The sequence below is a fragment of the Pseudomonas sp. FSL R10-2189 genome, assembly GCF_009600325.1.
Lineage (GTDB): Bacteria > Pseudomonadota > Gammaproteobacteria > Pseudomonadales > Pseudomonadaceae > Aquipseudomonas > Aquipseudomonas helleri.
Genome location: NZ_WIVZ01000041.1, coordinates 1 through 45,111, shown reverse-complemented (window position 1 = coordinate 45,111; position 45,111 = coordinate 1). Strand labels below are relative to the sequence as shown.

Below are 45,111 nucleotides of genomic sequence, written 5' to 3'. Positions count from 1 at the left end.
GCTTGCAGCTTGCAGCTTGCAGCTTGCAGCTTGCAGCTTGCAGCTTGCAGCTTGCAGCTTGCAGCTTGCAGCTTGCAGCTTGCAATGCGCCAATTCCCCCGAGCAATGTTAAGGTTCGCCTTTGGATTTTGCTTTCTCCTAAGGATGCCGTCATGCCGGTTACTACGTCTCTCAATGCAGGTTTTATGGTGGTCCACGGTAACCGCCTTGATGAGTTACGCAGCCTGGTGGTGAGCTGGATGCGCCTCTACCCCTTGGCGCCTCTGGAGAACGAAATTGCTCTGGTGCAGAGCAACGGTATCGCCCAATGGCTAAAGCTGGCTCTGGCCGAAGATGCTCAAGATGATGATCTGGGCGGCTGCGGTATTGCGGCGGCAGTGGACGTGCAACTGCCCGGCAGTTTTATGTGGCAGTTGTATCGGATGGTATTAGGCAGCGAGGAAATCCCCGCCAAATCGCTGCTCGATAAAGCGCCCCTGACGTGGCGTCTTATGCGCTTGCTCCCGGCACTTATCGATCAGCCGCACTTCGAACCTTTACAGCGCTTTCTAACCCACGACACTGATCTGCGTAAACGCTATCAACTGTCAGAACGCCTGGCCGATCTGTTCGACCAATATCAGGTTTATCGCGCAGACTGGCTGGAGGACTGGGCCGCCGGTCGCCATCAATTGCGCAATGCCCGAGGTGAAAGCCCAGCCTTAAGCCCTGCCAACTGCTGGCAAGCCGAACTATGGCGAGCCTTACTGCTCGACGTTGGCGAGGAGGGCATGTCGCAAAGCCGTGCCGGGGTTCACCAACGTTTTATCGAGAAGATAAACAGTCTCGAACAAGCACCGCCCGGCCTGCCTGCCCGGGTGATCGTTTTCGGCATTTCGTCACTGCCCGCTCAAGCGCTGGAAGCCTTGGCAGGACTCGCACGCTTTAGCCAAGTCCTGTTGTGCGTGCACAACCCTTGTCGCCACCATTGGTCTGACATCGTCGCGGACAAAGATCTGCTACGCCATCAGTACAAACGCCAAGCACGCAAAGCCGGGATGCCCACAGCGCTGGATCTCGACATCCTGCATCAACACGCGCATCCATTGCTCGCCGCGTGGGGTAAACAAGGTCGCGACTACATCAACTTGCTCGATAGCTACGACGATCCCAACAGCTATCGCAGTGCGTTTCGTGATGGCCGCATCGACCTGTTCAGTGAAGTTGAGCCACGCAACCTGCTCAATCAACTGCAAGACGACATTCTTGAGTTGCGCCCCCTTAACGAAACCCGTGAACTGTGGCCCGCTGTCGATTTAGAAACTGATCACTCCATCCGCTTCCACATTGCCCACAGTGCGCAACGGGAAGTCGAGATCCTGCACGACCAGTTACTCAAGCGATTTAGCGACAACCCGGACCTGCAGCCGCGCGATGTAATCGTGATGGTGCCGGATATCGACAGCTATGCCCCGCATATCCGCGCCGTGTTTGGTCAGATCGAGCGCGACGACCGCCGTTTCATCCCCTACACCTTGGCCGACCAAGGTCAGCGCGGCCGTGACCCGCTGCTGATTGCCATTGAGCACCTGCTCAAATTGCCTGACAGCCGTTTCCCGGTCAGCGAGATACTTGACCTGCTGGATGTTCCAGCCTTGCGGGCCCGCTTCAACGTGCAAGAGCGTGATTTACCGACGCTGCACCGTTGGATCGAAGGCGCAGGCATTCGCTGGGGACTCAATGCGCAACAGCGTGCAGGTCTTGGCTTGCCGACTGACCTGGAGCAAAACAGTTGGCGTTTCGGCTTGCGCCGCATGTTGCTGGGTTATGCCGTCGGCAGTGGTGAAGCCTGCGATGGTATTGAACCTTACGATGAAATCGGCGGCCTGGATGCGGTATTGATCGGCCCGTTGGTGGCCCTGCTTGATGCCCTGGAAATCGCCCACCAAGAACTGTCGCAACCGGCATTGCCGCAGCAATGGGGCGAGCGCCTGCAAGCGTTGACGCAGTTATTTTTCCTGGCCGAGACTGAGCACGACGACTACTTGCTGGCCCAGCTCGAGGAGCTGCGTGAGACTTGGCTCGAAACCTGTGAGTTGGTTGGCCTGCAAGACGAATTACCGTTAACCGTGGTACGTGAAGCCTGGTTGGCGGGCCTTGACCAAGGCAAGTTGTCTCAGCGCTTTCTCGCCGGGGCCGTCAACTTTTGCACCCTCATGCCGATGCGTGCGATCCCCTTCAAACTCGTCTGCCTGCTCGGCATGAATGATGGTGACTACCCGCGTGCGCAGCCGCCGCTGGACTTCGACTTAATGGGCAGTGACTACCGCCCAGGTGATCGTTCCCGCCGTGAGGATGACCGTTACCTACTGCTCGAGGCGCTGTTGTCTGCCCGCGAGCAGCTTTATATCAGTTGGGTAGGGCGCAGTATTCGCGACAACAGCGAGCGTCCTGCCTGCGTTTTGATTGGCCAATTGCGCGATCACCTTGCCAGTGGCTGGCACCTTCAAGAAGGTCATGACCTGCTAGAGGCCATGACCCAAGAGCACCCGCTGCAACCCTTCAGCACGCGTTACTTTCACGAAGGTGATCCTCGCCTGTTCAGCTATGCCCGTGAATGGCAACAACTGCACGAACCACAGACGGTCCCGGTGTTGCCCGGAACACTGGCGGCCCACGAGCAGGAAGAGCCTTTGAACCTCACTCAGTTGCAGGACTTCTTGCGAAACCCTGTGCGCCACTTCTTTAGTCAGCGTCTGAAAGTGTTTTTTGAAGCGGCTGAAGTGCCGCTGGAAGATGAAGAACCTTTCGTGCTCGACGCGCTGCAGCGTTACACCCTCAGCGACAGCCTGCTTGAAGCGGCCCTGGCTCAGCCAGATCAGCCGGAACAGGCTTTAGAGCACCGCGCCCGACGTCTGCAAGGCAGCGGTTTGTTACCGATGGCAGGCTTCGGAGAGTGCCTGCAACACGAACTGATTGAGCCACTCCCCGACGTTCTGCAGCGCTATCAGCAGCTTCTGGCTTTGTGGCCAACGCCGCTCAATAGCGCACTGCCGGTGAGTTTTGAAGGTCACGGACTGATGCTGGAAGGGTGGCTGAGCAATCTGCATCAACGCAGTGACAACGGCCTACTGTCCATCACCACGATTCCCAACAGCATTGGGGCGATTAAAACGCGCAAATGGCATCGTCTGACACGCTCATGGGTCAATCACCTGGTGGCCTGCGCCAGTGGCCTGGACATGTCCACTGCCCTGGTTGCCAGTGATGACACCTTGCTGCTCGCCCCGCTAACCCCCGACCAGGCCCGCGATATTCTGGGTAATTTGCTCATGGCCTGGAAAGTCGGCATGGGCCGTCCGCTGCCGGTCGCGGTTAAAACGGCGTTCGCCTGGCTGGCCCAGAGTGATCCGGCCAAGGCCGATGCCGCCGCGCAAAAAGCCTACGAAGGTGATGGTCAAACCAGCGACGGCGAGCGCCGTGAAAGTGCAGCACTGGCGCGCCAGTTCCCCGACTACGCCGCATTGATGGCCGACGGTGAATTTGAGGACTGGTGCGATGCACTCTATCGCCCACTCTTTGATGCGCCTTGGCGCTCATTAAACAGCGAGGAGTCCCGCTAATGAGCGAGCAAAAAGTACCTTTGGCGTTGGCTTTTCCCCTACGTGGCAGCCAACTGATCGAAGCCAGCGCCGGGACCGGCAAAACCTTCACCATCTCGGCCCTCTACCTGCGCCTGATCTTGGGCCATGGCGGCGCCGAGACCGGGTTTGGTCGTGAGTTATTGCCCCCGCAAATTCTGGTGGTGACCTTCACCGATGCCGCCACCAAAGAACTGCGTGACCGCATCCGCACTCGGCTCGCTGAAGCGGCGCGATTCTTCCGTGACGAAATCAAAGCTCCGGATGCGCTGGTTGAACAACTGCGCGACGAGTTCCCGCCTGAGCAGTGGGCCGCCTGCGCTGGCCGCCTCGACATCGCCGCGCAATGGATGGATGAAGCTGCCGTTTCGACGATTCACAGTTGGTGCCAACGCATGCTGCGTGAACACGCCTTCGACAGTGGCAGCCTGTTCACCCAAACCCTCGAAACCGACCATAGCGATTTGCTCGGCGAAGTGCTGCGCGATTACTGGCGACTGTTCTGCTACCCCATGCACGGTGACGCGCTGAACTGGGTTCGGGCTAACTGGGGCGGACCAGGCGCTTTAATGCCACGTGTTCGCGCCTTGTTTGGCAGCTCTCGTCCTACAGCAAATGCAGAACAAACCCCGGCTGAGATTATTGAAGCCTGCTTGCAAGAGCGTCGTCAGGCGCTGTCACAGCTCAAAACCCCGTGGTTGCAATGGGCTCAAGAGCTGCGCGATATCTGCCTGCAAGGCGTGGCCGCCAAAGCCGTTGACGGTCGGAAAATGCAGGCGCGCTACTTCGAACCCTGGTTTGAAAAGCTCAGCGCCTGGGCCTCTGACGAGTCTCAAGAGCAACTTGATCTGGGCACCGGCTTTACCCGCCTGACACCAGACGGCATGGCCGAAGCCTGGAAGGGCGATCCCCCTCATCACCCTGGGCTGGACGCCATGGCAGGGCTGAAAACAGCGCTGGATGCTTTGCCCAGCCCGGATGCTGCCGTACTGGAGCACGCAGCCCGCTGGGTGAGCGCACGCTTTGAAGCAGAAAAGCGCCGCCGTGCCGAGATGGGCTTTGATGACATGCTGCTCAGGCTCGATGCCGCACTGCAGGCTGAGGCCGGTGAGCGATTGGCGACCTTGATCCGCGAGCAATTCCCTGTCGCGTTGATCGATGAGTTCCAGGACACCGACCCAGTGCAGTACCGCATCTTCGAAACCATCTACCGCATCGAAGACAACACCCCGGAAACGGGCTTGTTCCTGATCGGCGACCCCAAACAGGCGATTTATGCCTTCCGTGGCGCGGACATCTATACCTACCTGCGCGCCCGCCAGGCCACCAGTGGCCGGCTGCATACGCTGGACACCAACTTTCGCTCCAGTCATGCCATGGTCGAAGCGGTCAACCTGGTCTTTGAGCGGGCCGAGCAGCGAGACACCGGGCGCGGCGCTTTTTTGTTCCGTAATGGCGATGAAAACCCGGTGCCTTTTGCCCCGGTTAAATCTTCGGGGCGCAAAGACACGTTGCAACTGGATGGCCAGCCCATCACACCTTTAACTTTTTGGCAGTTACCTTCCGAGCAACCAGTCTCGGGCATCGTGTATCGCCAGCAATTAGCGGCGGTGTGCGCCAGCCAAATTGTCGAGTTGCTCAATGGTGGGCAACAAGGTCGCTGTGGCTTCGCCAGAGAAGGCCAGCCCTTAAAAGGTCTGTTGCCCGCTGACATTGCCATTCTGGTCCGCGACGGTAAGGAAGCTCAGGCCGTACGGCGAGAATTATCAGCACGGGGTGTACGCAGCGTTTACCTATCGGATAAGGATTCAGTCTACGCCGCGCAGGAAGCCCACGATGTCTTGGCCTGGCTCAAAGCCTGCGCCGAGCCGGACGTTGAGCGCCCGCTACGCGCCGCATTGGCCTGCATCACCCTGGATTTACCGCTGATTGAACTCGAGCGCCTGAACCAGGACGAACTGGCCTGGGAACGGCGCGTCATGCAGTTCCGTGGCTATCGCGAAACCTGGCGCAAACAAGGTGTACTCGCCATGTTGCGCGGTCTGCTGCATGACTTTGAATTACCTCAGGCCTTGATCGCCCGCCCGGACGGTGAGCGCGTGCTGACCAACCTGTTGCACCTGTCGGAACTGTTGCAACAAGCCGCCGCGGAACTGGATGGCGAGCAAGCATTGATCCGGCATTTGGCCGAACACCTGGCCTTGTCCGGGCAAGCGGGCGAAGAACAAATCCTGCGCCTTGAAAGCGATGAGCAGTTGGTCAAAGTGGTGACCATCCACAAATCCAAGGGCCTGCAATACCCCTTGGTATTTTTGCCGTTTATCTGCTCGACCAAACCTGTGGATGGCAGCCGTTTGCCGCTGCATTACCACGATGCACAGGGCAATGCTCACGTCAGCTTGAAGCCGACGCCCGAGCTGATCACTCAAGCGGATGACGAGCGCTTGGCCGAAGACCTACGCCTGCTCTACGTGGCACTGACGCGTGCCGAGTATGCCTGCTGGCTGGGCGTTGCCGATCTCAAACGCGGCAACAACAACCGTTCGGTCCTGCACCTTTCGGCTTTGGGCTACCTGCTGGGCGGTGGTGCACTGCTGGCTGAGTCCACGGCTTTAGAACGCTGGCTGGCGGACTTGCAGCAAGATTGCACGGCGATCCAGTACGGCCCCGTTCCAGCCGTCAATGATGACCGCTTTTACCCACCGCTCAATCAGGCCACCTTGCTCAAACCGTTGGTGCCGACCCGTCGTGCGGCAGAAAACTGGTGGATTGCGTCCTACAGCGCATTGCGCATTGGTGACAGCCTCAGCCCTGCCGAAGCCCCTGAGAGCGCCCTTGCGCAAAAGCTCTCGGACGATGAACGACTGGACCCGGACGCACCGCGTGATGTGTTGCTCAGCGGTGGCGATATCCACCGATTCCCGCGGGGGCCAAATCCCGGGACCTTCCTCCACGGCTTGCTGGAGTGGGCGGGCAGTGAAGGCTTCAACGCCGATGCCGACACCGTCAAAGACGCCGTAGCCCGGCGCTGTAATCGACGCGGCTGGCAAGGCTGGATCGACACCCTGAGCGACTGGTTGCAGCACCTGCAGCATGAGCCATTGCGTCTGAATAATGGCCAGCCTGCTGTGGTACTGAATGGACTAAACCAGTATCAAATCGAAATGGAGTTCTGGTTCGCCAGCCACAAAGTCGATGTCTTGCAACTGGACCAGCTCGTGCGTGAGCACACCCACGGCGGCGCGGCGCGTGCCGCTGCTGAGCCGAGCCTGCTCAATGGCATGTTCAAAGGCTTTATCGACCTGACGTTCGAACACGAAGGTCGGTACTACGTGGCGGACTACAAATCCAATTGGCTGGGTACCGACGATTCGGCCTACACCGAACAGGCGATGAACACCTCGATTCTGGACAACCGCTACGACCTGCAATACGTCTTGTACCTGCTGGCCCTGCACCGTCAACTCAAGGCCCGCTTGGCGGATTACGACTATGACCAGCACATGGGCGGCGCCTTGTACCTGTTCTTGCGTGGCACGCGCTCGCAAAGCCAGGGGGTGTTTTTTGCCCGGCCGCCCAAACAATTGATCGAAAGCCTGGACCTGTTGTTCCAGGGCAAACCGCAGCTCAAACCCGCTGAACCGGCGTGGGAACAGGGGGTGTTGTTATGAGTCGTTCGTTTGCCGAACTGTTGCCCACGCCACTAACGGCCGAAAGCCTGGCCCAGCTCCAACCCTTGAAACACGCCGCCGATTTGCTGCTGTTGCTTGAGCGTTGGGTTGAGCGCGGCTGGCTGCGCGCACTGGACAAAGCCTTTGTTGCGTTTGTGCATGAACGCGACCCGAAGGGCGACCCATTGGTGCTGTTGGCCGCGGCCCTGACCAGTCACCAACTGGGCCACGGCCACGTCTGCCTCGACTTGTTTGAAACCTTGAAGCAACCGGACTTCGCGCTGTCATTGCCGCCCGAAGGCGACCCGCAAACCGGTGCCATGTTATTGCCCTCGCAACTACTTGAGGCGCTGGATGGCGATACCTGGTGCAAAGCCCTACAGAACAGCGCGTTGGTTGAGCAGGCGGGCGAGCCATCAGCCGACTCGTCGAGCCGCCCTTTGGTGCTCTGCGAACGTCGCCTGTACCTACGCCGCTATTGGGCCTATGAGCGACGAATCGACAGCGCATTGCGCCAGCGTCTTTCATCTCCCGAGCCTACGCCTGACGATTTGCCTGCGCGGCTGAACGGGCTTTTCGGTGCCGCGCAGGGCAATGCGCCGATTGACTGGCAAAAGCTGGCCTGTGCGTTGGCCACACGCGGTGCCTTCAGCATCGTCACGGGCGGTCCGGGCACCGGCAAAACCACCACCGTCGTGCGTTTACTGGCGCTGCTCCAGGCCCCGGCGGTTGAAGCGGGCGCTCCCTTGCGAATCCGCCTGGCAGCGCCCACGGGCAAAGCCGCTGCGCGCTTGACCGAGTCCATCAGCCTGCAAGTTAAATCGTTGGAAGTGGACGACAAGGTTCGGCAAAAAATCCCCAGTGATGTCACCACCGTTCACCGCTTGCTGGGCAGCCGCCCCGGCACGCGGCATTTTCGGCATCACGCTGGCAATCGCCTGCCGCTGGACGTCTTGGTCGTCGATGAAGCCTCGATGATCGACCTTGAAATGATGGCCAACCTGCTGGACGCATTGCCCGAACATGCCCGGCTGGTCCTGTTGGGTGACAAGGACCAGTTGGCCTCGGTCGAGGCGGGTGCGGTATTGGGCGATTTGTGCCGCGATGCCGAAGCGGGCTGGTACACCCCGCAAACCCGTCAATGGCTGGAAGCGGTCAGCGGCGAAAACCTTGCCGCCAGCGGTTTGCAACAAGACCTCGACGGCACCCACCCGCTGGCTCAGCAGGTGGTCATGCTGCGCCATTCGCGGCGCTTTGGTGAAGGCAGCGGCATCGGCCAACTGTCGCGCCGGGTCAACCAGCAACTGCCGCAAGAAGCTCGGGCGCTGTTGATGGCGGGTACTTACCCCGACCTGTTCGCCTTGCCGCTCAAGGGCGAGCAGGACCGGGCCTTTGAGCGTCTGGCGCTGGAGGGCCGAGGGGCAGAGGCCAAAGGCTATCGGCACTACCTTGAAGTCCTGCGCCATCAGCGTCCGCTCGCGGCGGCGGGCCTTGAAGACCCCTGCTGGGCCGCGTGGGCCGGCAAAGTGCTGGAGGCCTTCGAAGCGTTTCAGGTGCTGTGCGCCGTGCGTAAAGGGCCTTGGGGTGTTGAAGGCCTGAACGAGCGAATTACCCGAGCCTTGTTCGCCCGCAAGCTGATTGACAGCGACCAGCATTGGTACGAGGGGCGGCCGGTGCTGATGACCCGTAACGACTACGGCCTGGGGCTGATGAACGGCGACATTGGCATCGCCCTCAAACTGCCCGAGCAGGACGGCCAGAGCCAACGTCACGTCTTGCGCGTGGCCTTTGCCCGTAATGACGGCCAGGGCGGCATCCGCTTTGTACTACCAAGCCGTCTGAATGATGTGGAAACCGTGTACGCCATGACCGTGCACAAATCCCAAGGCTCGGAGTTTTCGCACACCGCGCTGGTACTCCCCGAAGCGCTTAACCCCGTGCTGACCAAAGAGCTGATCTACACAGGTATCACCCGCGCCAAACACTGGTTCAGTTTGGTCGAGCCTCGCGCCGGAGTCTTCGAAGAGGCTGTGCAGCGCAAGGTCAAACGCCTGAGTGGCCTGATGTTGGGCTTGGGGTGATGAGCCGTCAGGTGCCTCAAAAAGGCTGAGGAGTCCGGGCTATTGTGTGACCGATATCACAGTCTTTAAGCGGCTGTGGTATCGTTTCGACATTATTCCTGGAATGAATACAGAGATTTCCTGCATGGATGTGGCTGTCTCATCGACAGAGCAGCGTTTTGGATGGCGGCTGAGATGTCTTTCTCTTTGCTTGTTGCTGTTCAGCACTCCCTGCCTGGCCCAGCCCGAAGCTTCCGTTAATCTGGCGGATCAGCGTGCCAAGGCCGTGACCCAAGTGGTGCTCGGCATCCTCAGTTATGCGCGTTGGCCTGCCGAGCCTGCCCAGTTGGAACTGTGCGTGATCGGTCCTACCGAATACACCGACGACTTACTCAAAGGTACGACTCAATCCAGCGGCAGGCCGGTCCATGTCACTCGTTTGCTGGCGAATAATCCGGCCATTGCCACCGCCTGTCACGCCGTCTATCTGGGCAAATTAAGCACAGAAGAGCGCACCTATGTGTTCGACATCCTGGCTGGCCAAGCCGTGCTGAGCATCAGTGAAGAGGTCAGCCAGTGCACGGTCGGCAGTTTGTTTTGCCTGAACGTGCGTGATGATCAAGTAGCGTTTGAAGTGAACCTCGACTCGGTTGCCCGCAGCGGCGTGCGGATTCACCCCAGCGTGCTGCAACTGTCACGCCGCCGGGTCGCGCAGCCATGAGCCTGATCAAGCGTTCTCGTAACCGTCGCCGGCTGCGCTCGGTGCTGCGTCGCGGGCATTTGAGCGTGGCGTTGGTCGCCGTGGTGCTGGCCAGCCTTTCATTGACGCTGTTGGGCATCCTTGCGCTCAAGGTGTACGCCGACCACAACCTGCATTTGATTGCGCGGGCCATCAACTACACCGTCGAGGCCGCCGTGGTGTTTGATGACAAAACGGCCGCGTCCGAAGCGCTGGCCATGATCGCGTCCACCGAAGCCGTGGCCGAAGCCAAAATCTACAACGTCGAGGGTGAGTTGCTGGCCTACTGGCGCCGTCCGGAAAGCGGCTTTCTGTCGCGGGTCGAAATGCTCTTGGCCAATGGTTTGCTCGAACAGCCGATTAGCGTGCCGATTGAGCATCAGGGCAAGCAGGTAGGGGCGGTTATCGTCAGCGGGCACGGTGCCAATCTGTTGCGCTTTTTGCTCAGCGGACTGTTCGGCGTCATCGTCTGTACCGCGCTAAGTGCCTGGAGTGCGCTGTACTTGTCGCGGCGCTTGCTCAATGGCATCACCGGGCCTTTGCACAAACTGGCTGAGGTGGCCCACGCTGCGCGCAGTGAGCGGACCTTCGACCGCCGCGTGCCCGCGGCAAAGATTGCTGAAATGGACAGCCTGGGCAATGACTTCAATGCGTTGCTGGACGAGTTGGAGTCTTGGCAAAGCCACCTGAAAATCGAAAACCAGGCGCTGGCGCATCAGGCCAGCCATGACTCGCTCACCAACCTGCCCAATCGCGCCTACTTTGCTGCGCGGCTGGCGCGAACCCTGCGCGCAACCAACCCTGCCAACGATAAAGTCGCCGTGCTGTTCCTCGACAGCGACCGCTTCAAAGACATCAACGACACCTACGGCCATGCGGCCGGTGATGCCGTCCTGGTCGCCGTGGCCACCCGCGTGCGTGCGCAATTGCGCGAAGACGACGTGGTCGCGCGTTTTGGCGGTGACGAATTCGCCATCCTCCTGGCGCCGCTGTATCACGTTGAAGACGCCCAGCGCATCGCCGACAAGATCATCGCCAGCATGCAGGAGCCGGTCGAGTTGCCCGGTCACATCAGCATCGTGACCTCGCTCAGCATCGGCATCGCCGTATATCCCGAACACGGTGCAACCCCGGACTTGCTGCTCTGCGCAGCGGATGCGGCGATGTACCAAGCCAAACGCCTCGCCCGGGGCGGACAACAACTTGCCGAGTCGGAGTACTCGCCAACCCCGCTATTACCAGGAGCTTAACCCCCATGCATACAGTCACTCGTCGCTACCAACAGCTGTTCGGCGTGGTCTGGTTAATGGCCGTGCTGGTCTTGACCGGCTGCCAGACCGCCGCCCCGCAAAAAGGCCTGAGCGCCGCGCAGATCGCCGTGTTGAAGGAACAAGGTTTCCAGCTGACCGACGAAGGTTGGGCGTTTGACCTGTCGGGCAAGGTGTTGTTTGGCAGTGACCTGGATGCCCTCAACCCGCAAAGCCAGCAAGTCGTTGAACGTATTGGTACCGCATTGCTTGCCGCCGACATCCCGCGCGTGCGGGTAGACGGGCACACCGACTCTTCGGGGCAAGAGTCCTACAACCAACAACTGTCTGTGCGCCGTGCCAACAGCGTGGTCAAGGCACTGACCAAAGTCGGCATGCAGCCTGAAAACATCCAGATCCGTGGGTTGGGCAGCAGTGCGCCCGTGGCCTCCAACAAAACCCGCGCCGGCCGCACCGAAAACCGCCGCGTCTCGATCATCGTCATTGCCGACTAGTCCTCGTTGGAGCGAGCTTGTCTCGCGATCTTTTGATCTTTCAGAAGATCGCGAGGCAAACCTTCAGTCCGCAAACCTCAACGCCCGCGTCTCCCCAAGCAGCAGCGGCGCATTCAGCTCCGTCACGTTGCGGATGTAATCCCACAGCAGCGTAATCCGTTTCAACTTCCTCAAGTCCTCGCGGCAGTACATCCAGAACTGCCGTGTCAGGTTGATTTCATCGGGCAGTACCGGCAATAAACGCGGGTCTTGCGCCGCCAGAAAGCACGGCAAAATCGCCAGCGAGCGCCCTTGCTGCGCCGCCACGTACTGCGCGATCACGCTGGTGCTGCGCAAGTTAGCGCTGGCGCCAGGCAGTACGTTGGCCAGGTACAGCAACTCGGAACTGAACGCCAGATCGTCGACGTAGCTGATAAACGGATGTTCGGCCAAGTCGGCAGCCCGGCGAATGGGCGGGTGCTGGTCCAGGTAGTCCTGGGTGGCGTACAACTGCAAACGGTAGTCGCACAGTTTGCAGCACACATAAGGCCCGTGTTCCGGGCGCTCCAGCGCAATCACGATATCCGCCTCACGCTTGGACAGGCTGATGAAGTGTGGCAGCGGCAGGATATCCACTGAGATGGCCGGGTAGGTGTCGACAAAATGGCTGAGTTGCGGGGTGATGAAAAAGCTCCCGAAACCCTCGGTGCAGCCCATGCGCACGTGCCCCGATAACGCCACGCCAGAGCCGGACACTTGCTCGCAGGCCATGTGCAGCGTGCTTTCAATAGACTCGGCATAACCTAGCAAACGCTGGCCTTCGCTGGTCAGCGTAAAGCCATTGGTGCGCGACTTTTCGAACAGCAACGTGCCCAGGGCGGCTTCCAGCGAGCTGATGCGCCGCGACACCGTCGTGTAGTCCACAGCCAGGCGCTTGGCCGCGCTGCTGGCCTTGCGGGTTCGGGCTACCTCGAGAAAAAACTTCAGGTCGTCCCAGTTCAATGCGCTTAACGATGTGATGTTTTTTTGCATGTTTGACCGGCTTTTATGTGCGTTCTTATTAGAAGAACGCACACCTATACTCCAAAAACAGTCCTGCGACCAATCTGGACGCCCGCCCCCTGTTGTTTACGGGCTTATAAAAATAAATTCGGAGACTTCTATGAACGTTTCTACCACCCCGTACCAAAATGCCCGCCTGCTGATTGATGGCGAATGGGTCGAGTCGCAGACCACCGAGTGGCACGACATCGTTAACCCGGCCACCCAGCAAGTGCTGGCCAAAGTACCGTTTGCCACCCCCGATGAAGTCAACGCCGCCATTGCTGCCGCGCAACGCGCTTTCCAGACCTGGAAGCTCACGCCCATCGGCGCGCGGATGCGCATCATGCTCAAGTTGCAGGCGCTGATCCGCGAACACTCCAAACGCATCGCCACCGTCCTCAGTGCTGAACAAGGCAAAACCATTGCCGACGCCGAGGGCGATATTTTCCGTGGCCTGGAAGTGGTCGAACACGCGTGCTCCATCGGCACCTTACAAATGGGCGAATTCGCAGAAAACGTGGCAGGCGGCGTTGATACCTACACCCTGCGCCAACCTATCGGCGTGTGTGCGGGCATTACCCCTTTCAACTTCCCGGCCATGATCCCGCTGTGGATGTTCCCGATGGCCATTGCCTGCGGTAACACCTTTGTTCTCAAGCCTTCCGAGCAAGACCCGCTGTCGACCCTGATGCTGGTCGAGCTGGCGCTGGAAGCGGGCGTGCCACCGGGTGTGCTCAACGTGGTGCACGGCGGCAAGGCGGTGGTGGACGCGCTCTGCACCCACACCGACATCAAAGCCGTGTCGTTTGTCGGCTCAACCGCTGTCGGCACTCACGTCTATGACCTGGCCGGCAAGCACGGCAAGCGTGTGCAGTCGATGATGGGTGCGAAAAACCACGCCGTGGTACTGCCGGACGCGAACCGTCAGCAAACACTCAATGCACTGGTCGGCGCCGGTTTTGGGGCGGCCGGCCAACGCTGCATGGCCACCTCGGTGGTGGTGCTGGTGGGCGCGGCCAAACAATGGCTGCCGGACCTCAAGGCGCTGGCGCAAAACCTCAAGGTCAACGCGGGCAGCGAGCCGGGTACGGATGTCGGCCCGGTGATTTCCAAGCGTGCGAAAGAGCGCATCCTGGGGCTGATCGAAAGCGGGGTCAAAGAAGGCGCGGTACTGGAACTCGATGGTCGCAACATCAGCGTGCCGGGCTTTGAAGACGGCAACTTTGTCGGCCCGACTCTGTTCTCGGGCGTGACCACTGACATGCAAATCTACACCCAGGAAATCTTTGGCCCGGTACTGGTGGTGATCGAGGTCGATACCCTCGACCAGGCCATTGCTCTGGTCAACGCCAACCCGTTCGGCAACGGCACCGGCCTGTTTACCCAAAGCGGCGCGGCGGCGCGCAAGTTCCAGAGCGAAATCGACGTGGGCCAGGTCGGCATCAACATTCCGATCCCGGTGCCGGTGCCGATCTTCAGCTTCACTGGTTCGCGCGGTTCCAAACTTGGCGATTTGGGCCCGTACGGCAAGCAAGTGGTGCAGTTCTATACTCAAACCAAGACGGTCACCAGCCGCTGGTTCGACGATGACAGCGTAAATGATGGCGTCAACACCACCATCAATCTTCGTTGAGGGCACGACCATGAACATCGCATTTATTGGCCTCGGCAACATGGGCGCGCCCATGGCGCGCAACCTGCTCAAAGCCGGGCATTCGTTGAACCTGTTTGATCTGAACAAAGACATCCTCGCCGAACTGGCGGCGCAGGGCGGGCACATCAGCGCCTCGCCGCGTGAAGCCGCGCAGGGCGCTGAGCTGGTGATTACCATGCTGCCAGCGGCGGCCCATGTACGCAGCGTGTGGCTGGGTGAAGACGGTGTGTTGGCCGGTATCACCGAAGGCGTGCCTGCGGTGGATTGCAGCACCATCGACCCGCAAACCGTGCGCGACGTTGCCGCCGCAGCCGCCAAGCAGGGCGTGCACATGGCGGATGCCCCGGTGTCCGGCGGCACCGGCGGCGCGCAAGCGGGCACCCTGACCTTTATGGTCGGCGCCAACAAAGCGTTGTTCGACACGCTGCACCCGGTGCTGTCGCAGATGGGCCGCAACATCGTCCATTGTGGTGACGTGGGCACCGGCCAAGTGGCCAAGATCTGCAACAACCTGGTGCTCGGGATCTCGATGATCGCGGTCAGCGAAGCCATGGCGTTGGGCGCGGCATTGGGCATCGACAGCCAAGTACTGGCGGGGGTGATCAACAGCTCTACCGGGCGCTGCTGGAGTTCCGAGGTGTACAACCCGTGGCCGGGCATTGTTGAGACGGCCCCGGCATCACGCGGTTACACCGGTGGTTTTGGCGCCGAACTGATGCTCAAGGATCTGGGGCTGGCCACTGAGGCCGCGCGTCAGGCCCATCAGCCGGTGGTGCTGGGCGCTGTGGCGCAACAGTTGTATCAAGCCATGAGCTTGCGCGGAGAGGGCGGCAAAGACTTCTCGGCCATCATCAACGGCTACCGCAAACCCTAATAGGGTTTTCCAGGGAATCCGCGTCGGGCGGATTCCCTGGGTTTTACCGGATGCGATCAGGCAAAAACGAAATACTTGCGCACGGTTTCAACCACTTCCCACGTGCCTTTCATCCCCGGCTCAATTACAAAAATGTCACCGGCCCGCAGATGGATCGGCTCTTTGCCCTCCGGGGTGATGATGCAATAGCCTTCACGGAAATCGCAGTACTCCCACTTCACATACTCCACGTACCACTTGCCGGGCGTGCAGATCCACGTGCCCATGATTTTGTCGCCGTCCTCGCTGGTGTAGGCATTGAGGTTGACGGTATGCGGGTCGCCTTCGAGCTTTTCCCATTTGCAGGCATCCAGCACAGGCAAAGGATGCGTGTCGCGAAGTACGGTAATCGGCGCAGACATAAGAACTCCGTTGAGGGTGTGAGACACAAACCTCACCCTAACGGGCCTTGCGCGTGGGCAGATGCCTGGTTCCGACACTCAGCGGCCCGAATACGCACCCCCAGATACGCAAAAGCCCCGGCACTTGAAGGCAAGTGCCGGGGCTTTTCAGTTGCGCGTCGGGGTTAGTGGCGGTTAACCAGCGCCTTGCCCATGCGCAGACGCACGCGGTAGAACACGTAAATGATCAGCAGCCACACCGGCATCGCATACACCGAAGGGCGAACGTCGGGGATCATCCAGATCACCGAGACGATCACCGCCATGAACGCCAGGCACAGCATGTTGCTGAACGGCGACCAGAACGCTTTGAAGCCAGGCTCCACACCACGCTGGGCCATCGCCTTGCGGAACTTGATGTGGGTGAGGCTGATCAGCGCCCAGTTGATCATCAGCGAGGCAACCACCAGTGCAAACAGCAGCTCCAAAGCTTTGTGCGGTGCCACGTAGTTGACCACCACACACAACAACGTCACCAGCGCCGACACGCCCAGCGCCCGCAATGGCACGCCATTTTTGGTCAGCTTCATCAGTGCTTTCGGCGCGTCACCTTGTTCGGCGAGGCCAAACAGCATGCGGCTGTTGCAGTACACGCCACTGTTGTACACCGACAGCGCGGCGGTCAGTACCACAAAGTTAAGGATCTGCGCGGCGGTGTCGCTGCCGATCAACGCAAAAATCTGCACAAACGGGCTGCTGCCGTAGGCATCGCCACCGGCGCCCAGCGTGACCAGCAACTGGTCCCACGGGTACAGCGCCAACAGCACGGTGAGTGCGCCCACGTAGAAAATCAGAATCCGGTACACCACCTGGTTGATGGCCTTGGGGATTACTTTTTTCGGCTCGCTGGCTTCTGCTGCGGTGATGCCCACCAGCTCCAGACCGCCAAAGGAGAACATGATGAACGCCATGGCCATCAGCAGCCCGGTGCCGCCATTGGGGAAGAACCCGCCGTGGCTCCACAGGTTACTGATCGACGCTTGCGGGCCACCGGCGCCGCTGAACAGCAGATAGCAACCGAGCACGATCATGCCGAGAATCGCCACCACCTTGATGATCGCGAACCAGAACTCCATCTCGCCGAACACTTTGACGTTCAGCGTGTTGATCAGGTTGACCAGCACAAAGAACACCACGGCGCTGACCCACGTCGGCACCTCGGGCCACCAGAACTGGATGTATTTGCCCACGGCCGTCAGTTCGGCCATGCCCACCAATACGTACAGCACCCAGTAGTTCCAGCCCGCCAGGAAACCCGCGTAACCGCCCCAATACTTATGCGCAAAGTGGCTGAACGAACCCGCCACCGGCTCTTCAACGATCATTTCGCCCAGCTGGCGCATGATCAGAAAGGCGATAAAACCGGCAATCGCATAGCCGAGAATCATCGACGGTCCCGCCGACTTGAGCACGCCTGCCGAGCCCAGAAACAGCCCCGTACCGATCGCGCCGCCCAAGGCAATCAGCTGAATATGGCGGTTTTTCAAGCCGCGTTTGAGTGTGACCGGGGGGGAGTTAGCGTCAGCCATCGGTTGCCCTGTTGGTTGGTGTATTCAGTGTGTTGATGCCATCACCCGGATGCCTTGGGTGCCAGCAAGCCGGGGATATTACTCTTGGTAAAAATTCAGGCATACAGGCGAAGGCGTCTCTGGGAGATTTCTTACAGATTTAATTCGTCGATAACGCCTCAAACAAGGCCTTGGCGTAAGCCGGTAATTGTTCAAACGAATGGGCGCAGAGTAACAATTTGCGCGCCGCCCACGGCTCGTTCAGCGCCAACACACTGAACGTGGGCGGCGCTTGCCAGCGTTCAATCGTGGCCTTGGGCACAATGCCCAGCCCGGCGCCACGGGCCACCATGCGCACCACACCGTCAAACCCTTCAGCGCGGATCCGCACCTGCATGCGCGTGCCCGTATGCAGCGCTTGTTCCTCCAGGTACACCGCCAGCGCGCTATTGGCCGACAGCCCGACATAATCATGGCTCAGGGTGTCTGCAAACGTCAGCACGGGTTCTTGGGCCAGCGGATGGTCCTGCGGGATCACCAGCACCAGCGGGTCGTCGCGAAAAGGCCGGGTGTGCAGGTCGTGGGTATCCACCGCGCTGGACACCACGCCAATGTCGGCGGCGTTCTGGCGCAAGGCGTGGGTGATGCGCAGGCTGGTGAGTTCTTGCAGGTCGACACTGATGGCCGGGTGCTGGTGCACAAAATCGGCCAGCAACTCCGGCAGGTACTCCGTGATGGCGGCGGTATTGCACAACAGGCGCACCTGGCCTTTAAAGCCTTGGGCGTACTCGGCCATGTCGTGATGCACGCGCTCGACCTGTTGCAGCAACAGCCGGGCATGTTGCGCCAGGGCTTGCCCGGCGGGTGTCGGGCTGACGCCTCGGCGGCTGCGCTGCAAACACTCAACCCCAAACGCGGCCTCCATGGCACGAATGCGCGCACTGGCGGCGGCCAGCGACAAATGGCTGAGGTTGGCGCCCGCCGTAATATTGCCCGCCTGCACCACATTCAAATACAAGCGCAGATCAACCAGGTCGAAATGCATATTTTGGCTATGCCTCAATTCAACTGTAGGAGCGAGCTTGCTCGCGATCTTTTGATCTTTTAAAAAATAGTTATGTTCTGCCTATGCCTAAACAAGAGCCTGGCTCAATGTATGACGCATTTTCAAACCTTGCGCCATCCCCCAGCATGGCCACATGAATACATTAATCGCGTACTACCAACACTTGGGCTGGGCCTTGTCACTGCTGGTGATGATGACCTTTCTGCTAGCGGGAACGGTCAAAGGCATGATTGGCCTGGGCTTGCCCACCGTCGCCATGGGCATGCTCGGCCTGGCTATCGCTCCGGCGCAGGCTGCGGCCTTGCTGATTATCCCTTCCATCGTCACCAACACCTGGCAACTGGTGGCGGGCGGGCAATTGCGCGAGCTGATCAAGCGCTTGTGGTCCATGCAAGTGTGCATCCTGCTGGGCACCGGTCTGGGCGTGCTATGGCTGAGCGTCGACAGCGGCGGTTGGGCCGTGCGCGCACTGGGCGCGGCTTTGTTGCTGTACGCCCTGGTCGGGCTGTTTTTGCCAGCCCTGCGGGTGTCTGCGTCTGCCGAGCGCTGGGCGGGGCCGGTTTGCGGGTTGATCACAGGCGTCATCACCTCGGCCACCGGCGTCTTTGTGATTCCTGCCGTGCCGTACTTGCAAGCCCTGAGCTTGAACAAAAACCAATTGGTCCAGGCCTTGGGTTTGTCTTTCAGCGTCTCGACCCTGGCCCTGGCGGCCGGGCTTTATTGGCGGGGCGCGTTGGGCGGTGGCGAACTGAATGCCTCGGTGCTGGCGCTGTTGCCCGCGATGCTGGGCATGTGGCTGGGGCAATGTTTGCGTCAACGCATCAGCGCCGCGTTGTTCAAGCGCGTGTTCTTTGTCGGCATGGCGGTGTTGGGTGCTCATTTATTGATCAGCGGCTAAAGCTGATTGGCAACAATCTGATAGTTATTCGTGATCTGTGCGCAAAGGTAATTTGCTTTAACGCGGGTTTTTCCTAAAGGCTGGGCTCTATATCGTTGCCCTACGTTTTAAACCTTTAAGACCCCCGTGCCGCTCAACAGCGCTGAGGGTTAACTCCTGAAGAGGCTGCTCATGAAAAAAATTCTGTTACTCAATGGCGCTAAAAAATTCGCCCACTCCGATGGCCGCTACAACCTGACCATGCACGACACCGCGCTGGCCTTTTTTGATCGTCAGGGTTTTGAAGTCAACGTCACCCACATCGACGAAGGCTACGACGTGGCCGAAGAAGTCGAAAAATACCTGTGGGCCGACGTGGTTATTTACCAAATGCCGGGCTGGTGGATGGGCGCGCCGTGGATCGTCAAAAAATACATCGACGAAGTCTTCACCCAGGGGCATGGCAAACTCTACGCCAGCGATGGTCGCACCCGTTCCGATGCGTCGCAGCGTTATGGCAGCGGTGGCTTGATCCAGGGCAAACAGTACATGTTGTCGCTGACCTGGAACGCACCGCAGCAAGCGTTTGAAGACCCGGCCGACTTCTTTGAAGGCAAAGGCGTGGACGCGGTGTACTTTCCGTTCCACAAAGCCAACCAGTTTTTGGGCATGACCGGCTTGCCGACCTTTTTGTGTGTCGATGTCATGAAACGCCCGCAACCGGACGTTGACGCGGCGCGTTACGAGCAACACTTGAGCGAAGTCTTCGGCCTCGACGTGTAACCTGACGCGTTTCACGACGGCTTCGCCGCCGATAGCAGCCTCGCTCCGCTCGTCAGCGGCTACTAGCGACTACTATCAGTCGTTACCAATGAGGGGGCACGTGTGAAAGCCAGATCCGATGAACTGCAAATTTTTGTCTCGGTGATTGAGTGCGGCTCGATCTCCGCTGCTGCCGAGCAAGCCGGACAAACGCCTTCGGCCGTCAGCCGCACGCTGTCACGGCTGGAGGCCAAGCTCGACACCACGCTGATCAACCGCACCACGCGGCGCATGGACCTGACCGAAGAAGGCAAGTTCTTCTTCGAGCAGGCCAAGCTGATCCTTGAGCAAATGGACGAGCTGGAAGAACGCCTCATTTCGCACCAGCGCACACCGTCCGGGCGTCTGCGCATCAACGCAGCGGCGCCGTTCATGCTGCACGCCATCGTGCCGTACCTCCCCGAATTCCGGGCGCTGTACCCCGAGATCCAGCTGGAACTCAACAGCAACGACCTGATCATCGACCTGCTAGAGCAAAGCACCGACATCGCGATCCGCATCGGCACGCTGGCGGACTCGACCTTGCACGCCCGTTCATTGGGCTGCAGCCCGCTCAACATTCTGGCCAGCTCCGAGTACATCGCCCGGCACGGTGTGCCCAACAGCGTGGCCGAACTGGCCAACCACACCCTGATCGGCTTTACCCAAAACGACGGCCTCAACCAATGGCCGCTGCGGTTTGCCCAAGGAGATCGCTGGACCATCCAGCCGGCCATCAGCGCCTCCAGCGGCGAAACCGTTCGCCATTTGGCGCTGCAAGGGCAGGGCATTGCCTGCCTGTCGCACTTCATGACCCACGAAGACATCAGCGCCGGGCGCTTGCAGGTGCTGCTGGGTGAGTTCAACAGCGGCTATCGCCAGCCCATTCATGCCGTGTACTACCGCAACTCGCAGCTGGCGTTGCGCATTCAATGCTTTCTGGACTTTATCCAGACCAAGCTGGCGAGCTATGCAGCGCCGTATTTCAAAGACTGATGGGCTTACTCCTACAGGCATTTGAGAGCAACGCCCACACATATAGCAACGTCTGCACCTGACGCATCGCTTTCTATTGAGTGAAGTTTCCGAGAGAATCCCGACCGCCTTGCGGCACTCGATAGGCGTGGATAGTCTCGCTGAGTCACTGATCATCAGTGGCCGGCTGTGACAGGCCATCAAGAGTAAGCAAGACAAGCGTCATTAACGTCTCCTCGTGTTATGGCGGCTGCGTGCAGGGCACCTTCGGGTGCACCGAGTCTTTGTCTTGCTTTCTCCTCGGTCTGTCACCCGCACGCAGCTGCCTCCCTCTCCGAATGACAGCGGAACTGTGGCAGTTCTTTCAGCCTTATCCGAGAAAGTAATGTCATGAATAAAATCGTCCCCGATCCACCCCTAAATTCCCTTAATACCGCTGCTCACGCCTGTACCTCACTGTTCGGTATCAACTCCGGCATTGGTGCGCGTGACGCGCTGACGCAGGTTTCGCTGTTGCTTAAAGGCGCTGAACTCAACGCCGACGATATTGGCTCGCGCCTCAGCGGCTTTGAAGCCGAGCAACTCTGGCGCATTACCCACGGCGTCGAGCTGGCGCGTGGCGTGGTCGATGCACTGCTGGCGGACCAACCACCCGCCTAGGTGCGGGTGCAGGCGGCAAGGTGTAGAGGTAGAACACCTTCGCCGCCTGCGGCTTTTGCGTAGCGCTACGCAGTTTTCCTTTTGCTGTTTGAAATTTTTGACGAAATCAGACAAGGTTCGGCAACAGTTGATAACAATAAAAGGAAGTAGCGAATGCGTATTGTGTGGTTCAAAACCCTGGCCTTGACGGCGGCCATTGCCGCCAGCTCCTCGGCGTATGCCGTCACTCTGGAAGGCGGCGCAGTGGCTGCACCGGATCAATACGGCGCTGAAGTGGCAGCGCAAATCCTCAAAAAAGGCGGCAACGCGGTCGATGCCGCCGTCGCGACGGCCTTCACCCTGGCCGTCACTTACCCCGAAGCCGGCAACATCGGTGGCGGCGGTTTTATGACCTTGTTCATTGATGGCAAACCCTACTTCCTCGACTATCGCGAGACCGCCCCCAAAGCGGCCAGCCGCGACATGTACCTCAATGACAAAGGCGAAGTCATCGAAAACCTCAGCCTGGTAGGGTCCCGTGCGGCGGGCGTGCCGGGTACGGTCATGGGCTTGTGGGAGGCGCATCAGCGCTTCGGCAAATTGCCATGGGCCGAGCTGATCACCCCGGCCGTGGGTTACGCAAAAAATGGTTTCAAGGTGGCCGACCAGCAATTTCAGTACCGCGAAGATGCGCTGGCACTGTTTAACGGCACCACCAACTTCGGCGATTACTTCGGCACCATGAAGCCGGGCGAAACCTTCAAGCAGCCAGAATTGGCCAAGACCCTGGAGCGCATCGCTGACAAAGGCGCCAAAGAGTTCTACCACGGTGAAACCGCCGACCTGCTGGTCGCGCAAATGCAAAAAGACAAAGGTCTGATCACCAAAGAAGACCTCAATGACTACAAGGTCAGCTGGCGTGAGCCGATGCGCGTCGATTTCCGCGGCAACACCTTGTACACCGCACCGCTGCCAAGTTCGGGCGGCATCGCCTTGGCGCAACTGATCGGCATTAAAGAAGACCGCGCGGCAGACTTTAAAGGTGTGGAGCTGAACTCGGCTCCGTACATTCACCTGCTGGCGGAAATTGAAAAGCGCGTGTTTGCTGACCGTGCCGATTACCTCGGCGACCCGGACTTCGGCAAAATGCCGGTGGCTGAGCTGACCGACCCGGCGTACATCGCCAAGCGTGCGAAAGAAGTGAACCCGAAAGCGATTTCCGAAACCGCCAAGGTCAAACCGGGCCTGGAACCGCATCAGACCACGCACTTCTCCATCGTCGACAAAGACGGCAACGCCGTGAGCAACACCTACACCCTGAACTGGGATTACGGCAGCGGCGTTGTGGTTAAAGGCGCGGGCTTCTTGCTCAACGACGAAATGGACGACTTCAGCTCCAAGCCGGGCGTGGCCAACGCCTTTGGTGTGGTGGGCGGCAATGCCAACGCCATCGAGCCGGGCAAGCGCATGCTGTCGTCGATGAGTCCAAGTCTGGTCACACGCGATGGCAAGGTCACGCTGGTACTCGGCACGCCGGGCGGTTCGCGGATCTTTACCTCGATCTTTCAGGTGCTGAACAACATCTACGACTACGACCTGCCACTGGAAAAAGCCGTGGCCGCACAGCGCGTGCATCACCAGTTGCTGCCTAAAGACACGATCTACTACGACGCTTACGCGCCGCTGACCGGCAAAGTCGCCGATGAGCTCAAAGCCATGGGCTACACCCTGGAAGATCAGGGCTGGAACATGGGCGACATCCAGGCCATCCGTGTTAACGGCACCGCCCTGGAAACAGCCTCCGACCCACGCGGCCGTGGCGTAGGCAAAGTCGTGAAGTAACCTTTCAACTCTGTAGGAGCGAGCTTGCCTCGCGATCTTTTGATCTTTCTAAAAGATCGCGAGGCAAGCTCGCTCCTACAGTTTTCTCACTTTCTGCGCAATTTGTTACCATCCGTTTCTCGTTTTCTCCCTTCGCGTCTCCCGTCTTTTAGGTAACCCATGAAATTCTCACGTCTGCGCGCTGATGTCCTGGCCGGGCTCACGACGTCATTTGCCTTGCTGCCCGAGTGCATTGCCTTTGCCCTGGTGGCTCATCTCAACCCGCTGATGGGCCTGTATGGTGCGTTCATTATTTGCACCATTACCGCGCTGTTCGGTGGTCGACCGGGCATGGTGTCCGGTGCCGCAGGCTCAATGGCAGTGGTGATCGTGGCGCTGGTGGTGCAACACGGTGTGCAGTATCTGTTGGCGACCGTGCTGCTGAGCGGGCTGATCATGCTGGCGTTCGGGCTGCTCAAACTCGGCAAGCTGGTGCGCATGGTGCCGCACCCGGTGATGCTGGGGTTCGTGAACGGGTTGGCGATTGTCATTGCCATGGCGCAACTCGACCACTTCAAGGACGGCGACACCTGGCTCAGCGGCATGCCGCTGTACGTGATGATCGGCCTGGTGGCGCTGACCATGGCCATTGTCTATTTGTTACCGCGCCTGACCCGCGCCGCGCCACCGGCGCTGGTTGCGATCTTGAGCGTGGGGCTGGCGGTGTACTTTTTGGGCCTGCCGACCCGCACCCTTGGTGACATGGCGCATATTGCCGGGAGCTTGCCGACATTTGCCCTGCCAGATATCCCGTGGAACCTCGACACCCTGCGCATCATTGCGCCGTACGCGATCGTGATGGCTGTGGTGGGGCTGCTGGAAACCCTGCTGACCTTGAATTTGACCGACGAAATCACCGAGTCCCGGGGTTACCCGGACCGCGAGTGCGTGGCGCTCGGGGCGGCGAACATGGTGTCGGGGGCGTTTGGTGGCATGGGCGGCTGCGCGATGATCGGGCAAACCGTGGTCAACCTTAGCTCGGGCGGGCGAGGGCGGCTGTCGGGGGTGACGGCCGGGGTGATGATCTTGCTGTTCGTGCTGTTTCTGTCGCCGTTTATTGAGCGAATTCCGCTGGCAGCGCTGGTCGGGGTGATGTTCGTGGTCTCGCAACAGACCTTCGCCTGGGCTTCTTTGCGGGTGCTGAACAAAGTCCCGTTGAACGATGTGCTGGTGATTATTGCGGTCACGGTCATCACCGTGTTTACCGACCTGGCGGTTGCGGTGATGTGCGGGGTTATCATCGCGGCGCTCAACTTTGCCTGGCAACAGTCGCGGCAGCTGTATGCCGAGACGCCGGTGCAAAGCGACGAGAGCAAACTGTACCGGGTTCACGGCACCTTGTTTTTCGCCTCGACCACGGCGTTTCTCAAGCTGTTTGACCCGGCCGAAGACCCCGCCAGCGTGACTCTGGATTGCAGCCAGTTGAGCTTTGTTGATTACTCGGCGATTGCCGCGCTGGACACGTTGCGCGAGCGCTACCGCAAAGCGGGCAAGCATTTGCGCGTTGTGCATGTGTCGGAGCGCTGCAAAAAACTACTCAAGCGCGCCCGCGTCCCTCACGTTTAACACCCTCTCCCGTGGGAGAGGGTTTCTAAAGGTCGGTTACACCTTAAAGTGGCTGACCATTGCTTGCAGTTGTGTCCCCAGCCGCGCCAGTTCAACGCTGGACTTGGCGGTTTCATCACTGGCCGCCGCGGTTTGTTCTGACACGTCACGCACGTTGAGGATGCTGCGGCTGATCTCTTCTGCCACGGCACTTTGCTGCTCGGCGGCTGCGGCAATTTGCTGGTTCATCGACTGAATATTCGACACGGTGCGGGTAATGCCCTGCAACGAAGTGCCGGCCTGGCGGGTCAGGTTCACGCTGCTGTCGGTCAGGGTGCGGCTGTTGTTCATGACCACGGCTACTTGCTGGGTGCCACTTTGCAGTGCCGCGACCAGGGTTTGGATTTCTTCGGTAGAGTTTTGCGTGCGCTGCGCCAAGGCCCGCACTTCATCGGCCACCACCGCAAACCCACGCCCGGCATCACCGGCACGTGCGGCCTCAATCGCCGCGTTAAGCGCTAACAGATTGGTCTGGTCAGCCACGGCTTTGATCACGTCCATGACGCTGCCGATCTTGTCGCTTTCTGTTTGCAACACGGCCATGGCCTGGGTCGAACGGCCGACTTCAACGGCCAGACGCTCGATCTGGTCAATGGCCTGATTGACCACGTTGTCACCGGCGCGGGCTTCGTCGTCGGCGGCGGCTGCGGCGTGGGACGCTTGCTCGGCATTGCGTGCAACTTCTTGCACGGTCGCGGTCATTTCATGCATGGCGGTGGCCACTTGATCGGTTTCGACCTTCTGGCTGTTAACCCCGGCGCTAGTCTGCTCGGTGACCGCAGACAACTCCTCAGCTGCGCTGGCGATTTGCGTGACGCCGTCGCGGATCCCGCTGATCAAATCACGCAAGGTCGTGCCCATGCGCGCAATACCTTGTTGCAGGATGCCCAGGTCATCGCGGCGAGTAACTTGCAAGTTGTGGCTAAGGTCGCCGCTGGCAATGCGCTCAACGACTTCCAGGGTTTCACGTAGCGGGCGGGTGATCTGGCGGGTGATCACGACCGCCGCCGCCACGCCCAGCAGCAAGACCAGCAAGGTGGTGATCAGTTCCAGGCGGTTGGCACTGGCGCTGTCAGTGTCACGACGCTCCAGCTGAATGTTGTACAGCTCGGTGCTGCGGCTAAGGATGCCGTTGCCGTAGTCCGTCATGTCTTTGCGGCGGTCGATAATGCTGTTGTCAGTGTCAGTGAATACCTGCAACGCCTGGGTGTACTCAGCCATGGCATCGCTTAACGCACGCAAGGTGTCAGCGGCGCTGGCGCTGAAAAAAGTGTTCAACCCTGTAAGGCTGGCTGTCGCAGCGGCCAGTTGGTTGCGCGCAGCCTGTTCGGTCGCAGGCGTGGGCGAGGCAATGTAGGCGCGGCCCAGATCGCGGGCCATAAGGAACTGTTCGCGCACTTTGGTGACCGCCTGGTACTGCTCAAAACGCCCTTCTTCGCCCGCCGGGCGTTGCAAAGTGCGGGCGTCCAGCGTGGCGATGTCGGCCAGCGTCGTTTTGGCGCTGCGATCCATGCGCTCACGCGACACCGCAGACTCAACGTAAGCCTTGCGCATCGCCACCAGGGCGCTTTGGTAGCGGGTGATGAGGTCGTGTTGCTCGTTCAGCAACTTGAGGTTTTCAGGGCTCTTGAACGTGTTCAGCAGTTGTTTTTGCTGCGCCTCAAAGGCTTCCAGATTGGTCTGCACGTTCTGTGCGGCGGTCTCGTCGCCATTGGTCAACATGTACTGCAAACGTGCGACCCGCAGGTTGGTCAGCGCGCTGTTGAGTTGCGTGATATCGGTCATCCAGTTACTGCGGTCAATCAATGTCCCCAGGCTGAACCAATTGCTGATTGCCATCAGGCAGGTGAGGGCCAAAACCAGGCCGAAGCCCAAGGCCAGTTTCAGGTTGACGCTGATGTTGCTCAGCCAACTGCTCATTTCAATCTCCAGGAACGGTGCACGCAGGATCTGTTATCGCTGGAGGGTTTTGTTTTTCTGGCCCAGCAAATAGTGTGTTGAGCTGTATCGGCGGCGTTGAGCAGAGCTGAAACGTTTTTTGATGCGCAATGATCAGCGGTTAAACAGTTCACACAAAAAGACGATTAAGGGTGTGCTTGAAGATTTTTTTCACATTCGCTTCACCTGCCTCCTACACCCGTATTTATAGACTGCGTTCAGTTTGGGAAAAGCCTTGCTATGCAAGACTGTTTTCTTACAAGCGGGATTGCTCACCCATCCATTGTCATATTCGCGTTATAGGGTGACGGCGACTGTCGTTCACTGACTGCCATAGGGGTGTTCTACGTGATTTTGAGTCTTCGTTTAGCGGGTGCTAAGCGCGCATTACTGCGCAAAGCGTTCGCGCGTTATCGAAATACACTGGTGGCAGTTATGGCGACGGCTTTGACAGTTTTTGTCACCCTTCAACTGCTGGCGCCGGCCTCTGCTCCCAACCTGGCGTTGCCCGGCAATGCCAGCCGTGTCCTGGCCCTCAAACAAAGCTGGGCTAAAGGTGATGTGATTGCGTTGGTTCGCCATGGCGAACGTTGTGACCGCTCTTCGACGCTGTGCATGGGACCTGAGGACGGGATCACCGTACACGGCGAGTCTGTTGCGCAGGCGTTGGGCAATGAGTTCCGTCAAATGGGACTGGCCCATGCCGATATCTACAGCAGTTTGCTGACACGCTCACGGCAAACGGCGGATGCAATGTTTGTTCGTCAGGTTGAAGCCCAAGACTGGGTGTTCAACTGCCGAGGCAAAATGCTCAGTGATGTGCTCAAGCACAAAGTCCCGGGTCGCAACCTGGTGCTGGTCACCCATAGCGAATGCATGGACGAGCTTGAGAGCCAGATGCATGTGCCCACAGAAACCACCTTCAGTTATGGCGCGTCGTTATTTATCAACGTAGAGGGCGCCAGCGCACAGCCGCAAATGCTCGGTTATGTCGAAACCAAAGACTGGAACGCCATCGTGCCGCCAGGCACCCTGCCAACTGGCCATAGCCTCGAAGCCTCACGGTTTTAACACCTCAACGTGTAGGAGCGAGCTTGGGTACCCTCAAGCCAACACACGATTCCAATTGTCTTCGACCGGCAACGGCACGTCCCTGAGTTCCTGGGCCACGGCTTTTTCGATGTCGTCAGCGCTGAGCTCTTTTTCATCAAGCCACGGCCATGGGGCATCCGCATCGCGAAAGTCGAGTTGGTTGTTCAACTGCTGACACGCGAGCGCGAGCAAGTGCATCAGCACCCACTGGCTGGTGAGGTACGCCTTCTGTTGCACCGGGCTGCGGTTGAGCAGGGCGGTGACGTCTGTCACCTGCGGGTTTGGCCACACGCTGCTGCGCAGGTTCCAGACAAGCGCCCCGTTGTTCGAGACGTCTTTGTCGGCCAGTGCCGGGTCGGCGCTGACCTCGATGCTCAGCTTTACAGGTTGGTGCTCAAGCTGGTCAATCAGATAACGGGCGAGGCCGGATTGGCGCAGGTACGCCGTCGCGGTCTTGTAGGCCAGCTGAGCGTCATAGTCGCTCAGGCTCTGGCTGGTAATGCTGATGGTCATGGCTAGCTCCTTGACTGGGTAACGTCCAGCACAGGGAGCGTAGCCAATGTGCCGTAATCGGCCACGCCAAGTGTCGTTCTATTGCCGCGGATCAATCTTCTGCAGTGGGCGCCAGCGTCACGAAGTAAAAGTGATGGCGGCCAACACTGACCGTGTCCAGCACCTTCAGCGCCACTCCCGGCACCTCGGTTTTGTCGATAACCGCGATATTGTCGGGCGACTGCGCCAAAAACGCCTGCAACTCGGCGGCGGAGTTCAGCGTGTGCGGCAGTTGCTGGCTGTAAAACACCACGGCCCCCAGACGCTCGTCCGGTTGCAGCAGGGCGATGTGTTTGCCGCTGGCTTGCAGGCTGATGACCTGCGCGGCCACGGGCTGGAAGGATTCGCTGCGATCGGCGCGCGGCGCCCACACCGCCGCAGCGATCAGGTAGGTGGTGACAACCCCGGCCAGCAGCGCGATGGCCAGCGAGCGATGGTAGTCGCTCAAAAACCTGGCGATGGCCGAGCCCCGGCTTTTCTTGCGCAGCCATTGCAGCACCACCCCGGCGTACTCGGCAGCGATCACGGCGGCTGCCGGGGTCAGCGACATCAAGTACACCGCGCGCTTGCTTGAGGCGATATTGAGCATCAGGTATTGCGCCAACAGCCACACGCAGAAAAACAGCAGGTAAGGGTTGCTGCGCAGTTGCTTACGGAAGTGCCACAGCCCCAGGAACGTCAGCAGATTCCACGGCAGGAAGCTTTCGGGCAATTTGCGCAGGTAATAGTAGAAGGGTTCGTAGTGGCCGGCTTCGACAAAGGAGCCGCTGAAGCGGCCAATGCTGTTGGTCAATACCACTTCGCTGACCGCTTGCAGGCCGCCGCGTTGATACAGCACACACAGCCAGATCAGTAGCGGGATCAAGCCCACCAGAGTCATCAGGGCCGGGCGCAGCCAGTCTTTCACGGCAAAGCGTTTGTTGATCAGGCTGTCGCACAGCAAATAGGTAAAAATCACCACCCCCGGCAAGGCCAGGCCGAACACGCCTTTACTCAAGGTGGCAATGGCAATGCCGGCGGCAAACAGTAACCAGCTACCGGCCGCAAAGCGCGGTTGGCGGCTGGCCTGGTAAAACGCCAGCAGCGCCATGCTGACGCCCAAGGTCAGCAGCGAATCTTCACCGACCTGGCGCGCATTCGCCCAAAAGCTGCCCATGGTGGCCAGCATTGCGGCAGCCGTCCAGGCCATGGCTGTCGGCCGACCGAAGCGGCGCAGCATGGTGAACAGCAACATGATGCTGCACAGCCCGGCGATGGCGGACGCCAAGCGCACGGCAAACAGCTGGCCGCCAGACAGCTGGATCGCCGTCGCATCGAGCCACAGGCTCAGGGGAGGTTTTTCAAGGAAGGGTTCATTCAGCAGGGACGGGGTGACCCAGTCCTGACTCAAGTGCATTTGCATGGCAATCCCGGCAACCCGGGATTCGGTGGAACCTTGCAGATGGTGGTTTCCCAAGGCAAAAAACATCAACACACAACCGAGCAGCAGTAACAGCAGAGCGGGACGAGTCAGACGCATTGGGTTACCAGGCTATATTTCAGTGAATAATGCGCTGGAGTATAGGAGGGGAAAGTTTAACAAAATGTGAAAAATGGCCGATTCAGGACTTTTTGCCCCGTGATGGCACCGCAGTGCTTGCAGGCGTCAACATTGTTCCTGACCCGGCGATGGCCGGGTCAGGATCACATTCAGAACGTTGCTTTGACCTGCAAGCCTGCGACCAGTGCATTGCCCCGGCTTTTGCCGTAGAACGCTCCCGGTTCGATGATGTATTGCACATCCGGACGCAGCAGCAACCATGGCGTTACTTGCGCGCCGTAGTTGAGTTCCAGCAACTGCTCGCCGCTGTCGAGGTTGGCGATCATGTTGGCTTGCTCAGGGTTGGCAGCCGCAGCTTCTTGCACGTCACGCGAGCGTGAGTTGAACACGGCGCGCCCGTAAGCGAAGGCGATGCTGTCTTGCGGGCGGCTGGCAAACGGCTTTTGTTTCACCAGGCCTACTGCGTACCAACGGTGCATGGCCGAGGTCGCGGCATTGCTGGTAGCGGCCTGGCCAAAGGCGCGCAAGACGCTTTCGGGGTCTTGCTCATCACGCCAGATTGCCTGGTCGATCAGCACATAAGCCCCGGTGCGATTGTTGGCTTTTTGCGTGCTGCCAATTTTCGTGGTGTTGGAGGTGTCGTAGTACCAGCCCGCTTTGTATTGGCCGCTCAGCCAGGCGTTGTGGTTGTAGATCGCTTCCAGCGGCAGGATGGCACCGGTGGTGCCACGGGTGGTCATGGTGAACGCTTCGGAGGAGCGGCTGTTGTACTCCGGATTAACCTGGAACACCGCGGTTTGCAAGGTCAGCGACGGGCTCACGGTGTAGCGCAATTCAGCGCCCCAATGAGGGGTCGGGTAGTTGCTCCAGCCGCTGCCGTTGGACATGGTCAACGGGTGTGCGCAGAAACCGGCGTTTACAAAGCTGGTCAGCAGCGTCATTCCGCCAAAGTCGTTGCCCATCGCCAGGAAGCCGAGTTTGGTGGTCAGCGCCGGGCTGAACAGCGTGCGCTGGTAGCTGAATTCAGACAGCCGCGTGTACTGGCCGCCGTAGTTCTCTTGCACTGGCAAGCGGTTGCCCACCAAGTCTTCGGAGGCGCTATGGCCGCGACGGTCGTTGACGGTGATCTGCACCAGGCCCGCGTCCGGGGTATCGAGCAGCTTGCTCAGGTCGAACTGGGCGCCGATGCGCACTTGCTGCGAATACCGCGTGCCGTGCTTGATCCCGCCGTGCAGGTTGGAAAACGTTTCGGAGTTGTAGTCGCCGGTCAGCTTAATGCCTTTGTCGATCAGCTTTTGGCGTTCGCCGCCCCAATCGCCGGTCAGCGTTGAGCGATTCATCAGGTCGTCAGAGGTGTCTGCAAGTGCACAAGCGGGGGCGAGGGCCAAGAGTGACAAGCCGCTGCACAGGCCGGAAGTCAGCAAGGCGCGGGAAGAAAAAAACATCTAAAAGTGCTCCTTCAAAAGCAGTGTCGCAAAGCAGGGGGCGACACGATGTCGCACAGTATGAACTAGTTAGTTCATAAAATTAATATTTCGTCATATTGCCGCGACGAGAGGGTGCAGCTCGCTGTGAAGGTGAAAACGCGCAGTTTTAGCGAGATTTCGGCGCATATACCGGCATGTTAGGTAACGATTTTCAGCTTGTTTTAGCCGGGTCACTGGCGAATCGTCCGCGCTCTTTCGACGTATTCCCAGGTAATAGACTCTGATGAGCAGCGCTAAACCCATGATCGGCACCAAGGCTTTGTCCGCAAACCTTAAGCGCGGTCGCCTGGAGGTTGAGGTCAACGCATCGACTTTTGAGCCACAGGCCCTTTTCCGTTTCGCTGAACGGCGTAACCCCAAGCGCGCCTTTTTGTTTGTCTCGTGTGTGTTGGGGCGGCACATTCCTGCCCGACCGTCGCGGATGGCCGAGTGTTTCGATGCGCTGGCCGCGCAAATCCCAGCTGACTTGCCCGGCCCGGTGCTTGTCATCGGCATGGCCGAAACGGCCGTCGGCCTCGGCGCTGGCGTACACCGCGCCTTGGCCCGCACGCGTAACGACAGTGTTTATCTGTGCAGCACCCGGCACCCGACGGGCAGCACGGTGTTTGCTCGTTTTGAAGAAGAACACAGCCACGCCACTTCGCATTTACTGCACCTGCCGCAGAGTGCGCAGGTCCGTGCCCTCATGCTGACGGCCCGTTCACTGGTGCTGGTGGATGACGAGGCGTCTACCGGCACCACCTTTATCAATGTGTGTAACGCCCTGGCTGACGCCGGGCTTGAGTCTATTGAACGCATCGTCAGCGCCACCCTCACCGACTGGTCGCAGGGTGCGCTGCGCAAGGCCAAGGGCAGTCACGCCAGCAGCGTTTCACTGCTCGCCGGGCGTTATACGTTTGCCGAAAATGCACACGCCGAGCTGCAAGAAATGCCCAGCGTCGGCACCGTGGCCGAAGGTCATTGGCCACTTAAACCTGAACGAGACTGGGGGCGCATGGGCGTGTGCGAACACCGCGACACACTGGCCCCCGAGCTGCACGTCGCCCCCGGCGAGCGGGTTGTGGTGATCGGCACCAGTGAGTTTGTCTGGCCGCCTTTTTTGCTCGCTGAGCGGCTAGAGCGTTCGGGCGCTGATGTGCATTTCAGCGCCACCAGCCGTTCACCCATCGCCTTGGGGCACGCCATCGATCATGCGCTGTCATTTCGCGACAACTATGGCCTGGGCATTCCCAACTTTTTATATAACGTCGTCCCCGGCCAGTTTGACCGTGTACTGATTTGCAGCGAAACCCCGGCGGCTGCGCTGGATCCTGCGTTGCTGAGGGCATTGAATGCGCAGGTCATTGTTTATGGCCATTAATCGCCCGCTGGTGTTCGTTGACCTCGATGACACGTTGTTTCAAACCGCCCGCAAAATGGCCGAAGGGCCGCGCTACACCGCCACGCTCGATGCGCAGGGCCAGCCCAATGGCTTTATGAATGCGACGCAGCAGGGCTTTGTCGAGTGGTTGCTGGCCACCACCGACGTGGTGCCCGTGACTGCGCGCAGCGTTGAGGCGTATCAGCGGGTGCAGCTTCCATTCGCGCACGGGGCCATCTGTGCCCACGGTGGCGTCATCCTCAGCGCACAGGGTGTGCCCGATGGCGACTGGCATGCGCGCATGTGCCACGAACTGGCGCCGGAGCAGGCGCGTTTGCACCGCCTGAGCGAGCAAACCTTGGCGCTCGGCGCAGAGCTGGGCTTCTCGCTGCGCAGTTGGGTGGTGGAGGAGCAAGGCCTGGCCACTTACGTGGTGACCAAACACAATGATGAAACCGATCATGCGCTGCTGGTCGTGTGTGCCGAGGCCAGGGCGCGGGGTTTGCTCAACGGCCTGAACGTGCATGGCAACGGTAACAACCTGGCCTTCCTGCCGCAGGCGCTGCAAAAACGCGAAGCGGTGCGCGAGTGGATTCGCCGCGATCAGGCACTCAACGGCAAACGGCCATTGCTCGGCTTCGGCGACAGCCTGTCGGACCTGGGTTTTATGACTGAGTGCGACTGGTGGGGCACTCCAAAACACGGCCAGTTGGCCAGCCATGTGCGTGCGAGCGTGGACCATGCGTAATGTTTGCGCGGGCTTGAATACCGTCGGCAGCGGCAGTTACGGCCGGGATGATGTGCACTTTTTACTGCGTGCGATGGTGATTACAACCACCGGTGTGCAGGAAAAAGAGCACCTGATCCAGACCCGGCAACGCCACTACTCCGAAATGATCAGCCAGGAGCATGCGCCCTCCCAACCCCATCAAAACCTCTACAGGCGGGCGCTGGCGCACAATGCGGCGCGCATGGCCACAGATGTTCAGGCCTTGGCCAACGCCTTGAACGAACGTTGCACCGGCAGCACCCTTGCGCTGGTGTCATTTGTGCGCGCCGGGGTGCCGCTGGGCGTATTGCTGCGCCGGGCACTGCGTGAAGCCGGTCGTGATGCCCGGCATTACGGGGTCAGCATTGTCCGCGACCGTGGCATCGACAACGTGGCCCTCGAAGCGGTCGTCAAGGCCCATGGGGCCGAAAACATCGTCTTCGTCGATGGCTGGACGGGCAAAGGAGCGATCAGCGAGCAACTGCGGGAGAGCCTGGCCGCCGATTCGCGCTTTGCACCCCGGCCGCGTCTGGTGGTGTTGGCGGACCCGTGTGGGCGTGCCTGGCTGGCGGCGTCTGCCGAAGACTGGCTGATCCCCTCGGGAATTCTGGGGGCCACCGTGTCCGGTCTGGTATCGCGCTCAATCTGGGCGCCGGAACCCGGCTTGCACGGGTGCGTGATGTACCCCCATTTGGCTGGGCATGACGTGACCATGAGTTTTATCCACAGCATCGAAACCGAACGTGCCCGGATAACCGCGCCCGCCAGCGCTCAACCCTGGACGTTGGCACAGGCCTGGGCGTTGCAACGCCGCGCGCAAAGTGTGCTGGACGGTATCTCGACGCGTTTTTCGGTGCTCAACAGCAACCGGATCAAGCCCGGCATTGCCGAGGCGACCCGTGCCGTCATGCGCCGCGTGCCCGAGCAAGTGCTGGTGCGCGGGCGTGACGATCCGGACGTGCAACTGCTGATGCACCTGAGCCGTCAGGCCAACATCGAGGTCCGCGAAGTCGGTGACGAATTGGGGCCATATCGCGCCCTCACTGTCATCAGGAGCGTGCGCTGATGATTAAGCATTCGCCCTATGCCCTGGGGGCCACGCTGTACATGCCGGCCACCCGGCCGGACATCCTGGACATGGTGTCTGGTGAAAAAATCCAGGGGTTGCGATCGCTGGTGCTGTGCCTCGAAGACGCCGTGGCCGCCACCGATGTGCAACAGGCACTGAACAATCTCAAACACCTGCTGGAGGCTATCGAAGCGCGGGGCGGTCGACCGTCCGGCGGGCCGATCCTGTTTATCCGGCCGCGTGACAGCCGCATGGCGGCGCTGCTCAGTGAATGGCCATTAATGCGCCACGTCGATGGATTTGTTGTGCCTAAACTGTGTCTGAGCAACTTGCGCGAGTGGCAACAGGCCGTGGCCTGCGACGACCTGATGTTGATGCCAACCCTTGAAACACCTGAGGTCTTTGACCCCGGCGCCATGGTTGAATTGCGCAGCGCCCTGCTCGAACACCTGCCGGGGCGTATCATTGCCCTGCGTATAGGCGGGAATGATCTGATGGGCTCTCTGGGGCTGCGTCGTTCACCGACGATGACGCTTTACAGCACACCGATGGGTTACGTTATCCCGATGTTATGCGGGATTATGGGCTCTGCGGGGTTTGCGCTGACGGCGCCGGTGTTTGAACAGCTCAACGCGCCGCAGTTGCTGGAGCAGGAATTGGCGCTGGATATCGCCCACGGGCTTGTCGGTAAAACTGCAATCCATCCGGGGCAAATTGCAGTTATCCACAGGGCGCTGCAAGTCAGCCTTGAAGATTTCAACAGCGCACGCCAGATACAAAGTGATACGGCGCCTGCGGTGTTCAAGTTCAACGATGCGATGTGTGAACCCGCGACCCATGGCAAATGGGCGCAAATGATTATTGAACGAGCGCATTGGCAAGGGGTTCGCCCCGAAATGACCCGCTCGATAGACCCTTTTTGGAGGCAGCCTGCGATGGGCTGAAGTAGTCGGTTGAATGAAGTTTTGAATACGCCTGAGAAGGGCAAACAGGTCCTGTCGGCTTTCGATTTTGATGGCACGTTGACCTATCACGACAGCTTTGTGCCCTTTTTGCGCTTCGCGTTTGGCAACCGCTTGTTCGCGATGCGGCTCTTGCGAATGATCCCGGCGACCACCGCTTATTTGCTGGGCCGGATCAGCCGAAATGATTTGAAAGAAAAACTCATTACGGTCTATCTCACGGGAGCCAAGGAAGCATGGGTGGCCGAGCGTGCCGAAGCATTTTGTGACGCTTCCTGGCAGCAACTGATGCGACCTTTGGGCTTAGTATCGGTCGCCTCCGAGCTTGAGCAGAAGGCCATTGTGACTATCTGTTCAGCCTCGCCAGAGCTGGTGCTCAAGCCCTTTGCCAAAAAGCTCGGTATCGCGCTCATTGGCACCCGGCTGCAGTCGGTTGATGGCGTGCTGACCGGAGAGATCGACGGTACCAACTGTCGATGCGAGCAAAAAGTCATTCGGCTGGAGGCCCAATATGGGCCTTTGGATCAATACACACTACGTGCTTGGGGAGACACCCAGGGCGACGAGCAAATGCTGGGGGCAGCCCAAGAGCCACATTGGCGCGAGTTTCATGCGCTGTGGCGTCGCAAGCGGCCATTGGATGTGTGTCTGCGTGAGGAACTCTGAGCAGAACAGATCATGAGCCAGCAGCTACTTTCGGCCCCCGTCCCTGAGTTCAGACAAGGAAAGGAAACGCTACATGGCTATTTCGTTGTCCAAGAACCAAGCGGTATCCCTGGAAAAGGAGACCGGGGCGGGGCTTAAAAAAGTATCGATGGGGCTGGCGTGTGACCTGAGCTGCAATGCGCCCCGGACGGTGCGTTTATGACCCTTTTGGCGCCGGGCGCCAACACAGGTGTTAATACCGAAACCTTGAACGTGACCGTCAGCTACAGCCCTGTGTCGTGCGCGGAGCTGGACGTTTCGGCATTTTTGCTCACGGCTTCGGGCAAGGTGCGTGGCGACAACGATATGTGCTTCTTCGGCCAGAAAGCGGTCAACAATGGCGCGGTCAAACTGCTTGAGTCCGGCCCCGGTCGGGCGGTGTTCAGCCTCGACTTGCAGGCAATTGATCCCGCAGTCGACAAAGTCGCATTGACCGCCACCGTTTATGAAAATAAGGCTAAATTCTCGGCATTTCCCCATCTGACCGTGGCGGTGAGCGGCGGCATAGAGGCTCCGATTCCGACGCAGGGCATGGCGGAAACCGCATTGATTTTGGGTGAGTTCTATCGTCGCCAGGGCGCGTGGAAATTCCGCTGTGTCGCTCAGGGCTTTGCTGGCGGCCTGGCCCCCTTGGCGGAACACTTCGGTATGGAAATTGACGCCCCGGTCACGCCATCCCCTGCGCCTGTGGTGCCGGCTCCTGCAACCCGAGTCAACCTGTCAAAGGTCACCCTCGACAAGCAACGCCCCTCCATCAGCCTCGTTAAAAATGACGGGGATTTCGGTGAGATCAAAATTAACCTCAACTGGAACCGAGCTCCGCAAAACCGCGGCGGCGGTGGCTTTTTTGCAGCGTTGCTCGGCAAATCAGGTGGTATCGATCTGGATGTGGGTTGCCTGTACGAGCTGCAAAACGGCCGCAAAGGCGCCGTCCAGGCCCTGGGTAATGCGTTTGGCGAATTTGCCGATGAGCCGTTTATTCAACTGATGGGCGATGACCGTACCGGGGCCGCCAGTGACGGCGAGTGGCTACGCATCAATGGCAAACAGTGGCACGCAGTACGCCGGGTGCTGGTCTACGCGTTCATCTACAAAGGCGCGCCGAACTGGCAGGCCACTGACGGCGTCATCACCTTGTACATGCCGGGCGAACCGCCGGTCGAAGTGCGCTTGAGCGAAGAGGGCGGCTCCAAGGGTATGTGCGCTGTCGCCTTGCTTGAAAACATTGACGGCAGCGTCAAGGTCAATCGCAAGGTTGAGTTCTACAATGGCCATTCAGACATGGACACGGCCTTTGGCTGGGGCATGGGCTGGGCTGCCGGGTCTAAATGACCGCGACATAACGACCGCCGAGGCTGGCGATTTTGATCTTTGAGGACACCATGGAAAACACGGCAATTGGTTTTCCGCCAACGACCATCGCTGTATTTGTAGCACTTGCGGTCATTGCCCTGGCAATCGATCTGTTTACCCACAAAAGCGATAAACCCGTCACGCTGACCAACGCGGCTTGCTGGTCGATTTTTTGGGTGCTGATCTCTCTCGCCTTTGCGGGCTATCTGTATTACGCCCATGGTCCGAGCGTGGCCAGCCTGTTTGTTACCGGTTACGCACTCGAAAAAGTCCTCAGCGTCGATAACCTGTTCGTGTTCATGGCGATCTTTGCCTGGTTCAAGATCCCCGATGCGCTGCGTCACCGTGTTCTGTACTGGGGCATCATCGGCGCCATCGTGTTCCGCTTGATCTTCGTGGCGATCGGTACAGGGCTTCTGGCCTTTGGCCCGTGGGTAGAGGTGCTGTTTGCGGTGATTGTGGCCTGGACCGCGATCATGATGCTGCGCGGCAATGAAGACGACGAAGACGAAGACTATTCCAAACACGTCGCTTACCGGTTTGCGAAAAAACTGTTCCCGGTGTGGCCAAAGCTGCACGGTCATCAGTTTTTTGTGTCGCGCACGGTGCTTGAGCAGGAGATCACCAAACCCGAGAACAAGGGCATGACCCTGGCCAGCAAAGGCGCTTTGTTCGCCACACCGCTGTTTTTGTGTGTGGTGGTGGTTGAGGTCTCGGACATCCTGTTCGCCTTCGACTCCGTGCCAGCCGTCATCGCCGTCAGCCGTGAACCCTTGATCGTTTACTCCGCCATGATGTTTGCGATTTTGGGCTTGCGCACCATGTACTTCGTACTTGAAGCCCTCAAGCGTTATCTGGTGCACCTGGAAAAATCGGTTATCGCGTTGTTGTTCTTTATCGCCGCCAAGCTGGCGTTGAATGCAACCAACCACCTGTTTGGCCATGGCATCAGCATTGAGCCAAACACCAGCTTGCTGGTGGTGTTGGTGGTCTTGGCCATCGGCATTGCGGCCAGCGTTGTTTTCCCCGGCAAAGAAGAAAAATCGGACGTTAAAAACGGCTGACAGCTTTGCCTTGTTCAACGGCCAGGAGGCGCAGCACACGATGCAGTCGAGGGGTATGGCTTGGTCTTTCAAGCCGTTCCCAGTCAGTTCTTTCTATAAGGATTCACGCACATGGCAGTAAGTCTGAGTAAAGGCGGCAATGTATCCCTGACCAAAGAAGCACCGGGCCTTACCGAAGTCGTGGTGGGGTTGGGCTGGGATCCACGGGTAACCGACGGCCAGGAGTTCGACCTGGACGCCTCGGTGTTTATTGTTGGCGAGAGCGGCAAAGTGCTGAACGACGGCAGTTTTGTGTTCTACAACAACAAGACCTCACCGGACGGCAACGTTGTGCACCAGGGCGACAACCGCTCAGGCGCAGGCGAGGGCGATGATGAGCAAGTGCACGTCAAACTGTCCGGCTTTGCCCCAGACACCAAAAAACTGGTGTTTGCCGTCACCATCCACGAAGCGGCCGGGCGTAAGCAGAGTTTTGGTCAAGTCGCCAATGCGTACATTCGCGTGGTGAACAGGGCGGATGGCAAAGAGCTGGCGCGCTATGACCTGAGCGAAGACGCCTCAACCGAAACCGCCATGATCTTTGGCGAGCTGTACATCAATAACAGCGAGTGGAAGTTCAAAGCCATCGGCCAGGGTTTTGCAGGCGGACTGGGCCCGTTGGCGGCGTCTCACGGCGTAAACCTGGGCTAACCCCACGCTTAAAAAAAGACCCTCCCCGACGCCGGGCAGGGTCTTTTTTTGTGTTAAATCCCGCAGGAATCCAAGATTGCGCCGTCTGTAGGAGCGAGCTTGCCTCGCGATCTCTTGATTGTTGAGCGTCAGAACATGCTCCTTTCATCGCTGTAGTCGGTCACAAAACTGCACTTAACAACTGCGCAACAACTTGCGCACGTAAACGCTGTTTTTACACCGAGCACTTTGCTGTAAGCCTTATCAAAAAAGGGCTCCAGCGAACTGCGCAACTTTTTGCGCAGCAGTGCGCAACACCTTGCGCACTTTTCCCTGATATTTCGCCTAAATCCCCTGTCGATAAACACACGGTCGTCTACAGGCGTTGATCTATAAGGGCTGAACGTTAACTGGCACAACTATTGAACTCTCCTATGGCCGCGCAACGTTTTTGTTTGCCGGGTTATCACATTTTTTGTGCAAGGAGAGCTTCATGGCTACGCCAGCGTATATGTCCATCACCGGTGCAAAACAGGGCCTGATCACATCCGGCGCGTTCACGGCCGATTCAGTGGGTAACACCTATCAGGAAGGGCACGAAGACCAGGTCATGGTTCAGGGTTTCAGCCACGAGGTGATCATCCCGCGTGACCCGCAATCGGGTCAGGCCACCGGTCAGCGTGTTCACAAGCCGCTGTGCATCACCAAGGTTTTTGACAAGTCTTCGCCGTTGCTGCTGCAAGCATTGACCTCAGGCGAGCGCATGACTGAAATCGTTATTCAATGGTTTCGGACATCGGCTTCCGGGACGCAAGAGCACTACTACACCACCAAAATTGAAGACGCGATCATCGTCGACATCAAAGACTACATGCACAACTGCCAGGACCCGGCTAACAGCCATTTCACCCACCTGGAAGACGTGCAGTTCACATACCGCAAAATCACCTGGACTCACGAAATCAGCGGTACTTCTGGCTCTGATGACTGGCGCACCCCGGTCTGAGGTTAAACCCAAGCACCCATAAACTTCATCAGCCCGCCTCGGCGGGCTGATGTCGTTCGCAGGAGGCATTCAATGGTTACGCGTGATCTTTCGTTGTCGGCAGGTCTACCTGCCGACCTTGAATGGCAAGGGCACTGCGGTTTATTGCTGGATGCAGTCAGCCTGATCAAACGCTCTCAACAGCTGGCGCAATGGAACAATCCCTGGGTATTTGAGCCGCTGTACACTGCCTCGGCAATGCCCGGCCTTGAGCAACTGTCGCCGCGTGTATTAAAAGTCGAGACACCGGCTCAGCCCGTACTCCAACATTTTTTAGCCAAAGCCGAAGAAGAGTGGGGCTACCTGCTGTTTTGTGACGGTGAATGGCCGTCCATGATTGCCCATCTGCGCTGGCTGACCGTGGTCCGGATGCCCCACGAACAGCGCGTTTTTCTGCGTCTGGCAGACCCTTCGGTCATGCATGCGTTATTTGCGCTGGCGGTCGAAGCGGGGGATCCCACCCTGTTTGGCCCATGCCAGCAGATTCTGATCGCCGACGCAGCGCAGGGTGTCTGGCACCTCCATCATCGCCCCGGCCCTGCGCCCATCCCGCAACAGGCCACGCCTTACTTACTCTCGGAGCAAGAGGCGAATGCACTGGATGTCGTCAGTTTTCGCAATGTGGTGCTGCGGCTCGACCGGCATCTACGCCATTACTTTCCCGCGTACCAGGCCCACCTCTCGCCAAGCGAACGCTGGGCGCATGTTCACACGTTGGCGAGCATGGCCTATGACCGCGGCTTGAGCAGTGAACTCGACATCACCCTTTACGCCAATGTGCACGGCTACCTCGGGGAACATGCGCTGCGGGACCATCCCGACTTGCACCTTCAGTTGATCACCGTCTCGGCGCTCACGCCTGCGCAACGCATCGAGAAGGTGGCTGAAATCGCCCGCTGCCGAGCACTGCACCTGAGAGAGCCTGCCTGATGTCGACCGTCTTCTGGCCCAAAAACCCCAACAACGTCAACCTCTCCCGCGACGATGCGCGAAACAGTATGGGCACCTGCCCGCTGATGAAAACCACCGTGCAGTTGATCCCGCTGCGCTATGGCATCGTCGACAATCCGGCACTCGATCCCGCAAGCGAGCTTGCCATGCCCTACAGCCTCGGCGCCCGGCCGCTGGGTATCCGGCTGTTGCGCGATGGCTGGTTGTACGTGATTGAGGGCAGCAGCGGGACCTTGTCCGAGTACCGTGTTGAAGACGGTCTGGTCAGCGCCATGCTGTGGCAAGGTCAAGCGGTGTTCGACGACGACCGTGAAGACCCCATCCACGAACCGAGACTGATTTACGCCAAAACCAGCACCTTGTACGTCACGTATTCCGAAGTCCCGTGGACCGCTAAAAAGTGCCAGCAAGTACTCAATGCGCCGTCCGAGCGTAATCACTTCATGCAAGCGGTCGACTTGAGCAAGGCCAAGTGCGACACCGGCGGGCCCCACCTGCTGACCCCGGACATGACTGAGCATTGGCTGGCCGAAGTCGCCACCGAGCGAATCGAGGCAGAGCAACAGAACCCTGCTACCACGCTGGCCGAGCACACCAGCAGCACCCAACAACGGCTTGACGCCGAACTGCCCGAGCACGAGCGTTTGCCCTACCTGTGGGAAACCCCCGCGCGTTTCGCTCAAACCTCCATGAACCGCCTCACCGGCTGCATTCATCCACAGTACCGGCACGACACGCTGTATCTGGTGCTGGAAGACACCTTGGGCGTCATGCGCGACTTGGCCAACTATCAAGACCATGTGGTTGGCTGGATCGATGACTGGAGCAATGGTGGGGCGAAACAGGGCCATAACGAACGCGATTACGTACTGGCGTGCTACATCGAATCCCTCAGCCAGCTCAATGCGCTGGATGTCAAAACGCTGATCGGTGAAAGCACGGACCCGGCGCACAAAGCGCTGCTGGATGATTTGCAGGGCATGGCTGAGCCGCAACACGGGGTCACAAATACCGCGATTATTGAGTACCTGGAACGAGGCGGCTTAATGACGCCGCCAGCGGGTAGTCCGGTGCCGGTGGAGCTGGAAGTGTTGCGTCAACGGGCGCAGATGCTGGCCAATGAGGACCGCTTAAAAGGCACTGCCATGGGCTCAAATGCTCGAAGCGCAGCAGAAGACGTCGACCGTCGTTTCTACACCCGCGAACATTTTCAGGTCGCGCCGGTGGCTTTTGTCGACACGCATTTCGAAACCCTGATTGCTCTGGGCAAGCACCGATTCAATCAAGTTGATGACCTGCTGTATGGTGCGAAATTTGGCCAACGCGGCGTCAATGAACTGATCGACCGCGAAGCAATGGACCGAGAATTACTCGCCCATCGAGCCGGGCTAGCGCGCTGGAACCACCTGCTCGATGCCATCACTGCCGACCGGGTCAAACTGACGTGTTCGGGCGCGTTTCATAAAGCGGGCTGGTACTTCGACCCGATGGACATCGGCCACGCCGGGCACGCGTTTGCCACTGAATATGCCTGCCTCAAAGACATTTGCCGCAGCGACGACGCTTGTGAACAACTGCTGGCGTACAGCGAGCGCAACCCGCAATTCAGCCGCCCGCTGTACTACACCTTGCCCTACAGCGACCAAACCTCGTTGTGGGTGCACTACGCGTTTTTGCTGGCTGCGGGCATGGTCCTGTTCAACAACAGCCCTGAACTCCTGGCCCGCCTGCGCACCCTTGAACAGAACCGCTTACCGGCGCTGGACGACCTCCCCGACAGTACCCGATCAGTGGTCAATGCCGCCCTCAACACCCTGACCCCGGCGCTTAATCGCGGGCTGGAAAACGTGCTGGTCAACTTTGACGAGTTCTTCAAAAACAACGCCATGCCCGACGTTGAGGAACTGCTGCGCAAACTGCCCGTCGCCCTCAAATCACGAATAGTGCAGGCCGCCAAAACCGAAGGCGTGACGTTCCATTTTGCGACCCCGCAAGAACAGGCCGCGTTACGCGAAACGCTGCGTGAAACCTTCAAACTGCGCCAGGAAATAGCCCTGCTTAAACAGAAACGGGCCAAGTCCAATCGTCAACACGGGCACAAATCTCAGACCTCCCGGGAACTGCTGGAGAAAATCCAGTACGACAGCCAACGGCTGGATCTGGAGCAAAGACGGCTGGCAGCCAGCCTTAGTCCCATCCCGGAGTTGCCGGATGAACATGCGCGGATTTTCGGTTCGACACAGGGCAAAGCTGGGCTAACTGTGATCTTCCCGAATGAAGGCAAACGGCAAGTGGCCGGGCTGATGGATAACTTTCGTAGAGGTGTCCATCGCGCGCCGGTGATGAACGTGCTGGGGGATGGCGCGGCGTTGTTGCTGTTTGTGGCGCAGGCGGTGAATTTGGTGCAGGTGGTTAAAGAGACTTTGTCTGCTTCAAGTGATAAGAGGGTCTGGATGCCTTTTATGAGTGCGTTTGCAGCCACTGGTGCGGCTGGATTTGCTGCTGCTCAAGGCATATTTGATACCGCCTTGAGTGCTCAGGCTAAAAATCTCGGCGAGGTTCTCGCAAGAAACTCTCTTAGCCGGCTGCAGGTCACCATGGGTAAGTTACATATTGGATTGGGCTTTGTAACTTATCCTTTGGGTTTTGCTGCGGCTTTAGTAAGTTTCAACGCTTATCAAAAGCAATGGTCTCAAGCCGTACTTAGAGGCAATCGCGGAGCCCAAAATGGTGCCCTGATCGCAATGGTCGCATCGGGAGGTTTGGCCGCCACTAATGCTTATGGTTTTGGTCATACAGCAAAGGCCGGTTATCAAGTGCTGATGGCTGCCAAAGGTGAGGCCCGTAAGACGGCATGGAAGGTTGCTGGCGCTCGTCTTGGCAGCGTCTTTTTTCGTTCCAGTTGGGCCGGTGGGTTTTTCACGATACTGGAATTGGCGGGCACTTGGCTTTACAACCGCTACAACACCAGTGGCCATGATCAGTGGCTGCAAAGCACCCCGTGGGGGCGGGATGTTGATAAACGTAAAGATCTCAGCCTTCAAGAGTTCCAGCATTACTTGACGTTGCAGCAGCTGGCGCCCTTTGTAGAAGTCAAACGTCCAGACGATAAGCCGTTTTGGCAAAGCATGTTGGGTGGCACTAGGCCGGGTGAGATTATCGTGATCCTGCCGGGTATGACCCTGACCGACTATCAAGACAGGCTGGACGGGCGGGCCAGTCATGGCCTTAAGATCGGCGCACAGCGAATCACAACGTTTCTTAGGGGGGATCGAGGCATTCCCGTTGAGCAGCGCGAGGTTGTAACTGAGCAGGTGCAGGCAGGGTTGTATCGAATGGTGAGCAAGCCCGAAAAAGAAC

At 59.0% G+C, this 45,111-nt stretch carries 34 protein-coding genes and 2 pseudogenes; 27 read left to right on the top strand and 9 right to left on the bottom strand.

Annotation, left to right across the window (positions count from 1 at the left end; genetic code table 11):
• Positions 1 to 152 precede the first annotated feature (152 nt).
• The 6 genes from recC to GHO32_RS22505 all read left to right on the top strand — a co-directional run bounded on the left by recC (position 153) and on the right by GHO32_RS22505 (position 11,852).
• Positions 153 to 3,602: an exodeoxyribonuclease V subunit gamma gene (gene recC, locus GHO32_RS22530; protein WP_153336489.1), complete on the top strand. Its 3,450-nt coding sequence runs from the start codon at positions 153 to 155 to the stop codon at positions 3,600 to 3,602.
• Positions 3,602 to 7,291: an exodeoxyribonuclease V subunit beta gene (gene recB / locus GHO32_RS22525; protein WP_153336488.1), complete on the top strand. Its 3,690-nt coding sequence runs from the start codon at positions 3,602 to 3,604 to the stop codon at positions 7,289 to 7,291. Before recC ends, recB begins: the two co-directional genes overlap by 1 nt.
• Complete coding sequence (gene recD / locus GHO32_RS22520; protein WP_153336487.1) at positions 7,288 to 9,372, top strand: exodeoxyribonuclease V subunit alpha; 2,085 nt, start codon at positions 7,288 to 7,290, stop codon at positions 9,370 to 9,372. Before recB ends, recD begins: the two co-directional genes overlap by 4 nt.
• 124 nt (positions 9,373 to 9,496) lie before the next feature.
• The gene (locus tag GHO32_RS22515) at positions 9,497 to 10,072 is read left to right on the top strand and encodes a YfiR family protein (protein ID WP_153336486.1); all 576 of its coding nucleotides are present in this window, start codon (positions 9,497 to 9,499) and stop codon (positions 10,070 to 10,072) included.
• A complete protein-coding gene (locus GHO32_RS22510; protein WP_153336485.1) occupies positions 10,069 to 11,340 on the top strand; it encodes a diguanylate cyclase domain-containing protein in 1,272 nt (423 codons plus the stop codon). The genes GHO32_RS22515 and GHO32_RS22510 overlap by 4 nt, the downstream gene beginning before the upstream one ends.
• Before the next feature lie 5 nt (positions 11,341 to 11,345).
• The gene (locus tag GHO32_RS22505) at positions 11,346 to 11,852 is read left to right on the top strand and encodes an OmpA family protein (RefSeq protein WP_153336484.1); all 507 of its coding nucleotides are present in this window, start codon (positions 11,346 to 11,348) and stop codon (positions 11,850 to 11,852) included.
• A gap of 63 nt (positions 11,853 to 11,915) precedes the next feature.
• Here GHO32_RS22505 and GHO32_RS22500 read toward each other — a convergent pair whose 3' ends face one another.
• A complete protein-coding gene (locus GHO32_RS22500) occupies positions 11,916 to 12,863 on the bottom strand; it encodes a LysR family transcriptional regulator (protein WP_153338177.1) in 948 nt (315 codons plus the stop codon).
• A 130-nt stretch (positions 12,864 to 12,993) separates the two neighbouring features.
• Between GHO32_RS22500 and GHO32_RS22495 the strand changes: the two genes are divergently transcribed.
• Positions 12,994 to 14,508 carry a CoA-acylating methylmalonate-semialdehyde dehydrogenase gene (locus GHO32_RS22495; RefSeq protein ID WP_048391240.1) on the top strand — a complete coding sequence of 505 codons (1,515 nt, stop codon included), beginning with the start codon at positions 12,994 to 12,996 and terminating at the stop codon, positions 14,506 to 14,508.
• Between the two features lie 10 nt (positions 14,509 to 14,518).
• Positions 14,519 to 15,403 (top strand): 3-hydroxyisobutyrate dehydrogenase, encoded by an 885-nt coding sequence (gene mmsB, locus GHO32_RS22490; protein ID WP_153336478.1) that lies wholly within the window; start codon positions 14,519 to 14,521, stop codon positions 15,401 to 15,403.
• Positions 15,404 to 15,459: 56 nt separating this feature from the next.
• Here the strand turns inward: mmsB and GHO32_RS22485 are convergent, their stop codons facing one another.
• The 3 genes from GHO32_RS22485 to GHO32_RS22475 all read right to left on the bottom strand — a co-directional run bounded on the left by GHO32_RS22485 (position 15,460) and on the right by GHO32_RS22475 (position 18,396).
• Positions 15,460 to 15,804: a cupin domain-containing protein gene (locus tag GHO32_RS22485; protein WP_019410498.1), complete on the bottom strand. Its 345-nt coding sequence runs from the start codon at positions 15,802 to 15,804 to the stop codon at positions 15,460 to 15,462.
• A 164-nt stretch (positions 15,805 to 15,968) separates the two neighbouring features.
• The gene (locus tag GHO32_RS22480) at positions 15,969 to 17,372 is read right to left on the bottom strand and encodes an amino acid permease (protein ID WP_153335525.1); all 1,404 of its coding nucleotides are present in this window, start codon (positions 17,370 to 17,372) and stop codon (positions 15,969 to 15,971) included.
• Between the two features lie 139 nt (positions 17,373 to 17,511).
• Positions 17,512 to 18,396, bottom strand: a complete 885-nt coding sequence (locus tag GHO32_RS22475; protein WP_153335526.1) for a LysR substrate-binding domain-containing protein — start codon at positions 18,394 to 18,396, stop codon at positions 17,512 to 17,514.
• A gap of 154 nt (positions 18,397 to 18,550) precedes the next feature.
• Between GHO32_RS22475 and GHO32_RS22470 the strand changes: the two genes are divergently transcribed.
• From GHO32_RS22470 to GHO32_RS22445, 6 genes are all read left to right on the top strand, one after another.
• A complete protein-coding gene (locus GHO32_RS22470; protein ID WP_153335527.1) occupies positions 18,551 to 19,315 on the top strand; it encodes a sulfite exporter TauE/SafE family protein in 765 nt (254 codons plus the stop codon).
• A 171-nt stretch (positions 19,316 to 19,486) separates the two neighbouring features.
• A complete protein-coding gene (locus GHO32_RS22465; protein WP_153335528.1) occupies positions 19,487 to 20,077 on the top strand; it encodes an NAD(P)H-dependent oxidoreductase in 591 nt (196 codons plus the stop codon).
• Between the two features lie 102 nt (positions 20,078 to 20,179).
• Positions 20,180 to 21,091 carry a LysR substrate-binding domain-containing protein gene (locus GHO32_RS22460; protein WP_368668411.1) on the top strand — a complete coding sequence of 304 codons (912 nt, stop codon included), beginning with the start codon at positions 20,180 to 20,182 and terminating at the stop codon, positions 21,089 to 21,091.
• A gap of 369 nt (positions 21,092 to 21,460) precedes the next feature.
• Entirely contained in the window at positions 21,461 to 21,730 is a 270-nt protein-coding gene (locus GHO32_RS22455) for a hypothetical protein (protein ID WP_153335529.1), read from the top strand.
• 153 nt (positions 21,731 to 21,883) lie between these two features.
• A complete protein-coding gene (gene ggt / locus GHO32_RS22450; RefSeq protein WP_123752190.1) occupies positions 21,884 to 23,551 on the top strand; it encodes a gamma-glutamyltransferase in 1,668 nt (555 codons plus the stop codon).
• A 159-nt stretch (positions 23,552 to 23,710) separates the two neighbouring features.
• Positions 23,711 to 25,156 carry a SulP family inorganic anion transporter gene (locus GHO32_RS22445; RefSeq protein WP_153335530.1) on the top strand — a complete coding sequence of 482 codons (1,446 nt, stop codon included), beginning with the start codon at positions 23,711 to 23,713 and terminating at the stop codon, positions 25,154 to 25,156.
• A 36-nt stretch (positions 25,157 to 25,192) separates the two neighbouring features.
• Here the strand turns inward: GHO32_RS22445 and GHO32_RS27275 are convergent, their stop codons facing one another.
• The gene (locus GHO32_RS27275) at positions 25,193 to 26,056 is read right to left on the bottom strand and encodes a methyl-accepting chemotaxis protein (protein WP_371924544.1); all 864 of its coding nucleotides are present in this window, start codon (positions 26,054 to 26,056) and stop codon (positions 25,193 to 25,195) included.
• Positions 26,048 to 26,980 (bottom strand): annotated as a pseudogene (locus GHO32_RS27270) (methyl-accepting chemotaxis protein); the annotation flags it as partial. The pseudogene GHO32_RS27270 and the gene GHO32_RS27275, both read right to left, overlap by 9 nt.
• A 588-nt stretch (positions 26,981 to 27,568) precedes the next feature.
• Between GHO32_RS27270 and GHO32_RS22435 the strand changes: the two are divergent.
• Positions 27,569 to 28,204: a histidine phosphatase family protein gene (locus tag GHO32_RS22435; RefSeq protein WP_153335532.1), complete on the top strand. Its 636-nt coding sequence runs from the start codon at positions 27,569 to 27,571 to the stop codon at positions 28,202 to 28,204.
• 33 nt (positions 28,205 to 28,237) lie between these two features.
• Here GHO32_RS22435 and GHO32_RS22430 read toward each other — a convergent pair whose 3' ends face one another.
• The 3 genes from GHO32_RS22430 to GHO32_RS22420 all read right to left on the bottom strand — a co-directional run bounded on the left by GHO32_RS22430 (position 28,238) and on the right by GHO32_RS22420 (position 31,762).
• Positions 28,238 to 28,738: a hypothetical protein gene (locus GHO32_RS22430; protein WP_153335533.1), complete on the bottom strand. Its 501-nt coding sequence runs from the start codon at positions 28,736 to 28,738 to the stop codon at positions 28,238 to 28,240.
• A 91-nt stretch (positions 28,739 to 28,829) separates the two neighbouring features.
• Positions 28,830 to 30,296, bottom strand: a complete 1,467-nt coding sequence (locus GHO32_RS22425; protein WP_153335534.1) for a glycosyltransferase family 39 protein — start codon at positions 30,294 to 30,296, stop codon at positions 28,830 to 28,832.
• Positions 30,297 to 30,466: 170 nt separating this feature from the next.
• Complete coding sequence (locus GHO32_RS22420; RefSeq protein ID WP_153443004.1) at positions 30,467 to 31,762, bottom strand: carbohydrate porin; 1,296 nt, start codon at positions 31,760 to 31,762, stop codon at positions 30,467 to 30,469.
• A gap of 265 nt (positions 31,763 to 32,027) precedes the next feature.
• On the opposite strand from GHO32_RS22420, the gene GHO32_RS22415 reads away from it, so the two are divergent.
• The 12 genes and pseudogenes from GHO32_RS22415 to GHO32_RS22360 form a co-directional block, all read left to right on the top strand.
• Positions 32,028 to 33,164, top strand: coding sequence for a phosphoribosyltransferase domain-containing protein (locus tag GHO32_RS22415; protein WP_153443003.1), 1,137 nt, complete (start codon positions 32,028 to 32,030; stop codon positions 33,162 to 33,164).
• Positions 33,154 to 33,912, top strand: a complete 759-nt coding sequence (locus GHO32_RS22410) for a trehalose phosphatase (protein ID WP_153335537.1) — start codon at positions 33,154 to 33,156, stop codon at positions 33,910 to 33,912. The genes GHO32_RS22415 and GHO32_RS22410 overlap by 11 nt, the downstream gene beginning before the upstream one ends.
• Positions 33,905 to 34,999, top strand: a complete 1,095-nt coding sequence (locus GHO32_RS22405; protein ID WP_153335538.1) for a cysteine protease StiP domain-containing protein — start codon at positions 33,905 to 33,907, stop codon at positions 34,997 to 34,999. Before GHO32_RS22410 ends, GHO32_RS22405 begins: the two co-directional genes overlap by 8 nt.
• A complete protein-coding gene (locus tag GHO32_RS22400) occupies positions 34,999 to 35,946 on the top strand; it encodes an HpcH/HpaI aldolase/citrate lyase family protein (protein ID WP_153335539.1) in 948 nt (315 codons plus the stop codon). Before GHO32_RS22405 ends, GHO32_RS22400 begins: the two co-directional genes overlap by 1 nt.
• Positions 35,947 to 35,955: 9 nt before the next feature.
• The gene (locus GHO32_RS22395; protein ID WP_123751808.1) at positions 35,956 to 36,630 is read left to right on the top strand and encodes an HAD family hydrolase; all 675 of its coding nucleotides are present in this window, start codon (positions 35,956 to 35,958) and stop codon (positions 36,628 to 36,630) included.
• A 73-nt stretch (positions 36,631 to 36,703) separates the two neighbouring features.
• Positions 36,704 to 36,796, top strand: a pseudogene (locus GHO32_RS22390) (TerD family protein); the annotation flags it as partial.
• 32 nt (positions 36,797 to 36,828) lie between these two features.
• Positions 36,829 to 38,001 carry a TerD family protein gene (locus GHO32_RS22385; protein ID WP_153335540.1) on the top strand — a complete coding sequence of 391 codons (1,173 nt, stop codon included), beginning with the start codon at positions 36,829 to 36,831 and terminating at the stop codon, positions 37,999 to 38,001.
• A gap of 50 nt (positions 38,002 to 38,051) precedes the next feature.
• Positions 38,052 to 39,086 (top strand): TerC/Alx family metal homeostasis membrane protein, encoded by a 1,035-nt coding sequence (locus tag GHO32_RS22380; RefSeq protein ID WP_153335541.1) that lies wholly within the window; start codon positions 38,052 to 38,054, stop codon positions 39,084 to 39,086.
• A gap of 111 nt (positions 39,087 to 39,197) precedes the next feature.
• Positions 39,198 to 39,776, top strand: coding sequence for a TerD family protein (locus tag GHO32_RS22375; protein WP_153335542.1), 579 nt, complete (start codon positions 39,198 to 39,200; stop codon positions 39,774 to 39,776).
• Between the two features lie 472 nt (positions 39,777 to 40,248).
• Positions 40,249 to 40,761: an Hcp family type VI secretion system effector gene (locus GHO32_RS22370; protein ID WP_048372946.1), complete on the top strand. Its 513-nt coding sequence runs from the start codon at positions 40,249 to 40,251 to the stop codon at positions 40,759 to 40,761.
• Positions 40,762 to 40,833: 72 nt separating this feature from the next.
• Positions 40,834 to 41,730: a DUF4123 domain-containing protein gene (locus GHO32_RS22365; protein WP_153335543.1), complete on the top strand. Its 897-nt coding sequence runs from the start codon at positions 40,834 to 40,836 to the stop codon at positions 41,728 to 41,730.
• The coding region (locus tag GHO32_RS22360) for a toxin VasX (protein ID WP_178113926.1) at positions 41,730 to 45,111 on the top strand (3,382 nt) is incomplete at its 3' end. The genes GHO32_RS22365 and GHO32_RS22360, both read left to right, overlap by 1 nt.

Bases quoted from the DNA above. Each gene is read 5' to 3' on its own strand.
- GHO32_RS22370 (WP_048372946.1), top strand. From the start codon at position 40,249: ATGGCTACGCCAGCGTATATGTCCATCACCGGTGCAAAACAGGGCCTG.
- GHO32_RS22465 (WP_153335528.1), top strand. From the start codon at position 19,487: ATGAAAAAAATTCTGTTACTCAATGGCGCTAAAAAATTCGCCCACTCC.
- GHO32_RS22475 (WP_153335526.1), bottom strand. From the start codon at position 18,396: ATGCATTTCGACCTGGTTGATCTGCGCTTGTATTTGAATGTGGTGCAG.
- GHO32_RS22510 (WP_153336485.1), top strand. From the start codon at position 10,069: ATGAGCCTGATCAAGCGTTCTCGTAACCGTCGCCGGCTGCGCTCGGTG.
- GHO32_RS22375 (WP_153335542.1), top strand. From the start codon at position 39,198: ATGGCAGTAAGTCTGAGTAAAGGCGGCAATGTATCCCTGACCAAAGAA.
- GHO32_RS22400 (WP_153335539.1), top strand. From the start codon at position 34,999: ATGATTAAGCATTCGCCCTATGCCCTGGGGGCCACGCTGTACATGCCG.
- recD (WP_153336487.1), top strand. From the start codon at position 7,288: ATGAGTCGTTCGTTTGCCGAACTGTTGCCCACGCCACTAACGGCCGAA.
- GHO32_RS22430 (WP_153335533.1), bottom strand. From the start codon at position 28,738: ATGACCATCAGCATTACCAGCCAGAGCCTGAGCGACTATGACGCTCAG.
- GHO32_RS22505 (WP_153336484.1), top strand. From the start codon at position 11,346: ATGCATACAGTCACTCGTCGCTACCAACAGCTGTTCGGCGTGGTCTGG.
- recB (WP_153336488.1), top strand. From the start codon at position 3,602: ATGAGCGAGCAAAAAGTACCTTTGGCGTTGGCTTTTCCCCTACGTGGC.
- recC (WP_153336489.1), top strand. From the start codon at position 153: ATGCCGGTTACTACGTCTCTCAATGCAGGTTTTATGGTGGTCCACGGT.
- GHO32_RS22470 (WP_153335527.1), top strand. From the start codon at position 18,551: ATGAATACATTAATCGCGTACTACCAACACTTGGGCTGGGCCTTGTCA.
- GHO32_RS22415 (WP_153443003.1), top strand. From the start codon at position 32,028: ATGAGCAGCGCTAAACCCATGATCGGCACCAAGGCTTTGTCCGCAAAC.
- GHO32_RS22410 (WP_153335537.1), top strand. From the start codon at position 33,154: ATGGCCATTAATCGCCCGCTGGTGTTCGTTGACCTCGATGACACGTTG.
- GHO32_RS27275 (WP_371924544.1), bottom strand. From the start codon at position 26,056: ATGGGCACGACCTTGCGTGATTTGATCAGCGGGATCCGCGACGGCGTC.
- GHO32_RS22495 (WP_048391240.1), top strand. From the start codon at position 12,994: ATGAACGTTTCTACCACCCCGTACCAAAATGCCCGCCTGCTGATTGAT.
- GHO32_RS22480 (WP_153335525.1), bottom strand. From the start codon at position 17,372: ATGGCTGACGCTAACTCCCCCCCGGTCACACTCAAACGCGGCTTGAAA.
- GHO32_RS22425 (WP_153335534.1), bottom strand. From the start codon at position 30,296: ATGCGTCTGACTCGTCCCGCTCTGCTGTTACTGCTGCTCGGTTGTGTG.
- GHO32_RS22515 (WP_153336486.1), top strand. From the start codon at position 9,497: ATGGATGTGGCTGTCTCATCGACAGAGCAGCGTTTTGGATGGCGGCTG.
- GHO32_RS22445 (WP_153335530.1), top strand. From the start codon at position 23,711: ATGAAATTCTCACGTCTGCGCGCTGATGTCCTGGCCGGGCTCACGACG.
- GHO32_RS22485 (WP_019410498.1), bottom strand. From the start codon at position 15,804: ATGTCTGCGCCGATTACCGTACTTCGCGACACGCATCCTTTGCCTGTG.
- GHO32_RS22385 (WP_153335540.1), top strand. From the start codon at position 36,829: ATGACCCTTTTGGCGCCGGGCGCCAACACAGGTGTTAATACCGAAACC.
- GHO32_RS22365 (WP_153335543.1), top strand. From the start codon at position 40,834: ATGGTTACGCGTGATCTTTCGTTGTCGGCAGGTCTACCTGCCGACCTT.
- GHO32_RS22380 (WP_153335541.1), top strand. From the start codon at position 38,052: ATGGAAAACACGGCAATTGGTTTTCCGCCAACGACCATCGCTGTATTT.
- mmsB (WP_153336478.1), top strand. From the start codon at position 14,519: ATGAACATCGCATTTATTGGCCTCGGCAACATGGGCGCGCCCATGGCG.
- GHO32_RS22435 (WP_153335532.1), top strand. From the start codon at position 27,569: ATGGCGACGGCTTTGACAGTTTTTGTCACCCTTCAACTGCTGGCGCCG.
- GHO32_RS22500 (WP_153338177.1), bottom strand. From the start codon at position 12,863: ATGCAAAAAAACATCACATCGTTAAGCGCATTGAACTGGGACGACCTG.
- ggt (WP_123752190.1), top strand. From the start codon at position 21,884: ATGCGTATTGTGTGGTTCAAAACCCTGGCCTTGACGGCGGCCATTGCC.
- GHO32_RS22405 (WP_153335538.1), top strand. From the start codon at position 33,905: ATGCGTAATGTTTGCGCGGGCTTGAATACCGTCGGCAGCGGCAGTTAC.
- GHO32_RS22420 (WP_153443004.1), bottom strand. From the start codon at position 31,762: ATGTTTTTTTCTTCCCGCGCCTTGCTGACTTCCGGCCTGTGCAGCGGC.
- GHO32_RS22455 (WP_153335529.1), top strand. From the start codon at position 21,461: ATGAATAAAATCGTCCCCGATCCACCCCTAAATTCCCTTAATACCGCT.